The 55,877-nt window shown below is 66.6% G+C and carries 57 protein-coding genes and 1 tRNA gene (1 of these 58 running past the window's edge); 43 read left to right on the forward strand and 15 right to left on the reverse strand.

What is annotated here, in order from left to right:
- Together NO347_RS04530 and cgi121 are read left to right on the forward strand one after the other, a co-directional pair.
- Positions 1 to 1,312: the 3' portion of an ATP-dependent DNA helicase gene (locus NO347_RS04530; protein WP_256288472.1), read on the forward strand. 1,295 nt of this gene lie to the left of the window's left edge; only the last 1,312 of its 2,607 coding nucleotides appear in the window; its start codon lies beyond the left edge, outside the window; the stop codon is at positions 1,310 to 1,312.
- Entirely contained in the window at positions 1,309 to 1,803 is a 495-nt protein-coding gene (gene cgi121, locus NO347_RS04535; protein WP_256288473.1) for a KEOPS complex subunit Cgi121, read from the forward strand. Before NO347_RS04530 ends, cgi121 begins: the two co-directional genes overlap by 4 nt.
- Positions 1,804 to 2,054: 251 nt before the next feature.
- Here cgi121 and NO347_RS04540 read toward each other — a convergent pair.
- Together NO347_RS04540 and NO347_RS04545 are read right to left on the reverse strand one after the other, a co-directional pair.
- Positions 2,055 to 2,127 (reverse strand) — tRNA-Gln (locus NO347_RS04540).
- A gap of 72 nt (positions 2,128 to 2,199) precedes the next feature.
- A complete protein-coding gene (locus NO347_RS04545; protein WP_256288474.1) occupies positions 2,200 to 3,135 on the reverse strand; it encodes a CPBP family intramembrane glutamic endopeptidase in 936 nt (311 codons plus the stop codon).
- Positions 3,136 to 3,384: 249 nt separating this feature from the next.
- Here NO347_RS04545 and NO347_RS04550 point away from each other — a divergent pair, with 249 nt between their 5' ends.
- The 4 genes from NO347_RS04550 to NO347_RS04565 all read left to right on the forward strand — a co-directional run bounded on the left by NO347_RS04550 (position 3,385) and on the right by NO347_RS04565 (position 5,741).
- Positions 3,385 to 3,804 carry a hypothetical protein gene (locus NO347_RS04550; protein WP_256288475.1) on the forward strand — a complete coding sequence of 140 codons (420 nt, stop codon included), beginning with the start codon at positions 3,385 to 3,387 and terminating at the stop codon, positions 3,802 to 3,804.
- A gap of 25 nt (positions 3,805 to 3,829) precedes the next feature.
- Positions 3,830 to 4,294 carry a hypothetical protein gene (locus NO347_RS04555; RefSeq protein WP_256288476.1) on the forward strand — a complete coding sequence of 155 codons (465 nt, stop codon included), beginning with the start codon at positions 3,830 to 3,832 and terminating at the stop codon, positions 4,292 to 4,294.
- A gap of 100 nt (positions 4,295 to 4,394) precedes the next feature.
- On the forward strand, positions 4,395 to 4,967 hold the full coding sequence (locus NO347_RS04560) for an IMP cyclohydrolase (protein ID WP_256288477.1): 573 nt from the start codon (positions 4,395 to 4,397) through the stop codon (positions 4,965 to 4,967).
- 114 nt (positions 4,968 to 5,081) lie between these two features.
- Positions 5,082 to 5,741, forward strand: a complete 660-nt coding sequence (locus NO347_RS04565; RefSeq protein ID WP_256288478.1) for a metallophosphoesterase family protein — start codon at positions 5,082 to 5,084, stop codon at positions 5,739 to 5,741.
- A gap of 15 nt (positions 5,742 to 5,756) precedes the next feature.
- Here the strand turns inward: NO347_RS04565 and NO347_RS04570 are convergent, their stop codons facing one another.
- Positions 5,757 to 6,935 carry an aspartate kinase gene (locus tag NO347_RS04570; protein WP_256288479.1) on the reverse strand — a complete coding sequence of 393 codons (1,179 nt, stop codon included), beginning with the start codon at positions 6,933 to 6,935 and terminating at the stop codon, positions 5,757 to 5,759.
- A 243-nt stretch (positions 6,936 to 7,178) separates the two neighbouring features.
- Here NO347_RS04570 and NO347_RS04575 point away from each other — a divergent pair, with 243 nt between their 5' ends.
- A complete protein-coding gene (locus NO347_RS04575) occupies positions 7,179 to 7,619 on the forward strand; it encodes a hypothetical protein (protein ID WP_256288480.1) in 441 nt (146 codons plus the stop codon).
- Between the two features lie 17 nt (positions 7,620 to 7,636).
- Here NO347_RS04575 and NO347_RS04580 read toward each other — a convergent pair whose 3' ends face one another.
- Entirely contained in the window at positions 7,637 to 9,280 is a 1,644-nt protein-coding gene (locus NO347_RS04580; protein WP_256288481.1) for a DNA-directed DNA polymerase II small subunit, read from the reverse strand.
- A 446-nt stretch (positions 9,281 to 9,726) separates the two neighbouring features.
- On the opposite strand from NO347_RS04580, the gene NO347_RS04585 reads away from it, so the two are divergent.
- Positions 9,727 to 10,299, forward strand: coding sequence for a S26 family signal peptidase (locus tag NO347_RS04585; RefSeq protein ID WP_256288897.1), 573 nt, complete (start codon positions 9,727 to 9,729; stop codon positions 10,297 to 10,299).
- A gap of 34 nt (positions 10,300 to 10,333) precedes the next feature.
- Here NO347_RS04585 and NO347_RS04590 read toward each other — a convergent pair whose 3' ends face one another.
- Together NO347_RS04590 and NO347_RS04595 are read right to left on the reverse strand one after the other, a co-directional pair.
- A complete protein-coding gene (locus NO347_RS04590) occupies positions 10,334 to 11,068 on the reverse strand; it encodes an Sjogren's syndrome/scleroderma autoantigen 1 family protein (RefSeq protein ID WP_256288482.1) in 735 nt (244 codons plus the stop codon).
- A 64-nt stretch (positions 11,069 to 11,132) separates the two neighbouring features.
- On the reverse strand, positions 11,133 to 11,657 hold the full coding sequence (locus NO347_RS04595) for a DedA family protein (protein WP_256288483.1): 525 nt from the start codon (positions 11,655 to 11,657) through the stop codon (positions 11,133 to 11,135).
- A gap of 144 nt (positions 11,658 to 11,801) precedes the next feature.
- Between NO347_RS04595 and hemB the strand changes: the two genes are divergently transcribed.
- The 6 genes from hemB (at position 11,802) to NO347_RS04625 (ending at position 17,765) form a co-directional block, all read left to right on the forward strand.
- A complete protein-coding gene (hemB, locus tag NO347_RS04600; protein WP_256288484.1) occupies positions 11,802 to 12,782 on the forward strand; it encodes a porphobilinogen synthase in 981 nt (326 codons plus the stop codon).
- Between the two features lie 339 nt (positions 12,783 to 13,121).
- Complete coding sequence (locus NO347_RS04605; RefSeq protein WP_256288485.1) at positions 13,122 to 14,495, forward strand: ammonium transporter; 1,374 nt, start codon at positions 13,122 to 13,124, stop codon at positions 14,493 to 14,495.
- Positions 14,488 to 14,838, forward strand: a complete 351-nt coding sequence (glnK1, locus tag NO347_RS04610; protein ID WP_256288486.1) for a nitrogen regulatory protein GlnK1 — start codon at positions 14,488 to 14,490, stop codon at positions 14,836 to 14,838. Before NO347_RS04605 ends, glnK1 begins: the two co-directional genes overlap by 8 nt.
- Positions 14,839 to 14,900: 62 nt before the next feature.
- Entirely contained in the window at positions 14,901 to 15,722 is an 822-nt protein-coding gene (locus NO347_RS04615; RefSeq protein ID WP_256288487.1) for a CPBP family glutamic-type intramembrane protease, read from the forward strand.
- Positions 15,723 to 15,822: 100 nt separating this feature from the next.
- Positions 15,823 to 17,163, forward strand: coding sequence for a glutamate-1-semialdehyde 2,1-aminomutase (gene hemL, locus NO347_RS04620; protein WP_256288488.1), 1,341 nt, complete (start codon positions 15,823 to 15,825; stop codon positions 17,161 to 17,163).
- Between the two features lie 53 nt (positions 17,164 to 17,216).
- The gene (locus tag NO347_RS04625) at positions 17,217 to 17,765 is read left to right on the forward strand and encodes a hypothetical protein (protein ID WP_256288490.1); all 549 of its coding nucleotides are present in this window, start codon (positions 17,217 to 17,219) and stop codon (positions 17,763 to 17,765) included.
- A 31-nt stretch (positions 17,766 to 17,796) separates the two neighbouring features.
- On the opposite strand, the gene NO347_RS04630 is transcribed toward NO347_RS04625, so the two are convergent.
- Positions 17,797 to 18,219: a hypothetical protein gene (locus tag NO347_RS04630; RefSeq protein ID WP_256288491.1), complete on the reverse strand. Its 423-nt coding sequence runs from the start codon at positions 18,217 to 18,219 to the stop codon at positions 17,797 to 17,799.
- Positions 18,220 to 18,354: 135 nt separating this feature from the next.
- Between NO347_RS04630 and hemC the strand changes: the two genes are divergently transcribed.
- The 6 genes from hemC (at position 18,355) to NO347_RS04660 (ending at position 24,821) form a co-directional block, all read left to right on the forward strand.
- Entirely contained in the window at positions 18,355 to 19,470 is a 1,116-nt protein-coding gene (gene hemC, locus NO347_RS04635; RefSeq protein ID WP_256288492.1) for a hydroxymethylbilane synthase, read from the forward strand.
- A 2-nt stretch (positions 19,471 to 19,472) separates the two neighbouring features.
- Positions 19,473 to 20,333, forward strand: coding sequence for a uroporphyrinogen-III C-methyltransferase (gene cobA / locus NO347_RS04640; protein ID WP_425492342.1), 861 nt, complete (start codon positions 19,473 to 19,475; stop codon positions 20,331 to 20,333).
- Positions 20,330 to 21,091, forward strand: a complete 762-nt coding sequence (locus NO347_RS04645) for a uroporphyrinogen-III synthase (protein ID WP_256288493.1) — start codon at positions 20,330 to 20,332, stop codon at positions 21,089 to 21,091. The genes cobA and NO347_RS04645 overlap by 4 nt, the downstream gene beginning before the upstream one ends.
- Before the next feature lie 92 nt (positions 21,092 to 21,183).
- Positions 21,184 to 22,344 carry an MFS transporter gene (locus tag NO347_RS04650; protein WP_256288494.1) on the forward strand — a complete coding sequence of 387 codons (1,161 nt, stop codon included), beginning with the start codon at positions 21,184 to 21,186 and terminating at the stop codon, positions 22,342 to 22,344.
- Positions 22,345 to 22,410: 66 nt separating this feature from the next.
- Positions 22,411 to 23,862, forward strand: coding sequence for a RecJ family nuclease (recJ, locus tag NO347_RS04655; protein WP_256288495.1), 1,452 nt, complete (start codon positions 22,411 to 22,413; stop codon positions 23,860 to 23,862).
- 209 nt (positions 23,863 to 24,071) lie between these two features.
- Complete coding sequence (locus NO347_RS04660) at positions 24,072 to 24,821, forward strand: acetoacetate decarboxylase family protein (protein ID WP_256288496.1); 750 nt, start codon at positions 24,072 to 24,074, stop codon at positions 24,819 to 24,821.
- Between the two features lie 129 nt (positions 24,822 to 24,950).
- Here the strand turns inward: NO347_RS04660 and NO347_RS04665 are convergent, their stop codons facing one another.
- The gene (locus NO347_RS04665) at positions 24,951 to 26,084 is read right to left on the reverse strand and encodes an RNA ligase (RefSeq protein ID WP_256288497.1); all 1,134 of its coding nucleotides are present in this window, start codon (positions 26,082 to 26,084) and stop codon (positions 24,951 to 24,953) included.
- Positions 26,085 to 26,266: 182 nt separating this feature from the next.
- Between NO347_RS04665 and NO347_RS04670 the strand changes: the two genes are divergently transcribed.
- Complete coding sequence (locus tag NO347_RS04670; protein ID WP_121570818.1) at positions 26,267 to 26,959, forward strand: RNA ligase partner protein; 693 nt, start codon at positions 26,267 to 26,269, stop codon at positions 26,957 to 26,959.
- 95 nt (positions 26,960 to 27,054) lie between these two features.
- Here the strand turns inward: NO347_RS04670 and NO347_RS04675 are convergent, their stop codons facing one another.
- From NO347_RS04675 to NO347_RS04685, 3 genes are all read right to left on the reverse strand, one after another.
- A complete protein-coding gene (locus tag NO347_RS04675) occupies positions 27,055 to 27,882 on the reverse strand; it encodes a DUF7847 domain-containing protein (RefSeq protein ID WP_256288499.1) in 828 nt (275 codons plus the stop codon).
- A 90-nt stretch (positions 27,883 to 27,972) separates the two neighbouring features.
- The gene (locus NO347_RS04680) at positions 27,973 to 28,854 is read right to left on the reverse strand and encodes a universal stress protein (RefSeq protein WP_256288500.1); all 882 of its coding nucleotides are present in this window, start codon (positions 28,852 to 28,854) and stop codon (positions 27,973 to 27,975) included.
- 134 nt (positions 28,855 to 28,988) lie between these two features.
- Complete coding sequence (locus NO347_RS04685) at positions 28,989 to 30,080, reverse strand: CNNM domain-containing protein (RefSeq protein WP_256288501.1); 1,092 nt, start codon at positions 30,078 to 30,080, stop codon at positions 28,989 to 28,991.
- A 145-nt stretch (positions 30,081 to 30,225) separates the two neighbouring features.
- Between NO347_RS04685 and NO347_RS04690 the strand changes: the two genes are divergently transcribed.
- The 3 genes from NO347_RS04690 to NO347_RS04700 all read left to right on the forward strand — a co-directional run bounded on the left by NO347_RS04690 (position 30,226) and on the right by NO347_RS04700 (position 32,595).
- Complete coding sequence (locus NO347_RS04690) at positions 30,226 to 30,543, forward strand: DUF5783 family protein (RefSeq protein ID WP_256288502.1); 318 nt, start codon at positions 30,226 to 30,228, stop codon at positions 30,541 to 30,543.
- Positions 30,544 to 30,613: 70 nt separating this feature from the next.
- Entirely contained in the window at positions 30,614 to 30,979 is a 366-nt protein-coding gene (locus NO347_RS04695; RefSeq protein WP_256288503.1) for a NifU family protein, read from the forward strand.
- A gap of 68 nt (positions 30,980 to 31,047) precedes the next feature.
- The gene (locus NO347_RS04700; RefSeq protein WP_256288504.1) at positions 31,048 to 32,595 is read left to right on the forward strand and encodes a sulfatase; all 1,548 of its coding nucleotides are present in this window, start codon (positions 31,048 to 31,050) and stop codon (positions 32,593 to 32,595) included.
- Positions 32,596 to 32,684: 89 nt separating this feature from the next.
- Here the strand turns inward: NO347_RS04700 and NO347_RS04705 are convergent, their stop codons facing one another.
- The 3 genes from NO347_RS04705 to NO347_RS04715 all read right to left on the reverse strand — a co-directional run bounded on the left by NO347_RS04705 (position 32,685) and on the right by NO347_RS04715 (position 37,807).
- Positions 32,685 to 33,581 (reverse strand): ketopantoate reductase family protein, encoded by an 897-nt coding sequence (locus NO347_RS04705; protein WP_256288505.1) that lies wholly within the window; start codon positions 33,579 to 33,581, stop codon positions 32,685 to 32,687.
- Between the two features lie 102 nt (positions 33,582 to 33,683).
- Positions 33,684 to 37,385: a DNA polymerase II large subunit gene (locus tag NO347_RS04710; protein WP_256288506.1), complete on the reverse strand. Its 3,702-nt coding sequence runs from the start codon at positions 37,383 to 37,385 to the stop codon at positions 33,684 to 33,686.
- Positions 37,386 to 37,387: 2 nt separating this feature from the next.
- Entirely contained in the window at positions 37,388 to 37,807 is a 420-nt protein-coding gene (locus NO347_RS04715) for a PPC domain-containing DNA-binding protein (RefSeq protein WP_121568792.1), read from the reverse strand.
- A gap of 167 nt (positions 37,808 to 37,974) precedes the next feature.
- Between NO347_RS04715 and NO347_RS04720 the strand changes: the two genes are divergently transcribed.
- Together NO347_RS04720 and NO347_RS04725 are read left to right on the forward strand one after the other, a co-directional pair.
- Positions 37,975 to 38,370: a DUF2178 domain-containing protein gene (locus NO347_RS04720; protein ID WP_256288507.1), complete on the forward strand. Its 396-nt coding sequence runs from the start codon at positions 37,975 to 37,977 to the stop codon at positions 38,368 to 38,370.
- On the forward strand, positions 38,367 to 38,564 hold the full coding sequence (locus tag NO347_RS04725; protein WP_256288508.1) for a helix-turn-helix transcriptional regulator: 198 nt from the start codon (positions 38,367 to 38,369) through the stop codon (positions 38,562 to 38,564). Before NO347_RS04720 ends, NO347_RS04725 begins: the two co-directional genes overlap by 4 nt.
- A 73-nt stretch (positions 38,565 to 38,637) precedes the next feature.
- Here NO347_RS04725 and NO347_RS04730 read toward each other — a convergent pair whose 3' ends face one another.
- A complete protein-coding gene (locus NO347_RS04730; RefSeq protein ID WP_199723005.1) occupies positions 38,638 to 38,808 on the reverse strand; it encodes a DUF7556 family protein in 171 nt (56 codons plus the stop codon).
- Positions 38,809 to 39,064: 256 nt separating this feature from the next.
- Here NO347_RS04730 and NO347_RS04735 point away from each other — a divergent pair, with 256 nt between their 5' ends.
- The 17 genes from NO347_RS04735 to argF all read left to right on the forward strand — a co-directional run bounded on the left by NO347_RS04735 (position 39,065) and on the right by argF (position 55,801).
- Positions 39,065 to 40,234 (forward strand): alpha-hydroxy-acid oxidizing protein, encoded by a 1,170-nt coding sequence (locus NO347_RS04735; RefSeq protein WP_256288509.1) that lies wholly within the window; start codon positions 39,065 to 39,067, stop codon positions 40,232 to 40,234.
- Between the two features lie 83 nt (positions 40,235 to 40,317).
- Positions 40,318 to 41,163 carry a CBS domain-containing protein gene (locus NO347_RS04740; protein ID WP_256288510.1) on the forward strand — a complete coding sequence of 282 codons (846 nt, stop codon included), beginning with the start codon at positions 40,318 to 40,320 and terminating at the stop codon, positions 41,161 to 41,163.
- A complete protein-coding gene (glyS, locus tag NO347_RS04745; RefSeq protein ID WP_256288511.1) occupies positions 41,163 to 42,962 on the forward strand; it encodes a glycine--tRNA ligase in 1,800 nt (599 codons plus the stop codon). The genes NO347_RS04740 and glyS overlap by 1 nt, the downstream gene beginning before the upstream one ends.
- A 3-nt stretch (positions 42,963 to 42,965) precedes the next feature.
- Positions 42,966 to 43,613 (forward strand): dolichol kinase, encoded by a 648-nt coding sequence (locus tag NO347_RS04750; RefSeq protein ID WP_256288512.1) that lies wholly within the window; start codon positions 42,966 to 42,968, stop codon positions 43,611 to 43,613.
- 86 nt (positions 43,614 to 43,699) lie between these two features.
- Positions 43,700 to 44,185 (forward strand): cation:proton antiporter regulatory subunit, encoded by a 486-nt coding sequence (locus NO347_RS04755; protein ID WP_256288513.1) that lies wholly within the window; start codon positions 43,700 to 43,702, stop codon positions 44,183 to 44,185.
- Positions 44,185 to 45,420 carry a cation:proton antiporter gene (locus NO347_RS04760; protein WP_256288514.1) on the forward strand — a complete coding sequence of 412 codons (1,236 nt, stop codon included), beginning with the start codon at positions 44,185 to 44,187 and terminating at the stop codon, positions 45,418 to 45,420. The genes NO347_RS04755 and NO347_RS04760 overlap by 1 nt, the downstream gene beginning before the upstream one ends.
- A 51-nt stretch (positions 45,421 to 45,471) precedes the next feature.
- Positions 45,472 to 46,188: a DUF429 domain-containing protein gene (locus tag NO347_RS04765; RefSeq protein WP_256288515.1), complete on the forward strand. Its 717-nt coding sequence runs from the start codon at positions 45,472 to 45,474 to the stop codon at positions 46,186 to 46,188.
- Positions 46,189 to 46,251: 63 nt separating this feature from the next.
- Positions 46,252 to 46,383: a hypothetical protein gene (locus NO347_RS04770; RefSeq protein WP_256288516.1), complete on the forward strand. Its 132-nt coding sequence runs from the start codon at positions 46,252 to 46,254 to the stop codon at positions 46,381 to 46,383.
- Positions 46,384 to 46,520: 137 nt separating this feature from the next.
- Positions 46,521 to 47,732 carry an argininosuccinate synthase gene (locus tag NO347_RS04775; protein WP_256288517.1) on the forward strand — a complete coding sequence of 404 codons (1,212 nt, stop codon included), beginning with the start codon at positions 46,521 to 46,523 and terminating at the stop codon, positions 47,730 to 47,732.
- A gap of 3 nt (positions 47,733 to 47,735) precedes the next feature.
- Positions 47,736 to 49,223 (forward strand): argininosuccinate lyase, encoded by a 1,488-nt coding sequence (gene argH / locus NO347_RS04780; RefSeq protein ID WP_256288518.1) that lies wholly within the window; start codon positions 47,736 to 47,738, stop codon positions 49,221 to 49,223.
- 204 nt (positions 49,224 to 49,427) lie between these two features.
- On the forward strand, positions 49,428 to 49,607 hold the full coding sequence (gene lysW, locus NO347_RS04785; RefSeq protein WP_256288519.1) for a lysine biosynthesis protein LysW: 180 nt from the start codon (positions 49,428 to 49,430) through the stop codon (positions 49,605 to 49,607).
- 1 nt (position 49,608) lies between these two features.
- A complete protein-coding gene (gene lysX / locus NO347_RS04790) occupies positions 49,609 to 50,475 on the forward strand; it encodes a lysine biosynthesis protein LysX (RefSeq protein WP_256288520.1) in 867 nt (288 codons plus the stop codon).
- On the forward strand, positions 50,472 to 51,536 hold the full coding sequence (gene argC / locus NO347_RS04795) for an N-acetyl-gamma-glutamyl-phosphate reductase (protein WP_256288521.1): 1,065 nt from the start codon (positions 50,472 to 50,474) through the stop codon (positions 51,534 to 51,536). Before lysX ends, argC begins: the two co-directional genes overlap by 4 nt.
- 2 nt (positions 51,537 to 51,538) lie before the next feature.
- Positions 51,539 to 52,543, forward strand: a complete 1,005-nt coding sequence (locus tag NO347_RS04800) for an acetylglutamate/acetylaminoadipate kinase (RefSeq protein WP_256288522.1) — start codon at positions 51,539 to 51,541, stop codon at positions 52,541 to 52,543.
- Positions 52,540 to 53,679: an aspartate aminotransferase family protein gene (locus NO347_RS04805; protein WP_256288523.1), complete on the forward strand. Its 1,140-nt coding sequence runs from the start codon at positions 52,540 to 52,542 to the stop codon at positions 53,677 to 53,679. Before NO347_RS04800 ends, NO347_RS04805 begins: the two co-directional genes overlap by 4 nt.
- Positions 53,676 to 54,893, forward strand: coding sequence for a [LysW]-lysine hydrolase (locus NO347_RS04810; RefSeq protein ID WP_256288524.1), 1,218 nt, complete (start codon positions 53,676 to 53,678; stop codon positions 54,891 to 54,893). Before NO347_RS04805 ends, NO347_RS04810 begins: the two co-directional genes overlap by 4 nt.
- 8 nt (positions 54,894 to 54,901) lie before the next feature.
- Positions 54,902 to 55,801 (forward strand): ornithine carbamoyltransferase, encoded by a 900-nt coding sequence (gene argF, locus NO347_RS04815; RefSeq protein WP_256288525.1) that lies wholly within the window; start codon positions 54,902 to 54,904, stop codon positions 55,799 to 55,801.
- Positions 55,802 to 55,877: the final 76 nt, after the last annotated feature.

The following is a 55,877-nucleotide window of genomic DNA, read 5'->3' on the forward strand; positions in this document are numbered from 1 at the left end:
GCGGTACATCTGGGCCGACCCCGAGCCCGTTCGCTCGAAACTGGCCGCCGAACCGGCGCTCCGGACGCACGTCCTCGCCACTGTCGCCTCCGGGTTCGCGCACACGCGAGAGGAACTCCTCGACTTTCTGGATCGGACGCTGTACGCGACCCAGGCGGACGACTCCGGCCGCTTGGAGACCGTCACCGACGACGTGCTCGCGTACCTCGAACGCAACGACTTCATCGAGCGCGAGGACGGATCGCTCACGGCTACGAGCGTCGGACACACCGTCTCCAGACTCTACCTCGATCCGATGACCGCCGCCGAGATCATCGACGGCCTGGAGTGGGGCGAAAAGCACCGTGAGGAGATGGTTCGCGCGCTCGCCGGCGACGCCGCGGACGCGACTCCTGCCCGCGACGCCGCCGACGGGACGCAGACGGGCTCCGACCCCGAGTCCGCCGGCTTCCAGCGGGCCAGCGAGTTGCAGTCGGGATCGTCGTCAGACGACTCCGACGGCGCGGCGGATGCGTCCACCGCCGACGCCGACGAGGCCGAGACGGGCGCCGACGGGGACGCTACGGCGTCGTCGGAGCAACCCACCTATCCGACCGCGCTCGGGCTCTTTCACCTCGTCTCGCGAACGCCGGATATGTATCAACTCTACCTCAAGTCCGGCGACCGCGAGACGTTCACCGAGGTCTGTTACGGACGCGAACCGGAACTGCTCGGCCGCACCCCCTCGGAGTACGAGGACGTCCGCTTCGAGGAGTGGCTCTCGGCGCTGAAGACGGCGACGCTGCTGGAAGACTGGGCGAACGAAGTCGACGAGGACCGGATCACGGAGCGCTACGGCGTCGGCCCGGGTGACATCCGCGGGAAGGTCGAAACTGCCGAGTGGCTGCTCGGCGCGGCCGAACAGCTCGCGGGCGAACTCGAACTCCCCGCCGTGCCCGTCCGCGAGGCGAAAAAGCGCGTCGAGTACGGCGTCCGCGACGAACTGCTGGATCTCGCCGGCATCCGAAACGTCGGCCGCAAACGCGCGCGACGCCTCTACGAGGCCGGCATCGAAACGCGCGCGGACCTTCGTGAGGCCGACAAATCGACCGTCCTCCGCGCGCTGCGCGGGCGACGCAAGACCGCCGAGCGGATCTTAGAGAACGTCGGTCGCAAGGACCCCTCGATGGAGGACGTCGCGAGCGGAGACTCGGGAAGCGAGTCGACTGGGGAACCACCGGATCGCACGGGGTCCGCACCTACGAACCGACCACAGAGCGAAAGCAGCGACGCCGACCCCGAAGAGCAGGCCAGCCTGGGTGATTTCGGATGATGCTCCTCGAAGGAACGGTCGAGGTGGACGACGTCGACACGTTCGTCGCCGAGATCGGTGAGATTTCTGCGGAGACGGGCGCGACGATCCAGGCGTTCGACGCGCGGTACGTCGTGAGCGAGCGGCACCTCGAACGCGCCGTCGAGTTGGCCGACCGTGCCATCGAGCGCGGCGAGAACGTCGCTCGCGACCGCGCCGTCGAGATTCTCCTGTACGCGGCCGGTCGCCGCCAGATCACCGAGGCGCTCGAACTCGGCGTCTCACCGGGCGAAAACCGCGTCGTCGTCCTCGTCGACGGCGGCGACGAAACCGACGCGGCAGCGACTGTTCGCTCTCGCGTCCTCGACGCGGGAACGCCGACGCTCGGCGACTACGACTCCGGACGCGTGTGCGAGTATTTCGACGTCAGCGACGCCGAACTCGACGTCGTCGACGGCGACCTCGAACTCCTGGTGCTCGAACGCGTCGCGCTGCTGGTCGTCGAGAAGTAAGTCGGGCTTTCGCAGGCGCGGCGACCCACGATCGACGTGAACCGTTCGCAACCCCTCCATTTCGGGTGGAAAAGTTTTCCGTAGCCTTCGGAACTGTTCGGCATTCGTTCCCGCGAGACGATCGAGGTCCCCGACGACTACGATTCGTCGTCGCAGAGTCCTATCGCGGTGAGCGATAGCGGATTCGGAGGCTGACTCGGGACGTGTCCCAGACCCGCCGCTCGGGATCGTAACGCCGTGAGAAGTTCGAGTAGTCCCACCAGGATTCGAACCTGGGTCGAAGCCCCCAGAAGGCTTCAGGATTGGCCACTACCCCATGGGACTGCATCGACGCCGACGCCGACCGTCGACTGTGTGCCCGTTTGTTGCCCGTGGCTCCATATGAGTGTTGCGAAGTCAGTCCTCAGATCCGGCGGCGTCCCAGCTGCCGCTCATCGCCTGACGGGTCAGCGCCGGCGCGCCGCGCAGAGCGACGACAACCGTCGCGAGCACGAACGCACTGATCCCGGCGAGACCGACGGGACTCGCCACCAGTTCGCTCCGGATCGGATCCGACGCCGTCGTGTAGGCGAGCAGGGCGCCGGCCGAGGCGTTGAACACGCCGTGGAAGAACGCGGCGGCGAGAACCGAACGGGCCCGGACGACGAGGTAGGTGTAGAGCGGCGAGAACGCCACCGTCGCGGCGGTCATCGCGACGACGCCGACGAGCGGAAACGACGGATAGTTGTAGCCGTCGAGGATGACCGGTGCGTGCCAGACGCCCCAGCACACGCCGATCACGCCGCTCGCGCGCCAGAATCCCAGCGGGGCGAGTTCCCACAGCAGGTAGCCTCGCCAGCCCAGTTCTTCGCCGAGCGCGAAGACGGCGTTGACTGTCACACCCAGTCCGAGTGTCAGGGCTGCGAGCGCGAGCAGTCCCAGCGGTCCGGCGGGGAGTGCAATTCCGGGTACCGGGTTCGCGTTCGGATTGAAGTCGATCCCGGGGACGGCGAGCGCGAGCGCGAGAGCCACGCCCACGAGGGCGAGGACCGAGAGGGCAGCGAGCACGTGCCAGCGGAGTCGACCCACGCGGACGCCGACTTCCCGGACTGAGACGCCGGTCGTGAACAACGTCGCCGCGGCGGCGACAGCGGGAGTGAACATATACAGCGGTGCGAGCGCGACGAGCCGGACGTTCGCGACCTGCGCTGCGACGACGACGGCGAGCGCGAGGCCGACGAGCACGCCGAAAAATCTGGCGAGCCGCGCGGTGTCGATTTCCGCCGTGTCGGGCTCGTGTTCGGCCTCTGGAACACTGGTCGACTCTGGAGTCGTATCTGGAGTGGAGGGCATTACCTTACATTGTAGGTAGCTTACACGAATAGATTGTGTGTTAGGGCGTGTGTATCCCGTCGCTCGCTGTCGACTTTTGTATAATTTCATTTACATTAGATGCTGATGATATGTGCTGTGAACAGAGAGAATTGACGAATAAGCAGGGTCCGCGGTTGTCGTAGATTTATAGCTACACCCTCCAACTGTGACTATATAATACAGTTTTCATTACATTTTTAATTCAAGGTTTTATTGAACCAACTGGTAATGTCAGATGAAACACCTGGAGAGGATGAACAGTACTGTCGGGAGTGCGGTGAGATTATCCTAACGAAGGCCGAGATCTGTCCGGAATGCGGTGTTCGACAGGCGCAGACGCAGACACAGGGCCAACAGCGTCAACAGCAAGTACCACATAATCAAACAGCCCAACCCACGGCGAACTCGGGGAACGCTGCTGCCACTCAGAGCTATGGCATACTCTTCGCTATCATCGACTCTTGGAAGTATCAGAGACCCCTTCGTCATCTACTGAACATTGTGATGGCACTCAGTACCGTGGGCGTCTATCTTATCATCCTCTTAGTCGAGGGGCTGATTCACTATCGCAACCTCAACAGCGGTTCCAGTCAGCCATATGATGAGAGTAAAAGCAAAGTCTGGACCACCTTCACCCACGTCCAGTAACCACTGATTGATAATTTAAATATAAATGTCTACGCAAAACGTCTCCGACGAAGAAGATCTAGTCCACTGTTATGAGTGTGGTGCAGAAATACGGCGCAGTGCGGAGATCTGCAAAGAGTGCGGTGTGAGGCAACAAAGTGCACCACCATCCTCTTCGGGACACACCGTCGATGACCCGACTTCCACAGAACCCGAAGAAACTCAGAGTACAGACTTTCTCGCGGAATACAGCATTCTTCAGTGGATCGTCGCCGCCATTGTCGGCCTAGTGACTTTCCCTGTCGGGTTGCTCGTCCCTGCCTATCTGTTTTATAAGGCATCTAACGGATCTGGAAAAGAGCAGAGCGGGCTAGAATCGTGGACCGCTATTCTCTTCGGGATACTCGGGATCATCGGCGTCGAGATCGGTGGTAAAACTGCAGCCAAAGTCCTCTGGGGCCTCTTCAGTCTCCTGATTGCCGTGTCTGTGGCGATTATCGTCGCTGGATAGTATCCGCTACTTCCTCACTTTTCGACAACCGACTGGCTGATGATGCCGCTATCGTGCACAATCCACCACCTATTTATCTCATTCTTGGCCACGTTCGTGTATGTACATCGGACGATTCGTCGTCGTCGCGCCCGACTTCGGCGCCTACCGCGTGTCCTCGCGCTCGTTCCCCAACCGCCAGATCGTCGCTCGTGACGGGACGCTGACGGTCGCCCCGACGCCGGACGCACCCGAGAACGACAACCCCTACGTCTCCTACAACTGCGTCCGCGAGGGCGGCGACGGCGTCGTCGTCGGCAACGGCTCGCACGTCGATCCCATCGCGGAGAAACTCGACCTCGGCTATCCGGCGCGCGACGCCCTCGCGTCGTCGCTTCTTGCGCTCGACTACGAGAAGGACGATTACGACACACCGCGCGTCGCGGGCGTCGTCGGCGAGGAGTCCTACGTCGGCATCGTCCGCCGCGACGCGCTCCTCGTCGAATCAGTCTCCGAACCCACGCTCGTCGCCACCTACGAGGAAGACGAACCGACGGCGATCGACTTCGACGGCGACGATCCCGACGCCATCGCGCAGGACGCCTACGATCTCGACTACGAACACGCCGTCTGCGCGGCGGGCGTCACCTACGGCGGCGGCGACGTCGACGTCGGCTTCTACAACGGCGCGTAGTCGCCCGGACACCTCCTCCCTGTCTGAAACTCACCGCCGGACGGCAGCCCCTCCCGTTTCGGTGCTGCATTCCGGCACGGAACTTTTTGTCCGCAGGGTCACGTATCCTCGCGTATGCAGGTCGCCGTCATCTCCGACATCCACGCGAACAAAGTCGCGCTCGATGCCGTCCTCGACGACCTCCCGCCGGTCGACGCGCTCGTCTGCGCGGGCGACGTGGTCGGCTACAACCCCTGGCCCGCCGAGTGCGTCGCGGCGATACGCGAGCGCGACGTACCGACGGTGATGGGAAACCACGACCGCGCGGTCTCCTCGGGGACGTCCTTCCGGTTCAACTCGATGGCGGCGGCCGGCGTCGAGTACGCACGCGAGGAACTCGACGACGACGCGCTGGAGTGGCTATCGGATCTTCCCGACGAGCGAACCGTCCTCGACGGCCGGATCAAACTGGTCCACGGCCACCCCGAGGATCCCGACCGCTACACCTACCCCGAGGAGTTCTCGCCCGCGATGCTCGACGGCGAGGACGTGCTCGTGACGGGTCACACCCACGTCCAAGGCCACGAAATATTTGCGGACGGGATCGTGATGAACCCCGGCAGCGTCGGCCAGCCGCGCGACGGCGACCCTCGGGCGGCCTACGCGCTGGTGGATCTCGACGATCCCGCAGTTGAGGAGCGACGCATCGCATACGATGTCGATGCCGTGGCCGAGGCTGTGCGCGAAACTGATCTCCCCGAACGGATCGGTGAGCGACTGTACGAGGGTCGGTGAGGACCTCCCGCGCGCTCAGAATTCGCCTTGGACGATCTCGAGCGTCTCCTCGCGGTCGTCCCACGCGACGAAGATGGCGACGGACGTCGCCGACGTGATGACGTCGTGGATATTGATCCCCGCTTCTGCGATCGGCTGGACGATGTCGAGGATGACGCCGGGTCGGTTCGGCAGTTCGCCGCCGGTGACGCGGATGACCGCGATGTCGTCGTCGACGGTGACAGACGACAGCGTCTGGTCGTCGACGACTTTCGAGTGCAGCAGATTCTCGGCTTCTTCGGCGCGGTCCTCGCCGATGTAGAACGTCACCGAGTCCATCCCGGACGCGACGGCGTCGATGTTGATCTCGGCCTCGCGAAGCGACTGCGAGAGGTCTGCGAGGATCCCGGGGCTGTTTCGGATCGAGCGCCCGGCGACGGTGAGACACGCCAGCGGGTTCTCCTGCATATCGATGAGGTTCTCGAACTCGCCTTCGATCAGCGTCCCGCCGGTCAACAGGTCACCGTGCTGATAGTGGACGACGCGAACCCCGAGCTCGTCGTTCTTGTACGACAGCGCCGAGGGTGCGACGACTTCCGCGCCGCGGAAGGAGAGGTTGCGGAGTTCGTCGACGGTGATCCGGCCGACGTTGCGCGCGCCTTCGACGACGTGTGGGTCGCCGGTCATCACGCCTTCGACGTCGGTGACGATGACGACCTCGTCGGCGTCCATATAGCGGCCGAGCATCACGGCGGTCGTGTCCGAACCGCCGCGTCCGAGCGTGGTGATCTCACCTTCGAGGTTCTGTGCGAGAAAGCCCGTGATGACTGGGACGACGTTGTCCAGTTCTTCGGCGAGTTTGGCGGCGCGGCGCTGCGTCTCCTCGACGTCGACTTCGCCGAGGTCGTTCGCGATGACCGGCCAGTCTTCCGCGCCGGGTTCGACGAAGATGGCGTTGACGCCGCGCGCGGCCAGAGCCGCTTTGAGCATCCGGACGCTCGTCCGCTCGCCCATCGAGACGATCTCCGCGCGGTCGCGGTCGTCGGCCTCGAACTCGATGTCTTCGAGGAGTTCGTCCGTCGTATTCCCCATCGCGGAGGCGACGACGGCGATCTCGTGGCCTTCCTCGACCGCCGCGGCGATCGAGTCGGCGGCGCGGTTGATCCGGTCGCCGCTTCCGAGAGAAGTCCCCCCGAACTTTGCAACTACGCGCACGGTCGATCCTCCTGTCGGCATACGAGACAGATCTGCGAGTGGTGCTCTGACATAGCCGATGATTGCGGGGGGGTAGTGTAAAACCTTGTCTCCCGTCTCAACCGTTGCCGAGTTCTGCTGATCGGCGTGCGACCGTCGCTACGGACGATACTCGAAACCGGATCGTGATGGATCGTGAAATCCTGACAGCTTCGGCGCGAATCTGCCGCGGTCGTTTAAGTTTCTCCGCTCTAATACGGACGTATGACCGTAAACGTCCGAGACGCCGTCGAGGCGGACGCCGAGACGCTCGGATCCATCGTCGACCTCCCCGCAGACGCGCTCCGGAACGTCGTCCACGACCGGACGGTGCGCCTCGCGGTCGACCAAGCCGACGCGGGGCCGAACGCCGACGCCGAAAACGGTGAGAACGCGGAATCGGTGCTCGGATTCGTCGCCTTCGACGTCAGAGACGGCACGGTACACGTGACTCAGCTCGCGGGCGATGCTGACGTGGCCGAACGACTGCTCGCGGAGCCGGTTCGCTTCGCGGTCAACGAGGGCTTCGACGTCGCCTTCGTCGTTCCGGACTCCGACGACGACGCCGAGGCGGCCGCCGAAGCCGCGGGCTTCGAGGCCGCCGGTCCGGGGCCACGCTTCGACGGCGACTCGACGACGCGGTACCGATTCCGGCCGGGTGACTGATCGCTGGTAGATCCCTCTCAGGAGAACTTCCGCACCGTCATATCGAGCGTGTCGAGGTCGAGGATGGGTGCGTAGCCGACGTCGGGGTCGATGTTTACGGACTTCTGGAAGTCGGTCTGCGCCTGCCAGCAGCCGGAGTTGACCGCGAGGACGTTGTGGTACTTCCCCCACCCGAGTTTGTGGACGTGGCCGGTGTGGAAGACGTCCGGGACCTCCTCCATCACCAGGTAGTCCTCCTCCTCGGGGGCGAGCCGTGTCTTCCCGCCGAACTGCGGCGCGACGTGCCGCTTCTTCAGGAGTTGATACATCGCCTTGTGGGGGTCGTCGTAGCTCGCTTTCTCTTCGGGGAGTTCGGCGATGACCTCGTCGAGCGAGACGCCGTGATACATCTGGATGTTCACGCCCTCGACGGTCACGAGCGACGGGTTGCCCGTGATGCGCGCGTCGTGGGCCGATATAATGTCCCGGAGTCGCTCGTCGAATCCGGGTTGGGGCTCCGCGAGGCGAACGGCGTCGTGGTTCCCCGGGATCATCAGAATCTCCATATCGCCGGGGACGTCTTTGAGGTGTTCGGAGAACTGCTCGTACTGCTCGTAGATGTCGACGATATCGAGCTCCTCGTCCTGGTCCGGGTAGACGCCGACGCCTTCGACCATATCACCCGCGATGAGCAGGTACTCCACCCGTTCTGCCGCCTCGGTGTGGAGCCAGTCGGCGAAGCGACCCCAGGCGTCGGCCTCGAACTCCTGGCTGCCGACGTGGACGTCCGAAATGAGGGCCGCCTGGACGTGTCTGTCGGCGGTGTTCGGCGAGTACGTCCGCGGCACGTCCGGGAAGTACATCGCGTCGACGAACATAATCCCCGCGTCGTCCGAGAGCGTCCCCTCGACGGCGATGCACTCGTCGAGCAGCAGTTCGTCGACCAGGCTGGCGAACTCGCGGTCTTTCATCACGAGACAGGGGAACGTCCCGGTCGTGTCTTCCAGTTCCACGAGCCAGTGGCCGCTTTTCGTCGATCGGATGTCGTTGACGAGGCCGATCATCGCGGCGTCGTTGCCGCCGCTCATCGACTGGATCGCCTCGGCCGGCCGGTGATTGACGCGGCCGCGGAGTTGCTTCGAGAGCTTCTCGTAGCGGTCGCGGAACACCTTCACGAAGTCCTCGTACGCTCCCGTCCCGGTGCTCTGACCGGTTATGTCGCCGCTGACCTCCAGCGACCGGAGCGCTGGGTCGCGTCGCGACGCTGCGTCCCCAGTGGGAGATGCATCGTCTGTAGCCCGCGTCGAGGTAGGCGCGCTCTCCACCTCCGGCGCGGTCGAATCCTCCATTTCGTCTGGACCCTCAGAATCGGTGCGACTATCTGCCGCTTGCCGATTTTGTCCTGGTTTTCCACTAGAAACAGAGGGGTCTGGAGAGACGCCGGAGTCGTCGGCGGTAGGTGCGGCATCTGTCGGGTCGGCGTCGGGTCGCGCCCCGCCGAGCGCGGCCCGGACGTCGGCGACGGTGATCCGCAGCGCGTCGTCGTCGACGGACTCGACGACCCGTTCGAGCGCTCGCGCGGGGTTCTCCGCGGCCGCGATGAGCGTCACTGCCTCCTGTTCGGCGTTGTAGCCGCGTCCGGCGAGTTCCCGCACGATGCGCACCGGCGTCTCCAGAGGCACACCGGGCGAAGGAGGTAGCGGATGAAAAGCGTACTGAACCCGCCCGCCGATCGGGAGGCGCGGCCCAGAAGCTTGAAACGCGGCGACGGAGAACGTTCCGGTAGATGACGGACGACGAGGGCAGCGCGGACGACCCCGGCCGTTCTGACGTTCCCGGCGACGACGGAGATCCGTCGGCCGACACGGACGCTGCCGACGCGGGTGAGCGACGCGACGAGGCTCGCGGGACGACGACGCCCCGTACTGACGACACTCCCTCCGGGGCGGCGCACGAGGCGCGAGCGTCGTCCCCAGCCGACAGCGAAGACGACCAGCGCGACACCTCTGCTGGCGTCACCGAACCGGGTCCGAACGGCGACCGTCGGCCGCGCCCCGAACCGGGATCAGCTGCCGCCGGCTCACAGAGCTTTCTCACGCGCTTTCGGACGGCCCAGAGCGGCCCTTTGATGTTCGTCCGCGAGACGATTTATAGCGCTGCGGCCGTTCTCGGCGTTGGCCTCCTGCTGTTTGCGATCAGCGGCGTCTGGCCGCCGATGGTCGCCGTCGAGAGCGGGAGTATGGAACCCGAGATGCACCGCGGCGACCTCGTGTTCGTGACCGAACCGCACCGGTTCACGCCCGACTACGCCTACGACGACACCGGCATCGTCACGGTCGACATCGGCACCGAGCGAGGATATCGAAGCTTCGGTGGCAACGGCTCGGTCGTGATCTACGATCCGCCGGACCGCGTCGGCTCGCCCATCATCCACCGGGCGCACTTCTACGTCGAGGAAGGCGAGAACTGGTACGACGAGGCGAACCCGGCGTACGTGACGGCGGACGACTGCGATGCCCTCCAGAACTGCCCCGCGCCGCACGCCGGATTCATCACCAAGGGCGACGCGAACTCTCGATACGATCAAGCCAGCAACATCGCTGGCCCAGTGCGCCCCACCTGGATTCGCGGGACGGCCCGGCTCCGAATCCCGTATCTGGGGTACGTCCGGCTCCAGCTAGCCGGAATGTTCGCCGCGTAAGTCGCGGACGGCCGCTGCGCGTTCCCGCTCGGCGCTACTGATCGAGGACGTCGAGCGCCGCGGCCGCCTCCCGCGCGGCCGAGAGATGCTCGCTCGCGCGTCGCGGATCGTCGGTCTGCTCGGCTAATTGCGCGTGTCGCGTCAGCGCCCGCAGCAGCGACTGGCGTGCGGTCTGTCTGTCCGCTGCGCCGTCCGCTGCCGACACACCCTCGGTGCGCCCCTCGCTGTCGGGGGTCGCCGTCGCCTCGGGACGAGGCGTCGCGGTCACCGGGGCGGACTCGTGCCGTCCGTTCGCTGCCGACTCGGTGCTCGGTGCCGAAGCGGCGCTGCTCGGCGTCGCCCCGGCGTCGGGGATCTGATCCGCCGCGGCTTCTGCCGACCGCTCCGCGGGCGATACTGCGTCGACCTCGAGTGATTCGGGCTCCCGCTGCGCTCCGGCATTTGCGTCCGTAGCCTCCGCGGTGGGCTCAGGTGATCCCGACGCCGCAGGCGACTCGGCTGCTTGAGCCTCCGGCTCGGTTTCGGCGTCGGCCCCGGTGCCGCCCGCCTGCGCCTGCTCGCCGCCGGCGACGCGCTGGCAACTCGGACAGAACTCCTGACCCTGATACCGGAATATCGGCGCGCCGCACTCGTCGCAGTGCCGGTTGGTCATCGTCGCGCCCTTCAGCAGGAGTTCGCTCATCTGCTGGGTCTCTTTGCGTCGCTCTTCGTCTTTTTCGTACTTCTCGCGCAGTCGCTTCCGCTCCGCTTCCTCGTCGAAGTCGCTCACGTGTCCTGAAACGCGTCGTACGTCGAAAAATCCTCCGGGGTCCGGAGACGGGCGCGAAGCCGGCCTACAGCAGCGTCCCGCCGTAGAGATACAGACCGGCGAGTGCGACCTCGAAAACGAGCGTCCCGACCGCCGACAGGCCCAGGAACTTCCGGTCGTCCATCTCCGCGAACCCGGCCGGGACGGTCAACATCCCGCGCGTGAACAAGAGCGCGTTGCTCACGGGGACGACGATCGGCCCCCAGCGCTCGAACCACCCGTCGAAGCGGTCGAGCTTCGACTCCTCGATGCGGAACCACGACTTCGCGAGGAGGTACTCGCGGCCACCACGCTGGGCGACTTTGAACAGCGCGTACTGGCCGACGGTCGCGCCGAGGACGGCGACGGCGAGGACCGGGAGGAGCGCGTCGCCGCCGAGCAACAGCAGCGAACCGGGGACGATCAGCTCGCTCGGCATGAAGTACATCAGCATCGCGCCTTCGAGCACGAAGACGCCGAAGAGCACGACGTAAGCCCACTCGGACTCTAAGAGCGCCAGCAGGCGCGGGGGCATCGCGTCGAGTTGGAGGGCAAGCGCCGGCAACTGCATTATGTATCTGTTCCAGAGAGCGTCACAAACATATTTCGCTCCGTACGCCACGACCAGCGACGTCAGGATACCACGCGTGTCGTCTCTTGTCGTGTCGGCACCCGCGAGCGATGCGATTTTTTCCGGCCGTCGCGAAGTCCCGGTATGGACCTCACAGACCGCCCGCGGCGACTCCGCCGGGACGGCATCAGATCGCTCGTCAGCGAGACACAACTCGACGCACACGACCTCGTCGCGCCGGTCTTCGTCGACGCGACCACAGACGAGCGCGTGCCGATCGACTCGATGCCAGGCCACGAGCGCGTTCCGATCGACGAAGCGGTCGCGCGCGTCGAGGAAGTTCGCGAGACGGGCGTCGAGGCCGTGATGGTGTTCGGCATCCCCCACTCAAAAGACGAGCGGGGCACGCGCGCGTGGGCGGACGACGGCGTCGTCCAGGAGGCCGTCCGCCGGATCACCGCCGAGACCGACGCCTACGTGATCACCGACGTCTGTCTCTGTGAGTACACCAGTCACGGCCACTGTGGCGTCCTCGAACCGGAGGCGGCCGAGGAGCCGACGCTGACCGTCCAGAACGACCCGACGCTGGAACTGCTGGCGAAGACCGCCGTCTCCCACGCTGAGGCGGGCGCGGATATGGTCGCGCCGAGTTCTATGACTGACGGGATGGTCGGCGCGATCCGCGAGGGCCTCGACGCCGCGGGCTACGAGGACGTCCCGATTATGTCCTACGCGGCGAAGTACGAGAGCGCCTTCTACGGGCCGTTCCGCGACGCTGCCGACGGCGCGCCGGCGTTCGGTGACCGGCGACACTACCAGATGGACCCCGCGAACGGTCGCGAGGCGCTGCGGGAAGTCCGACTCGACGTCGAACAGGGCGCGGACGTGTTGATGGTCAAGCCCGCGTTGGCGTATCTCGACGTCGTCCGCGACGTCCGACGGGAGTTCGAGCACCCGGTAGCGGCATACAACGTCTCCGGCGAGTACGCGATGCTGCACGCCGCCGCCGAGAAAGGCTGGCTCGACCTCGAAGAAGTCGCCTACGAGTCGCTGCTCGCGATGAGACGCGCCGGTGCGGATCTGATCATCACCTACTTCGCCGAGGACGTCGCGGCGCGGCTCTGATCCCGCTGTCGGACCCTCAGCTCTCTCCTCGAAGATAATTTCCATACTGAAATCAGAGGCGGCGCGCGCTCCCTAGATAGTATAATCTGGCAGGAATTGCCTGAACGGATGTCCAATAGAATTCGAAATAATTCTGCGATTCTGGACAGAATAGGGCCTTATACACATAATATTGTTACCCAAATCATACGAACGTCTGAATACGAACACGTATTTTGGACGTTTTCAACTCCAAATTTTATATACTACCTTTGCTTGAAGATATCCCGTGAGACACAATACGAACCGCACCGAATTTGGCGCACTGTTGGACGAATGTCCGTCAAAAGTGGTGAAAGTATGGTAACTCCGTTACAGGTCGATCCCGCGACGGTCGCCACCGGGATCAACAACGTCTGGGTGCTGGTGGTCACGTTCCTGATCTTCTTCATGCAGCCGGGCTTCGCGCTCCTCGAAGCGGGGCAGGTCCGCGCGAAGAACGTCGGGAACGTGTTGATGAAGAATATGACCGACTGGATCCTCGGCACGCTCATCTACTTCGTCGTCGGTGCCGGGGTGGTGAGCATCGTCGGAGCGCTGACCTCCGGCGGCAGCGTCGCCGGCGCGTTCGCGTACGTCAGCGATCCGAACGCGTGGATCGGCTGGCTCTTCGGTGCCGTCTTCGCGATGACGGCGGCGACGATCGTCTCCGGCGCGGTCGCAGAGCGGATGAACTTCAACGCGTACGTCCTCTTCACGATCCTGATGACGGCGGCGATCTACCCGGTCGTCGTCGGCTTCACGTGGGGCGGCGGCCTCCTCGCGAGCGGCGGATTCATCGGCGCTGCACTCGGCGCAGGCTACCTCGACTTCGCCGGCGCGACCGTCGTCCACATGTGCGGCGGCGTCGCCGGTCTGGTCGCGGCGAAGTTCGTCGGAGCGCGCAAGGGCCGCTACGACGAGAACGGTAACAGCCAGCCCATCCCGGGTCACTCGATGCTGCTGGCCGTCCTCGGAACGTTCATCCTCGCGTTCGGCTGGTACGGCTTCAACGTCGGCACGCAGGCGACCATCCTCGCGGTCGAGGACGGCAGCCTCACGTTTATGGGCGCCGCGCTCGGTCGCGTCGCGCTCGTGACGACCCTCGGAATGGGTGCGGGCGGTGCAATGGCGATGCTGACCTCCGCGCGCTACCAGGGCAAGCCTGACCCGCTCTGGACCGCGAACGGCCTCCTGGCCGGCCTCGTGGCCGTCACCGGCGCGGTCCCGCACGTCACCTGGTGGGGCGGCGCGCTGCTCGGCGGCCTCGGCGGCTTCTTGGTCCTGCCCGCGTTCCACTTCACCGTCGACCGGCTGAAGGTCGACGACGTCTGCGGCGTCTTCGCTGTCCACGGCGTCGCCGGCGCAGTCGGCACCGCGCTCATCCCGGTCTTTGCGGTCGGTGGCTTCGCGCTCAATCAGTTCGTGCTCCAGGTCGTCGGCGTCGGCGTCATCGCGCTCTGGACGATCGCCGCCTCGGCGGTCGTGCTCGTGGCGCTGGACTCGCTGGTCGGCCTCCGCGTGAGCGAGCGCGAAGAGAGCGAAGGCCTCGACGAGGGCGAACACGGCGTCGCGGTCTACCCCGAGTTCGTCCCCAACGAGCGTCGTGAGAGTACCGTCGCCACGGACGGCGGCGACATTCGTACCGACGGCGGTGCGGACGTCTCCGAAACGGAGGTGAGCGACGATGAGTGACGAGATCAAGCTGGTGATGGCGTACATCCGGCCGGACAAACTCTCGGACGTTAAGCAGGCGCTGGCAGAGGTCGGCGCGCCGTCGTTGACGGTCACGAACGTCTCCGGTCGCGGCTCTCAGCCCGCGAAGAAGGGCCAGTGGCGCGGCGAGGAGTACACGGTCGATCTCCACCAGAAGGTAAAAGTCGAGTGCGTCGTCGCCGACATTCCGGCCGACGACGTCGCCGACGCGATCCTCGAAGCGGCGAGCACCGACGAGAAAGGCGACGGGAAAGTGTTCGTGCTGCCTGTCGATTCGGCGCACCAAATACGCACGGGTAAGTCCGGTCCTGACGCCGTATAGCGGCCGTCCCCGATCGGTGCCGGAGAGAAAGATCAAAGACGGGCGCTCACCGCACTCCCGGTGTGGAACTGACGCCGGTCACCGCCCTCGGACTCGTCGCCGCGCTCGTCGGCTTCGAGTTACTCGACCGACTTCGCGGCGCCATCGCTGCCGAGTCGGGCGGACGCGCTGACGACGGCCCGTCTGCGCCCCCCGCGGACGTGAGTCCGCTGGCCACCGACCTCCGCGAGCACGTCTGGAAGTGGGTGATCCCGGGACTCCTTCTGGTGATCGTCGCCCTCGAAGGCAACTCGCTGGCCTCGATCGGCTGGCGGGTCGACTCCGTCGAACGGCTCATCTTCCAGATCGGCGTCGGTCTCGCGGTGATGCTCGGGATGAACATCCTCTTTTCGCCGCTGTGGGCGCGCGTCGGCGACGGCGGCGAGAGCCTCGCGGCCGGTCTCGGGACGTTCGCGTCGCTGTCGGTCCCCGAACGGCTGTTCGTCGCGCTCACCGCGGGCGCGACCGAGGAGACCGCCTTCCACGGTTACGCGCTCGAACGCCTGCTCGCGCTCACCGGGAACGTCCCGCTCTCCGGCGGGATCGCCTTTCTCGCGTTCACGCTCGGCCACACTGGCGACACGTGGGATCGGGACGCCGTCGCCCGAATCGCCCAGCCAGCCCTCGTCACGACGCTGCTGTATCTCTGGTTTCGATCGTTGCCAGTTCTGATCGCCATTCACGCGCTGAACGACGCGGTCGGCCTCCTGCTCGCAGATCGGTTCGTGGTCCCGGACGACGGTGGCGGGCCAGCCGACGGACGCGACCCTGAGGCGGCAGAACGGGCCACCTCCGCCGCCGACGGGGACGACTCGGACGCACTCGGGTGGCTCCGTGGCGAGTGAGTGGCCCCAGTTCAGACACAGTCTGCTGCGGACACTCACGTCTGCCGGACGACTGCGCGAAGCGACAAGGATTTTGGACGCGCCGGTCGAATCGAGGCGTATGAACCACGACGAGTCGCGGGCGCTGTACGACCGCGCGCTGTCGGTGCTCCCCGGCGGCGTCAACTCCTCGGTTCGGGCGACCCGACCGTACCCGTTCTTCATCGAGCGCGGCGACGGCGCACACGTCGTCGACGCCGACGGCAACCGCTACATCGACTACGTGATGGGCTACGGCCCGCTGCTGTACGGCCACGATATGCCCGAGCCAGTTCGCGCCGCCGTCCAGTCGCACGCCGCTGACGGTCCGATGTACGGCGCACCGACGGAGATCGAAGTCGACCTCGCGGAGTTCGTCGCCCGACACGTCCCCTCCGTCGAGATGATCCGCTTCGTCAACTCCGGGACCGAAGCGACCGTCTCGGCCGTCCGCCTCGCGCGCGGCTACACCGGCCGCGACAAGATCGTCGTGATGCAGGGCGGCTACCACGGCGCCCAGGAGTCGACGCTCGTCGAGGGCGGCCCCGAACACGCTGAACCGAGCACGCCCGGCATCCCCTCGTCGTTCGCGGAGCACACGATTCCGGTGCCGTTCAACGACGAGGAGGCGATCGAGCGCGTCTTCGAAGCGCACGGCGAGGAAATCGCCGCAGTTCTGACCGAACCGATTCTCGCCAATACCGGTATCGTCCTGCCCGTGGACGGCTACCTCGAACGCCTCCGCGAACTGACCGCCGCCCACGACTCCCTTTTGATCTTCGACGAGGTCATCACGGGCTTCCGCGTCGGCGGCCTCCAGTGCGCGCAGGGAAAATTCGGCGTCACGCCGGACGTGACGACGTTCGGCAAGATCGTCGGCGGCGGGTTCCCCGTCGGCGCGATCGGCGGCCGCTCGGAGATCATCGAGCACTTCACGCCCGCCGGCGACGTCTTCCAGTCCGGCACCTTCTCGGGCCACCCCGTGACGATGGCTGCCGGCTACGAGTACCTCACCTACGCTGCCGAGAACGACGTCTACGAACACGTGAACCGCCTCGGCGAGCGCCTGCGGGAAGGCATCGCCGAGATCGCCGCCGATCAGGCGCCCGCATACACGGTCGTCGGCACCGACTCGATGTTCAAGACGGTCTTCACGCGCGACGGCCCCGCCTCGGCCGACGCCGACGTCTGTGACGCCGGCTGCCGACAGCGCGAGTCGTGCGCGCGGTACGACCACTGTCCGAAGACGGGCGCCGACGTCGCCGACGCCGAGACCGAGCGCTGGGAGCGGATCTTCTGGCAGGAGATGAAAGAGCAGGGTATCTTCCTCACCGCCAATCAGTTCGAGTCGCAGTTCGTCTCCTACGCCCACACCGACGAGGACGTCGAGGAGACGCTCGAAGCGTACAAAGAGGCGCTGTAGGTCGTTTCGTCACGGTCCCGGACTTTTTGTAGGATACCGGCGTACGGAGGGGTATGTCGAGCCCTCCACACGACGAGTCTCCCTCTGAGGACGACACTCCGACGCCGCCGACTGACGAGCCGACGCCGCCGACTGACGAGCAGTCGCGAGAACGCGACGTGACCTCGCCCATCGGCGAGCAAGCGCAGGACTTCGACGACCCGATCGGCGACCTCCTCCCGCGCGCGAGCGTCGACTCGCGGTGGTGGTACTGGATCGCCGCGATCCCGCTGTACGTCGTTCTCGGCGGCGTCCTCGCCGTCCTGTTCGTCGGCGCGTTCCTCTTCGACATCTTTCTCACCGGCGGAATCGCGACGGTCTTCGGGGCGTTCATCGTTCTCCCCGTTTTGGGCCTTCTCGGCCTCGTCCTCACCATCCTGTTCCCGGTCGCGACCTACGTCGACGCGCGAGCGATCGCCGAATCTGACGCGTCGTGGACGCCCGACCCGCTCGTCTGGGGCCTGGCGGCGCTCGCGACGGTCGTCCTGAGCGCGTTCACGCTGAGCGTCGTGCTGGCGCTGTACTACCTCTACAAGCGGCACGTCGCGGTCGGCACGCCCTGAGACCACCCTTCGGTCTCCAGCGTGCCGTCTCTCACCCCGACTCGACCCCGATATACGTCCGGAACCATCGCCACGCTCGCGGGTTCGCGAGCGCGACCCCGACAGCGAGCGCGACGAGCCAGTACGCGAGCGTGAGTCCGAACGCGCGCCACGACCCGCCCGTAGCGACGCCGCGCCCGAGCCCCGAGAAGACGTGTAGCGCGAGGAACGTCACCATCGTCGCGACGCCGACGACGAAGCCGCGGAACAGTTCCCAGGAGGGGTCGTAGTATCGGACGACGGCGACGCCAGCGACCGAGAGAATCGGCGCGTACAGATCCTGCGCAGGCGGCGACAGCGGCAGCGCCGACGTGACGACGCTCACCGGCGTGAACGCCGAGTTGAGCAGGAACCACAGCACTGCGACGTGGAGGAGTTCGCCGAATTCGTCGGCGAGCCGGGTAGCGAGGGACACGGGGATCTATCGGTAGCGCCGCAGTGAGTCGGTTTCGGTCCGTCGTTCGCGGCGGTCCCGACAGCTCACCCTGCCAGTGACACCTTCGAGACGGAAGTGGTGGCCTTTTCACCTGTGGCCGCCGAGGTTTCGGCAATGACTACTCGCGGGACACTCCGACTTGCGACGCGGGGCTCGGACCTGGCGCTCCGGCAGGCAGCCAGCGTCCGAGACTCGCTCTCGGACCGGAAACTGGACGTGGAACTCGTCGAAGTCGAGACGCGCGGCGACCAGATCAGAGACGAACTCATCCACCGACTCGGGAAGACCGGCGCGTTCGTCCGCGCCCTCGACGAGAAGGTCCTCGACGGCGAGGTCGACGCCGCGGTCCACTCGATGAAGGATATGCCGACCGAGCGTCCGCCGGACCTCGTCGTCGCCGGCGTCCCCGAGCGCGCGTCAGCCGCGGATCTGCTCCTCACGACCGACGGGACCGAACTGGAAGACCTGCCCGTCGGGGCCGTCGTCGGGACGTCGTCGCTCCGCCGGAAGGCGCAGATTCTCGCGACGCGTCCGGACCTCGAGGTCGAACCGCTCCGCGGCAACGTCGACACGCGGATCGAGAAGCTCCTCGCGCCCGAGCTACAGGCCGAACACGAACGGCGCGTCGACGCCGACCGCGACGAGAAGGGCAACGCTGCAGAGGCGTCTGCGGAGGGCGAAGAGTACGAATCGGAGTTCGACGAGTCCATCGAAGAGTGGTTCGACGGCCTCGCGGAGATCGAACGCCGCGCGCTCGAACGCGAACTCGACGTCGAGTACGACGCCATCGTCCTCGCGGAGGCCGGCCTGCGGCGCGCGGGCCTGCTACACCACGTCGAGTACGCGCGCCTCGATCCGGCCTCGTTCGTCCCCGCCCCCGGCCAAGGCGCGATCGCGATCACGGCCCGGCGCGACAGCGACGCGACCGAGAAGATCCGCTCGACGCTCGACCACCCGCGGACGCGCGTCGAGACGACCGTCGAGCGGACGGTGCTTGCCGAACTCGGTGGCGGCTGTATCGCCCCGATCGGCGTCCACGCGAAACTCCAGGGGAAGCACGTCCACACGACCGCTCGCGTCCTCTCCGGCGACGGCGAGGAGGAGGTGCAGGCGAGCCGTGACCTGCCGGTCGACGACCACGCCAACGCGGCGGCCGAGTTCGCCGACGCACTCGCCGAGCGGGGTGCCGACGACCTGATTGCCGAGGCGCGCGAAGCCGCGGAGGAGTGACGATGGAAGACGAGACGACAGCCGACGCGGTCGACGGCGATGCGACGGGCGGCGCTGCGGCAGCCGAATCGGATGCCGACACCGACGTCGGGATGGTCTACCTCGTCGGTAGCGGCCCCGGCGACCCGGAACTGCTGACGGTGAAAGCGAAGCGACTCCTCGAAGCGGCCGACGTCGTCCTCCACGACAAGCTTCCCGGCCCGGAGATCATCGAGTCGATCCCCGAGGAGAAACGCGAGGACGTCGGCAAGCGCGCCGGTGGCGAGTGGACGCCCCAGGAGTACACCAACCGCCGACTCGTCGAACTCGCCCGCGAAGGAAAGACCGTCGTCCGACTGAAGGGCGGCGACCCGTTCGTCTTCGGGCGCGGCGGTGAGGAGATGGAACACCTCGCCAGCGAGGAAATTCCGTTCGAGATCGTCCCGGGAATCACGTCTGCGATCGCCGGCCCCGGAACGGCCGGCATCCCCGTCACGCACCGCGATCACGCCTCGTCGGTCTCGTTCGTCACAGGCCACGAGGACCCGACGAAAGAGGAGTCGGCGGTGAACTGGGAGGCGCTCGCGGCCACGGGCGGCACCATCGTCGTCCTGATGGGCGTCGGGAAACTGCCGGATTACACCGCCGCGCTTCGCGACGCCGGGATGGACCCCGACACGCCCGTGGCGCTCGTCGAGCGCGCGACGCGTCCGGAGATGCGCGCCGCGACCGGGACGCTCGATACGATCGTCGACGTCCGCGACGAGGAGGGGATCGAACCGCCCGCGATCACCGTGATCGGCGCGGTCGCGTCGACGCGTGAGCGCGTCGTCGAGTTCCTGCGGAACCGCACGGGCGACGCCGTCGAGGTGGCCGACGAATGACCCGCGACGTCAGAGTCGCCGTGTTCCGCCCCGACGACGAACGGATGGCCGAGGCCGTCGAACTGCTCGACTCCCTCGGCGCGGCTCCGGTTCCCGATCCGATGCTCGCGGTCGAACCGACGGGCGCGGTGCCTGATGGGGCCGACGACGTCCCCGATCCGGATATCGTCGTCCTGACGAGCAAGACGGGCGTCGAACTTCTCGCGGATGCGGGGTGGTGTCCGGGCGAGGCGACTCTCGTTTGCATCGGCCCGCGAACTGCTGCCGCCGCTCGCGACGCCGGCTGGACCGTCGACGTCGTCCCCGAGGAGTACACCTCGTCGGGCCTCGTCGAGACGCTCGCAGACGAGGTCGACGGCCGCCGCGTCGAGGTCGCGCGCAGCGATCACGGCAGCGACGTCTTACTCGACGGGCTTCGCGACGCGGGCGCGGACGTGCACGAGACGGTTCTGTACCGACTCGTCCGCCCCGAGGGCTCCGGCCAGTCGACCGTGATGGCTGCGGGCGGCGAACTCGACGCCGTCTGTTTTACCTCGTCGCTGACCGTCGCGAACTTCCTCGACGCGGCCGACGAACGCGGCGTCCGAGAGGAGGCCGTCGCCGGCCTGAACCGCGCCGTCGTCGGCGTCATCGGTGACCCGACGCGGGAGACAGCCGAGGGGTACGGTGTCCGCGTCGACGTCGTCCCCGAGAACGCGACGTTCGAGGAACTGGCCACCGAGGTCGTCGAGACCGCCGCGCCAACGTACCACGAGTGAGTTAGCACGTCGTCGCGCTGACACCACTCGCCTCCCCGATCACCGCCGCCGACTCGACAGCGTGAAGTCCGCCGCACTCCGACGACGCGAGCGTGTCGCGTGACTGGCGATCGGTCGGTCTCGTCGCAGGGTGGCAGACGGCCGCGAGTCTCTGCTACTACAGCATTTTCGCCGCGACGGGGTTCGTCCGCGAGGCGTTCACGCTTTCTGAGTCGCTCGTCGGCCTCTTTCTGACGGCCGCGCTCGTCGGCTACACCGTGACGCTCTTTCCGAGCGGGGCCGCCGTCGACGGCTACGGCGAACGTCCGGTGATGATCGCCGGTCTGCTCGCGCTCGCTGCTGCCGCAGTCGGCGTCTCCTTCGCGCCGACGTACGCGACCGTCCTCGCGGCGGGCGGCGTCCTCGGCGCGGCGTACTCGACGGCGATGCCAGCCTCGAACCGCGGTATCGTCGCGCACGCACCGACGGGGCAGACGAACCTCGCGATGGGGCTCAAGCAGGTCGGCGTCACGACCGGCAGCGCGGCGGCCTCACTCCTCGTCACGGGCGTCGCCGCCGTCCTCGCGTGGCAGGTCGGCTTCTGGGTGATCGCGCTCCTGGCTGTGGGCTACGCTGCCCTGTTCGCTGCGCACTACCGGGGCAAGGAGGGTACCGGCGAGCTCTCGGTCCCGGACGTGACGGGCCTGTTCGAGCAGCGCGCGTACGCCGCCCTCGTCGCGGCCGGTCTGTTTCTCGGGGCATCTATCTTCACGATGCTCGGGTACATCGTCCTCTACGTGCAGGACGCCGTCGGTGCCAGCGCCGCCATCGGCGGGATCGCGCTCGCGCTCACGCAGATCACGGGGAGCGTCGCCCGCGTCGGCGCGGGTAGCCTCGCCGACCGGCTTGGCGGCGCACGCGGTGCCGCGCTCGTCGCGCTCGGCCAACTCGGGCTCGGAACCGCACTGTTCGGAACGCTCGCGTTCGATCCGGGGTCGCTCGTCCCCGTGCTCGTCCTCTTCGCGGGCCTCGGACTCTCGATCCACGGCTCGACGGGCGTCTTCTACTCGTGTCTCACCGACCTCGTCGACGGCGACGAAGTGGGCGCGGCGACCGCCGGCGGGCAGACCGCGATCAACGTCGGCGGCGTGGTGACGCCGCCGATTTTCGGCTTCCTCGTCGAGACCGGCGGCTACGACGCTGCCTGGGCGCTCCTGGCACTCACCGCCGGCGCGGCCACGCTCCTGCTGCTGCTCGTCACCCGCCGAACGTAAGCCGCGGCGAGCCACCGCGGCGGACTGGAGCGCAGATTTAAATCCGAGAGCGCCCCACGCCCGGATATGAGCGCGGACACGACGCCGAGCGCCGAGGGACCGGTCCCCGAACTGCGGGAGCGGGCGGTCGCCTGCGCGGAGCGACTACAGAGTGCCGACCGTGTGCTGCTCGCGTCGCACATCGACGCCGACGGGCTGACGAGCGCGGCCATCGCCGCGACGGCGCTCGAACGTGCCGAGATCCCCTTCGAGACCGTGTTCGCGAAGCAACTCGACGAGCGGGAGGTCGCTCGCATTGCCGCCACCGACTACGACACAGTTCTGTTCACTGACTTCGGGAGTGGCCAGTTGGACGTCGTCGCGCCCTACGCGGCTGACGGCGCGTTCACCCCCGTCGTCGCCGACCATCACCAGCCGGCGGAGGTCCCCGACGGGGTTGACGAACCGGCGTTCCACCTCAACCCACTTCTTTTCGGGCTCGACGGCGCGTCGGAACTCTCCGGGGCCGGTGCCAGCTACACGCTCGCGCGCGCACTCGAACCGCCGGAGAGCGACAACCGCGACCTCGCCGGCCTCGCGGTCGTCGGCGCGGTCGGCGATATGCAGGGCACCGACGGTGGGCTCTCGGGCGCGAATCAGGGCATCGTCGAGGAGGGCGTCGCCGCCGACGTGCTCGAGGAGGCGACGGACCTCCTCGTCTATGGCCGCCAGACGCGCCCGCTTCCGAAGTTTCTCGAATACGCGAGCGACGTCCGGATTCCGGGCATCACGAACGACGAGAACGGGGCGATCGAGTTCCTCTCGGGACTCGATCTCGATTTGAAACACGACGGCGAGTGGCGTCGCTGGGTCGATCTGACGATGGACGAGCGACAGACCGTCGTGAGCGGCCTCCTGAAACGCGCGATGGCCTCGGGCGTCCCCGCAGATCGGATCGACGACCTCGTCGGGACGACCTACACGCTCACCGACGAGTCGCCCGGAACAGAACTCCGCGACGTCAGCGAGTTCTCGACGCTCCTGAACGCGACCGCACGGTACGAGCGCGCCGACGTCGGCCTCGCGGTGTGTCTGGGCGACCGAGAAGATGCGCTCGCCCGTGCACGCAAACTCCTCCGAAATCACCGCCGCAACCTCTCGGAAGGGCTGCAGTGGGTCAAAAACGAGGGGACGACTGTCGAAGACAACGTCCAATGGTTCGACGCCGGCACGCGCATCCGCGAGACGATCGTCGGTATCGTCGCCGGGATGGCCGTCGGAGCCTCCGGCGTCCGCGGCGACATCCCGATTCTCGCGTTCGCGGAGAAGTCCGACGAGGAGGTGAAAGTCAGTGCGCGCGGGTCGCACGGACTCGTCCGCAAAGGGCTGGATCTCTCGCGCGTGATGCGCGAGGCCTCACGAGCGGTCGGCGGCGACGGCGGCGGTCACGACGTCGCCGCGGGCGCGACGATCCCGACTGGAACACAGACGGAGTTCGTCGCCGAGGCCGACCGTATCGTCGGCGAGCAACTCTCCTGAGCCGTCGTCGGTCTCTCGATTCCGGTTTTCTCTCGTAGTCCACGTGCCGCTGCCGTCTTCTTTCGACTCATCGCCGATCTGCCGATTCACCGCGGCCGGACCAACCAATTTTGTATAGCGTTATCTAGTTTACTCTGTGCCGTTTCCGGTCAGTGGCGGACGAGTAGTTCACAATAATGCACTTGGCGCTGGTCGATGTCGTCTCAGATATGGTTGAGACTCTCTCTCGCGACACGAAAAAAGAGACTATCACACTCTCTACGGGCCACCGAGTCGAGTTGCCGCTCGTCACGGAGGCAAGGATGACCGGCGTCGTCCTGTCGGCCGATCCCCTCGCTGCTCGTGCACTGCTTCCGGACGGGCTGACTCCGATTCGACTGACGCCGGGCCGAGCCGGCGTGACGTTCCTGTGCGTCGAGTACCACCGAATTGGGCGTCGCGGTGAGATCGAACCGTACAACGAGTTCGGCGCTCTCGTACCCGCTACTGCTGGCTCGGGTCCACCCCCCTACGCGTCGATTCTCACTCACGGCGTGAGCGGGTACGTCTGGTACCTTCCCGTGACTACCGAACCCGCGAAAGCACTCGGTGTCGACGTCTGGGGCTACCCGAAGGAAGTCGGAGACATCACCCACGTCGACCGGGGTTCGGAACGCCGAACGACCGTCACGGTGAACGATCAACGCGTTATCGATATAACGATCCCTCGGCCGCCGACGTTCGAACAAACCCGGTCGTCGGTGAGCTATACGATCAAGGACGGCCACGTACTGCGGGAAGCGTTGACGCTCGACGGCGATGTCGGATTCTGGCCCTACAGCCGGGTCACGTACTCGCTGGGAGATCATCCCCGAGGGCGACAGCTGAAATCGCTCGATCTCGGTGATCGCGCGCTGCTTCGTTTCGCGGCGGACGCGGAGTTCGTCATCGAAACCGGAGAGCCGATAGAGAGCCGTTGAGAAACGACTCCAACGAGATCGGCGCGAACCGCGGTTCTCGGGCGTTCTAGGTGTCCTCCTCGCTCGTTCGTTAGACGTGCGTGACCTCCAATAAACTCTATGACGATATACAAAATAAGCTTCTCGCGTTCACTCGTCGTAGGTACCGCCATCCAGATAGTACTGGACGCGGTCGATCGTGGATTCGGCAACTTTGCAGAACTCGACGACGCGGTGGCCGTTCTCCCGGTAATCCGCTTCTACCTCGACCGTCAGCGACTGATCGCGCAGGTGCTCCAGCAGTGCGTCGAGCTCGTCGGCGTCCCCGCGCACACGATGTCGTTCACCGACGGTCTCACCCGCGTCGACATCCCGGATGGTCTCGACGGCCGGGAGGAGGATCGACTCGCCGAGGTCGTGGGCTCGGTCCCGGAGCCGTTCTTCGCTCTCGTCGAACTCGGCGGCCTGAAACGCCTCGCGGGTGATACGAGAGAAGACGAAATCCCGACCGAGATCGAACGGCAGCGAGAACGCGTACGCGAGTTCCTCGTGGTGCTGGCTCTCGGTGGTGTATTTCACCATCGACTCGCTGTCGGCCGTCTTCATCACGACGCCTTCTCGTTCGGCGTCGTCGAGGTCGTCGATGACGTCGTGAATCTGCTCGGGGAGTTCCGTTGGCTCGTATCGGCCGAACAGCCGGGGCTGCGGGAAGTCGTACCGTTCGCAGAGATCACGTCGCTCCGAGACCGAGAACGGGTCGCCCGATTCGCGGTCGCGAACGTCGAACACGCGAATCGCGTACGAGTCGACGCCGTCGTAGTCGTGCGTGGAGTACGGCGTCTCGGGACCGATCAGTTCGGCGCACAGCATCTCTTTTGGGTGATTCTCGAAGAATGGTCCCATTTCGAGCAGTTCTCGCGCTTTCGCAGTCGTGTAGGGGCAGACGTACCCGCCGCGCGTGAACGCGAGCGGCTCGTCCGAGTCCCCGACGGCCGCGACGCGGACGTTGAACCCGTCGAGTTTCTCCTCGGCGACGACGGTCTCGCCGGTCTCGAAGAACGAGGTGACGCCGGCGTCGAGTGCGAGCACGCGCGGGATGCTCGGATAGCCACGTACGATGGCGTCGTCGCCGAGAATCACGGTCCCGCGCTCGACGCCGTGACGGGAGTCGGGAAGTACGTAGACTGTCTCGCCGCCGACCGTGCGCTGCTCGAAGTGTTCGAACAGTCCAGCGGGATCCGACGCGGTCGAGTCCAGCCGCTCGAAGCACGCGCGTTCGTCCATACCGATACTCCGGGAGATTCGGTGAAAAGAGTCGGCCCGTGGCGCGTCCGGTCGGCTCTATAGTAGCGTTTGCAACTGATTGCTCATCAGATCGCACGCAGTCGTGCGATCGAGTGAGTAAAGACTTGCAAACGCTACTATAGGGGATGACCTCTTTAGGGTTCACTCACGAACAGCGAGGTATGCCCGGTGACCTTCCGCGCCAGCAGTTCGTCCTCGACACGTCGCTCTTCATCACCGAGGAGATCCGCCGGGACGACGAGTCGCTGACCGACGCCGTGCTCAGACTGCTCGACCTCGTCGCGACGGCCCGATTGGAACTCAACATCTCCTGTCATATGCCGCCCTCCATTCACGACGAGCTCGCGACGATGCTCCGCGACCGCGATGTCGACGACGAGGTGTTCTCGCGGCTCGACACGTGGGTCGTCCGCAAGAGCCCCGACCGCTACGGCGTCACCATCCCGGCGAACATCGTCTACGACTTCATCGACGAGATGAGCGACCGGGTGGATCGAGGCCTCCGCGTCTCCGAGAAGGCGCTTCGCGAGGTCGAACAACTCGACCCGGCCAACCTCGCGCAGGGCGACATCGACGACGGCGCGGCCGACTATATGACCGAGGCCGACCGAATTCTCTCGAATATGCGGGACAAGTACCGGAAAGCGCTCCGGCAGGGCGTCCTCGACTCCCGGGAGGACTTCGACCTCCTCGTGCTCGCGCGGGAACTCGACGCCGGCGTCGTCACCGAAGACCGGGGAATCATCTCGTGGGCGGACGAGTTCGGCCTCCGTTACGTCCGCGGCGGGCAGTTCCCGACCTTACTGGAGGAGTACCTTCGGGCGACGGGCGCCGAGGGCTACGCACCCGAGTAGACACCCATCGAACTCCTCTGCGGTGCGCCTTTGGTCGTTGAGAACCGCTTTCGGATCTGAGAGGATATGTACACCTCGCCGCGGCTACGTCACAGTCACCCGGTGATCTCGCGGTAGAACGACACCGAGAACACGGTGAAGAATCCGCCGAACAGCGTTCCGAGGACGACGATCAACGCGGTGACGCCGGCGAGGCCAGCGATCGATGCTGACGTCTGCGGCGCGGCCGCTGCCATCCCCGGTCCCATCGTCGAACCCGGCGTCGTGCTCGGCGTGAGAAAGTACGAACTGACGGCGAAGACGCTCCCGAGGAGGCCACCGACCACGCCCGCGAGCACCGTGTATCCGAACGTGCTCAGGAGGTTCCCGCGGACGACCCCGACGCTTCGCTTGAGGCCGTCGACGGCGTCTCTGTCTTCGAGGACGATCGCCTGTCCGTAGAACTGGACGAAGAAGACGATCAGCAGGTACGCCAGCAACGCCACGGCGACCACTACGCCGATCACGGCGAGCGCGGCGAGGTTTGCGCTCTGGAAGCCGCCGCTTCCGAGGAACAGCACGCCGCCGGCGATGCTCGCGGCGAATCCGAACATCCCGAACACGAAGTTGACCGCGACGAGGACGAGATACGCGATCAGGATCGCGACGTAGTATTGCTTGCCGGCAGCGACGAACGTGTCGAGCGCCGTTCGGCCGCCGAGGGCCTCGTCAGCCATCGCGAACAGTCCGCCCTGTACGAACGGCATCGCGGCGACGAACACGAGCGACAGCGCCGCGGAGGCGACGCTCGCGAGCAGCGGATTGACCGACTGGAGGAGCAGTATCGGGAACTGTACGATCATCAGCGCGAGTATCGGTACGAAGAGCACCGGATTTCGGAGGAGGGCGCCGGGGCTCTGTCGGAGGGCTGTCAGGACGGCCATACGAGGGTACAGTTCTCCGCACCCGCACAAAAAGTCTGGTGTGGTCGCCGTCGTCGCCTGTCGCTGTGTGAACGCGCTGGGCGCCCTTCTCTACTCGATCTGTCGCTCTCGAACCGTCAACACCGGGACAGACGCCGTTCGGAGGATTTTCTCGGTCACGCTGCCGAGCAGGTAGCGATCGAGGCCCGTGCGGCCGTGCGTGCCCATCACGACGAGGTCGATATCGTGTTCGTCGACGTACGAGCAGATCGTCCGGTAGATCGACGTTCCCGTCTCGACGTGGCCCGTGATGTCGGCCTCGTCGACGCCGGCCTCGGTTGCGACGCGGACGCCGTCGTCGACGAACTGCTGTGCGTTCGATTCCAACTGTTCGATCTGGAGGTCGACCCGCACGTCGAGACCGAGGTGGGCGATGTCGACGACGGAGAGGAGGTTCAGCGTGGCGTCGTCAGCGGCCGCGAGGTTCGCGCCGAACGAGAGCGCCGTCGTGGCACAGTCGCTACCGTCGATCGGGACGAGGATGCGCTCGTAGGGGTAGTCGAGATCGGACTCCTCGTCGGGTTGCACGGTGAGTACAGGGGCGTTCGAACGCCTGACGACGCGCTCGGTCGTACTCCCGAGGACGAGCCGTTCGATTCCCGTGCGTCCGTGCGTGGGCATCACGACGAGGCCGACGCCCGTCTCCTCGGCGTACTCGACGATCGCTTCGTAGGGCTCGCCACGCCGGACCGTCGTGACGGTCTCGACGCCCCGGTCGGCGGCGCGGTCGGCGGCGTCCGCGACGATCGTTTCCGCCTCTGACTCGACCGCCTCGGCGACCTCGCCGCCGTGAGTGAGCCGGTCGCCGCCGGGGCCAGCGGCCGTGAGGACGTGCAACGTCGCCTCGTGTGCGACGGCCAGATCGAGCACGTGATCGAGTACCCGCGCTGCGCCCTCGCCGCCGTCGGTCGGAAAGAGAACCTCCTCGAACATACTTTCGCAATCCACGCGAGCCCCCAAATAGCGTCGGATATGTAATTAGGTTGTACTTTCTATGATCCGGTGATCGTTTCCTGTGATCCGGTGGTCGTCTCCGTCTGTGGACGACTGCCCGGCGCCAGCGGCGCTCACTCGGTGTCGTCAGGCGAGATGGGGTGGTCTTCGTCGTCGGCTTCGACGTCGAGCGGGTCTTCGAGGTCGCCCATCACGGCCTCGAAGGCGTCCGTCGCCGTCAGGAGGCCAGCGACGTCACCGCCGTCGAGGACGAGCGCGAGCTCCTGTCGCTCCACCTGAAACTGATCGATCGCCTCGCTGATGAGCGTATCCGCCGACAGCGTCATCGGTGGCGCGGCGATCTCCTCGAACGTCGTGGTCCCGTCCCGAAGGTCGTCGACGTTCGCGACGACGGTCGGCACGTAAACGATCCCGCGGAAGTCTTCGGGATCCGCGCCGACGAGCGGGAACCGGGTGTGTGGACTGTCACCGATCCGTTCGAGGTTCTCTACGACCGACGCGGTCGTCGAGAGGAAGACGACGTCCTCGGCGGGGGTCATCTCGTCGCGGATCGAGCGGTCGCCGACCGTGAGGGCGTTGAGAACCTCCTCGCGCCGCTCCTCGGGCAGATCGCCGCGGTCGAGCACCGAGCCGAGTTCGTGACGGAGATCCGCCCGCGACTCGATGGCGTCGGTCTCGGCTTCGAGCCAGGCCCCGGTCATCTCGACTCCGAACAGTTTGAGCGTCCACTTCGCGACGGTGTCGCCGATCGTGATGATCGGCGAGATGATTTTCGCGAACCAGTACAGCGGCGTCGCGCCGTAGCGGGCGACGAACTTCGAACGCTCGACGCCGAGGTACGTCGGGGTCTGCTCGCCGTGCGTGAGGTGCAGGAGGTTGATAATCAGGAACGCCAAGACGCCGCCGGCGCCGATCGACGCCAGGACCGTCGCCTGGAAGTACGGCTCGAAGAGTGCCGCTAGTGCCGGTTCGGCGACGATCCCGACGGCGATACTGGAGGCCGTGATACCGACCTGACAGCTCGTCAGGTAGATCTCCAGGTCGTCGGTCATCTCCCACGCGCGACGCAGGCCCGGTTTGTCGAACTCGGCTTCGGAGTACTGCCGCACGCGGGTGAGCGCGAACTCGATGGCGACGAAGAACCCGTTGACCAGAATCAGCGCGAGACCGGCGAGCAGTCGGAGGGAGATCTCGAGGCCGTTCATACGGCGGATTCGTCGCTCCCGCGACAAATACGTGGGGGACTCGGGCTGTCGCCGCGGAGCCGAGACGCCGACCCTGCTGAGCCGGGACGCCGACTCTGCCGCGCCCGGACAAAACCGGTTTGTACCGACCCGGCCAATCACGGGTATGACCGACTTCGATCCCGAGAAGTTCGAGGACAAGTACGCGAACTACTTCTCCGAACTCCAGCGCGCGTACAAGAACGCCTTCGAGACGATGAACGACCAGTACGACTCGGAACTGATCCACGCCATCGACCAGCAGATCCTCAACGAGTCCGAGCCGTTCTACGAGGACGGCGACTTCCGGATCGAACTCCCCGAGAACCCCACGGAGCGACTGACGGCCGTCATCGTCGACGACGAGAAGCTCTCGACAGTGCTCGATCGGTACGTCGAAGAACTCCGCGAGCAGCACCGTCGCGTCTTCGATCTCGACGATTGAGGCGGCTTCGCTGCCCGCCGCTATTGGAGGGAACCAAAGGCCTAAGCCCGTCCACACCGAAGCGATCGGTATGAGCACGGACGCCGCGAACGGCGACGACGACCTGAAAGAGCGCGTCACGAACTTCCTGCGCCGCAACTTCCCACAGATTCAGATGCACGGCGGCTCGGCCGCCATCCAGCACCTCGACCGCGAGACGGGCGAGGTCACCGTTATGCTCGGTGGTGCCTGCTCCGGCTGTGGCATCTCTCCGATGACGATCCAGGCGATCAAGAGCCGGATGGTCAAAGAGATCCCCGAGATCGAGACCGTCCACGCCGAGACCGGAATGGGCGGCGGCGGCCACGACGGCGGAATGTCCCCCTCCTTCCCCGGCGAGAGTACGAGCGAGGCCGACGACGCCGACAGCGACGAAGGTCCCCAGGCCCCGTTCTGATCCCGACCATCGGGTCGAGTTCGACCTGGGACCGGTGACTCTTTGATGCCCTCGCTGCGAGGGTGGGTATGAGCATCGAATCGCCCGAGAACGTCCTCTTCGTGGTGATGGATACGGTCCGTAAGGACCGCCTCACGCCGTACGGGTACGACCGCCCGACGACGCCGAACCTCGCCGAGTTCGCCGAGGAGGCGACCGTCTTCGAGCAGGCCGTCGCACCCGCGCCGTGGACGCTGCCCGTTCACGCCTCTCTCTTTACCGGGATGTATCCCTCACAGCACGGTGCGGACCAGGAGAACCCGTATCTGGAGGGTGCGACCACGCTGGCACAGACGCTCTCGTCGGCGGGCTACGACACCGCCTGTTACTCCTCGAACGCGTGGATCACGCCGTACACCCACTTGACTGACGGATTCGACGATCAGGACAACTTCTTCGAGGTGATGCCCGGCGAGTTCCTCTCGGGACCGCTCGCTCGCGCGTGGAAGGCGATGAACGACAACGAGGCACTTCGGACACTCGCGGACAAGCTAGTGAGCCTCGGTAACACCGCCCACGAGTATTTCGCCGACAGCGAGGGGGCCGACTCGAAGACGCCCGCAGTGATCGACCGAACCAAGTCGTTCATCGCAGACGCCGACCAGTCGTTCGCATTCATCAATCTGATGGATGCACACCTCCCGTACCACCCGCCCGAGGAGTTCGCAGAAGAGTTCGCACCGGGCGTCGACTCCGCGGAAGTGTGTCAAAACTCCAAGGAGTACAACTCCGGTGCACGCGACATCAGCGACGACGAGTGGGCGGATATCCGCGGCCTCTACGACGCCGAAATCGCGCACATCGACGATCAACTCGGCCGCCTGTTCGACTGGCTGAAAGCGGAAGGCAAGTGGGACGATACGATGGTCGTCGTCTGCGCGGATCACGGCGAACTCCACGGCGAACACGACCTCTACGGCCACGAGTTCTGTCTGTACGACCCGCTCGTGAACGTCCCGCTGATGATCAAACACCCCGCGCTCGACGCCGATCGCCGAGAGGACCAGGTCGAACTCGTCGACCTGTATCACACCGTCCTCGACGTCCTCGACGTCGACGGCGGCACGCCGGCGTCCCCAGCGGAAGACGCCGTCGCGCTCGATCGCACCCGCTCGCTCGTCTCCGACTCCTATCGCGCCTTCGAGGACCTCGACGCCGCCGACCGCGATCCGGGACAGCGCGGCGACGGCGACTACGCGTTCGTCGAGTACTCCCGGCCCGTCGTGGAGTTGAATCAACTGGAGGAGAAAGCGGCCGACGCCGGCATCACGCTCCCGAGCGATTCACGGTTCTACTCGCGGATGCGCGCCGCACGCCGGACAGACGCGAAGTACGTCCGCATCGACCGCATCGAAGACGAGGCCTACCGGATCGACGAGGACCCCGCCGAGACGGAAAATCTCGCCGACGCCGACGACCCCGCGATCGAGGCGACAGACGAGACGCTCGCCGCGTTCGAGTCCGCCGTCGGCGGTGCGTGGACCGACGCGCTCGACGACGACGTCTCCGACGACAGCGTCGACGAGATGGACGACGAGGCCCAAGAGCGGCTTCGCGACCTCGGCTATCTGGAGTAGTACTATAGTAGCACTTGCAAGTCTTCACGCATCGGATCGTCCGCTGTCGTGCGATCGGATGAGCAATCAGCAAATGCTACTATAGCTTTTCAGCGCACGCCGTGTCCGTCTTCCCAGGCTCTGAGGAGATCGGTCAGCGTTCGGTTTACCGGAACCCGCAGGTCGTGCTCTTCCGCCCGGCGAACCACTTCACCGTTGATCGCGTCGCTCTCGGTGCGCCGACCGGCGTCGACGTCCTGCAGCATCGACGAGCGGTTCGCCGCCGTCGCGTCGATGACGGTCTCCAGTGCCGCTTCGGCGCGGTCGGTCGGGAGGTCGACGCCGGACGCGCGGGCGACACGGGCCGTCTCACGAGCGGCCCGTCGCGCCGTCTCCGCGCCCGGGCCCGACGCGAGCGCGCCGTTCTCGACCCGCGCGAGCGCCGTGACGGCGTTGATGCCGGCGTTGACCGCGAGCTTTTCCCAGCGACGGCGGGGCATATCGGCCGCGACGAGCGTTCGGACGTCGGCGTCGCGGAACGCCTTCCCGAGGCGTTCGGCCCAGGGGTGGCGCCCGCCGTCTCGGTTGCCCACGACGACGCGCCCGACGCCCGTGCAGACGACGTGTCCGGGACCTGCGAGTCGGGCCCCGTAGGTCGCTGTCCCGGCGAGTACCGGACACGCTAGCCCGCGGGCGAGGGTTTCCTCGGTCAAGCCGTTCTGGAGTGAACAGACGGCCTCGCGCTCGCCGGTCGCGAGCGCCGCGGCGGCGTCCTCGGTGTCGAACGCTTTGACCGTCACGAGCGCGACGTCGGCCTCACGCCCCGCACCGTTCGTCGTCGCATCCGGGTGCGTGTGCGCCTCGACGCCCCCCGAGATTTCGACGCCTGACTCGCGGACGGCCGAGATGTGTGGGTCGCGGCCGACGAGAGTCACGTCGTGCGTGCGCGCGAGCAGGCCGCCGAGCAGCGTGCCGAGGCTCCCCGCGCCGAAGACGAGAACGTTCATACGACGCGGGAGGCGGCCGGACGCAAAAAAGCGGGTGGAGGCGGTTGGAATGGGAGTCGAGCGGAGATCGGGCGGCGTGAGGCCCCGGCGAAACAGGTGCGTTCACATAAAGTCCGCAATACCTGACTGTTTGTTCTTGTCGTTTTCGAAGACAGATTCGAGACTCTTCTCTAAGACTTCGAGCCGTTGTTTCGTGTACTCGCGGCAGCCGAACTCCTCGGCGACGTGAATGGCGGTGTCCATATACTTGTTCACCGAGCCCTGGTGCACCGTGAGATTCACTCGGCCGCCGCACTCGCGACAGTCGCCGGTCAGCGGCATCCTGCGATACTTCTCGCCGCAGTCGAGACACCGCGTCTCCTGCCGTGAGAACGCCCGGAGGTTCCCGATCAGGTCGGGGAGAAAGTGATACTCGATGACGCGCTCTGCGACGTCGGTCTCGTCGACCGCCCGGAGCTTTCGCGAGAGTTCCAACTGCGCGTCCATCTTATCCATCATCGACCCGAGCGTCTTGTACGCCGACAGATCGGGGCCGAGCGCGATGTTCGAGGTGTCGTGGGTGTGGTCGAAGCCGCGGTACTCGTCGTCGGTGCCGAGCGTGTCTTCGCCCAGTTGGATCAGGTCTTCGACGTCCTCTGGGTCCGCGAGCTCTCGCGTGGCCTCGTAGAACTCAGTCGGGTACTGCCGGACGATGTCCATATTGTGCGCCTCGTCGTCGATCTCGCTGGGATCGATCCGCGAGGACATCACGAGCGGCGCGTCCATCTGCCCGCCGCGCTTGTCGGGCAGGTAGTCTTTCGAGAAGTTGAGCAGGCCGTCCATCAGCAGCATCACGCAGTCTTCGTCGCCGTCGCAATTCCGCCGTTTTGCGGCGTGAAAGTACGGATGCGCGTAGCCGACGGCCGCAGACGTGAAGCCGACGACGCGGCCGACGACCGCGGCGGAGGTGTGCGGTGCCATCCCGAAGACGAGTTCGCCGACGAGGTCCTCGCGGTCGTCGACCTCGTAGAACGGCGGTAGGTCGTAGAACTGCTCTAGGAGGTCGTCGACGAAGTCCGCGGTCTTGAGCATGTGCTCGGCCGCGCCGTCCGAGAGGACGATGTCCTGGACTTTCAGCTCGACGAGCTGATCGTCGAACTGCAGGGGTTCGCCGTCGATGTCCGTCTCGTAGCCGAGTTCGCGGAAGTCGGCGGCGGTCACGTCGAGCTCGGCGGGCCGGACCGCGGTGACCGGGAGGTCGGTCATATCGTAGCGGACCGTGCCGTCCTTGAACGACGTGACGCCGTTCTTCGCGCGGAGGACTCCCTTCTCCATCGGCTCGGGCGTCTTGTCCGCTGAGGTGAGTCCCTTGACGCCTTTCAGGATGTCGTAGGCCGATTCGCGCTCGCCCACCGCTTCGAGGGCCTCCCGGTACTCCTCGCCGACGTCGATGGAGAACCACTCGGGGCTCGTGACGTCGCGCTCGCAGCGCTCGCAGTGCACACGGCCCGATTCGTCGGGTTCGACGACGCGGCCGCACTCCTCACACTCGTAGTACGACTCGGTGTGCGTGCCGCACTCCGGGCACGTCGTTCGGTAGGTGTGGGTGTCGCAGTCGGGGCAGACGCGGTCGCCCACGCGGACGTCGACGACGCCACGCCGGCCTTGATCGTCCCGGAGGCGGGCGGCTTCGCCGACGTCGCGCTGGCTCCCGCCGGCCTCGCCGATGGGAAAGAGCGTGTGCACTGCCGGCGAGAGGTCGCGCGATTCGGACTTCTCGGGGCGGCCCATCCGGTTGCCGATGCGCGTCGGCGCGCGCTCGCGGAGGTCGAAGGGCACGACCTCGTTCGCGGCTTCGAGCGCGCTCTCGCCGTCGTCCCACTCACGGGCACGGGACGAGAGGTCGTCCGGGTTCCACGTCCGTTCGAGCGAGCCCGTCTCGGCGTCGATCTCGAACCCGAGCGAGCGAACCAAGAGCCGCCACTCCGGCACGCGGATCGTCTCCTCGCGCTGGGTGTGTTCGACGAGGAGGTGTTCGAGCGTCTCCGCGATGGGTTCGGAGTTCGGGAGTTCGAGAACGTCGTTGCGGCCGTCCTCGTTCGCCCCGCGTCCGTCAGCGATACCGGCGTCGCGGTCGGCGCTCCCGTCCGCGCCGGCGAGGCCACCGTCGGCCTCCGCAGCGCGGACCTGTCCGCTGTCGACGGTGTCGGCGAGCGCCCCGAACTGCTCGACGGAAACATCGTGCCAGAGATACGTGTAGTCGGGGTGCAGCGGGCAGTCGTACGTCGTCGCCCACTCGTAGGCCTCCGCGGGCGTCGGGTGTTCGAGGTCGACGCCGGGGTCGTCTTCGAGCGCCTGTACCGGCGCGCCGGCGTCCTCGAACTCCTGGACCCACCACTCGTAGACGTAGGAGGCGGGCGCGAGCGGGTGGTTGTTCTCGACGAACTCGCCGAAGTTGACGAGGTACTCGCCGAGGTCGATGATCTTCTCGACGCCGTTGCGGATCTCCAGCGCCTCTTCGGGGTCGTCGATCTGACGCACGTCGCCGTTGGCGAGTCGCACGGTCGGTCCCTCGATGGAGTCGACCGGGATCACGCCGGCTGCCTTCCCGGGGCGTTCGGTCTTTATCTGCGTCCCCGTCGCGAGGAAGTCGTCGACGAGGTGCATCGTCGCCGGGTGGACGCCGGCGGTCGCGAAGCCGTGGTTTCGCGAGCGGCCGTAGCGGAGGCGGAACCCGCCCTCTGCGCTCGGGTGGCCGAAGACGGGGCGGCCGGCGATCAGGTCACGGAGGTACTTCGTCGAGGGATCGAGGCGCGGCGGCCCACTGGGGTCGCCGCTGTCCGTGCCGTCCTCGTTCGCGTCGCCGTCTTCGTCCGCCGCCTCGCTTTCTGCGCTGGCGTCGCCGTCCTCGTCTCCTACTGCGGCGGACTCGTCGTCTCCGTCGCTTTCGCCCTCGGTGCCGTCGTCGGCGTCCGCGCCGTCCTTGCCGATGGTGCCGTCGATGAGGTCCTGGAGCCACGGCCAGTCGACCTCCTCTAACCCGCGGGTGTAGCGCTGGATCTTCGGCGCTTTGAGCGCGATCCCCTCCGCGAGGACGAGGCACATCCCGCCGCGGGCGGAGTTGGTGTCGACGCGTTCGAGGTCGCGGAAGCCCGAGACCTCCTCGTCGCCGGTGGCTTCGCCGTCCAGCATAATCGGCATATGCTCGGCGATGAACTTCGTCTCCTTGTCCTTCGGCGAGTACTGCAGGCCCGTCTCTTTGTCGTAGAGGGCGACCTCCTCGGCGTAGCGCTCGATCTCGTCGGACCGGGCCTTGTACTCGTCGATGCCGAGAAGCGAGCGGGCGTAGTCGGCGACGAGCACCGAGAGCGCCTGGGCGGTCCCGCCGGCCGAGCGGATCGGGCCGGCGTAGTAGACGTTCACGAACTCCGTGCCGTCGTCGTTTTCGAGGATCTCGACGCGGTCGATGCCCTCGATGGGCGCGGCGACGACTCCCTCGGTCAGGAGGGCGACCGCTGTCCGGACCGCGCCCTCGACCTTCCCGGCGCGGCTGTCGTAGTCGCCGACGCTCCCCTCGACGAAGTCGGTGACGAGTTCGAGTGCGGCCTCCTCGCGGGACATCTGTCCCTCTAGCTCGCGGACGCGCTCTGCGACGCCCGCGATGCCGAGGATGTTCTCGACGCGGTCGGCCATATCCTTCGCGACCGGAATCTCGACCTCGGACTCGGGGTCGTAGCCGCGGCCTTTGGCGCGCTCTGCGCGGTCGAACGCCTCGTCGAGACGGGATTCGATCCGCTCGAAGTACCGTTCGTCGTCCTCGCGCACGGCTACAGCCAGAGGTCCAGATCAGTCAGTTCGTGGTGCTCCCGTTCGAGCCCCTCCTCGAACGCCCGGAGGTACACCTCGCCGGCGAATACCGTCGCGGCGTTGAGGTGCCCCGCGAGCGACTGCCCGGAGGGCCGCGAGAGGACGGCGTGGGTGTGTGCGAAGCGCTCGCCGTCGAGGTAAGAGACGTTGCCGACGCAGGCTGCCACTTCCAGCGGTTCGTCGAACGTTACCGAGTGGTACTCTTTGTCTTCTTGATCGTAGAACCACACCTCGGCGTCCTGAACGGCGCCCATCGCCTGAAACCACGCGGCGTCGATCTCTTCGAGGGCGGCGAACTCCTCGATCTCGGTGCGCCAGTCGGCTCCCGTCTCGAGCCGAAGCAGGAACTCCCGGCTCGCGTCGACCTCGCGGTAGTGCATACTCCGTTGCTCGGGAGACGCGGACAAAAACCTCACTGTGTTCGCATCCGCCCTCGGCGCTGCCGACACCCGGCGCTCGCCGACCGGTACATTTAGGTATCAGTGTAAAGCATACTTTACTGTAAAGCGAGCTTTACACAGCTCGCGTGATCACGATGACAGAGACGATGTCGACAACCGCTGCTTCGGAACGGTCGTATCGACGTGCACACGGTGTCCTCTCGGGACTATCGGGACTCGCGCTGGGCGTGCTCATCGCTCTGGGCCGGCCGCTCCTCGGGGTCGTCGGGTTCGTCGCGTTCCTCGGTGCGGCGGGGTACCTCCGGGTGAGCTACGCGGGCACGCTGTTCGACGAGCGCGACGAGCGGACCCACGAGCGCGCCGCCGGGTGGACGCTCGCGCTCTTCGGGTGGGCCTCGGCGGTTTTCTTCCCGACGCTGACGGCCCTCGTGGCTCTCGGATATACCACCTGGCCGACGTGGCTGACGCCAATTGCTCTGACCGTTCCGGTCGTCTACGGTGCGTACGGCGTCCTCCTGCTCGTCGCTCGGCGGCGCGTATGAAAAACGACCTCCCCGAGCGGCGCGAGCGCGCGGGAATCAGCCAGGCCGAACTGGCCGAGGCAGTCGGCGTCACTCGCCAGACGATAAACGCCGTCGAACGCGGGCGCTACGACCCGTCACTCGAACTCGCGTTCGCGCTCGCCGGCTATTTCGAGTGTCGCATCGAGGACGTCTTCGACCCTGCCGACGAGTGACGCGGGACTGTCGCTGTCGACCTGCTCGGTTGCGAAAAAGCGCTGAAAGCTACTGCGACTGCGAAGTGGTCTGTCAGGCCCACTCGTCGAGCGACGGCGCCTCCGATACTCGCATCGAAAGCCACGCATCATCGCGGGAAATGTCCGCGATAATGAACTCCGATTGAGCGGGAGTGGAGTCCACCGAGGCCATCACCTCGGCGCGCGACGCGTCGGACGCTGCGGCCGTCGCATTCGGCGTCATGTTTGTGAGTGTGTCTCATCCATACATAAACCCGTCGGATCGGTGTCGTGACGGAATCCACGGATGTGTATATTTATCGGTCTGAAAGAGCACGATAATGCACATCTACCGTTCGAGGGTCGACGAATGGTACTCCGGCACCGACTGGTATGATAGGACTTACCAAGAAACCCGACACTACGGAGCGTGTGGTAGTGTGCGGACACCTAACAACCATCAGGTAAATTATATACAGATATGCCAACACGCAGCAAGTATGACTGACGAACTCCCGTCCCAACCCGGGCCGCGTCGCCAGGCGCAACTGTTCTCGGAGACCGCAGACACGCCGGACATCCCGATGTCGTTCGATGATCTGGAGGCTGCCGCACTGGAGGCGCTCTCCGACGAAGCGTACGACTACGTTGCCGGCGGCGCGGGCGGCGAGGACACCGTCGACCGGAACCGCGAGGCGTTCCGCCAGTACCGCTTGCTCCCCCGGATGCTCCGGGACGTGAGCGAGCGGGACCTCTCGACGACGGTCTGCGGCACCGAACTGAACCACCCCGTGATGCTCGCGCCGGTCGGCGTCCAGTCGATCATCCACGAGGACGGCGAGCGGGCGAGTGCCCGCGCCGCCCGCGAGTTGGGTCTGGGGATGATCTCCAGTTCGGCGGCGTCGACGACGATGGAGGGCATCCGCGAGGAACTCGGCGACGCGCCCGGGTGGTTCCAACTGTACTGGAGCGCGGACCACGACCTCGCGAAGAGCTTCGTCGATCGGGCGACGGAAGCCGGCTACGAGGCCCTCGTCGTCACGCTCGACACGCCGATGCTCGCCTGGCGCGAGCGGGATATGCAGCGCGGCTACCTCCCCTTCCTCGACCGCGACGGCGTCGCGAACTACTTCTCGGACCCGACGTTCCAGTCGCGCGTCGACGGCGACGTCGAGGAGAATCCGGTCGCGGCCGTCAACGAATTCCTGGAGGTGTTCAGCGATCCCTCGCTCACCTGGGACGACTTCGCGTGGCTCTGTGAGTACAGCGATCTCCCTGTCGTGCCGAAAGGCATTCTCCATCCCGCGGACGCCGAGCGAGCGGTCGAGGCAGGTGCGGCCGGCGTCGTCGTCTCGAACCACGGCGGCCGCCAGGTCGACGGTGCGGTCGCAGCCATCGAACAACTGTCGGCGGTCTCCGACGCCGTCGGCGACGAGGTCGACGTTCTGTTCGACAGCGGGATCCGACGCGGTGCGGACGCGCTGAAGGCGCTCGCGCTCGGCGCTGACGCCGTCTTGCTCGGCCGCCCGTTCGTGTACGGATTGGCTCTCGACGGGGCCGACGGCGTCCGCACCGTCTGTGAGAACTTCCTCGCCGATCTGGACCTGGGGCTGGGGCTCGTCGGCCACGACGACGTCGCGGACGTCGACGAGTCGGTACTGGCCGACTGAGACTGTGTGCGAGCGGTCAGCGCGTGGGCGCTTCCGGACAGGCCTTCAAAGAGTACAAGAGGTGTGGCACAGTAAAGCGCCGTATGAACGTTGCCGACGCGATGACTCCCCGTGAGGACGTTGTTACTGTCGAACTTCCGGGGACTCGCGATGACGTGTTGGAGTACATCCAAGAGCGCGGCTTCTCCTCGGTGCCGGTGGTCAAGCAGACCGACGACGGCGAAGAGTACCGCGGACTCGTCTCTCGCGAGGAACTGATCGAACGCCCCGACGAGGACCAGCTCGCGGTCTTGATGCGGGACGTCCCGACGGTCACCGCCGACACGAGCGTCGTGGACGCGGCGCATCTGATGATCGACGCCGGAACCCGGCGCGTCCCCGTCGTAGACGGCGAACTCGAAGGCATCTTCACCGTCACCGACGTCGTCCACGCCATCGCCCGCGGCGAGGTCGAACTGGAGGCGACCGCCGGCGACGTCGCGACCGAGGACGTGAACACGACCTACGACGGGACGCCGCTCCCGGTCGCCGAGCGCGAGATCTTCTACGCGAACGTCCCCTACGCGGTCTGTCTCGACGACGAGGGACGGATGAACGGCATCCTCACCGAAGTCGACATCATCGAGGTCGCCCGCGTCGTCGAGGGCGAAGACGACACCGGCGACTCGGTCGCCGGCCAGGACGACGAGTGGATGTGGGAAGGTATCAAAGCCATCGGCAAGCGCTACATCCCGACGCGGAACGTCGAGCTGCCGGCCGAGCCGGTCTCGACCTTTATGTCTGAGGACCTCGTGACCGTCTCGAAGCGCAAGCCCGGCGTCGAGATCGCACAAGCGATGATCACCGAGGACATCGAACAGATCCCCCTCGTCGCGGGCGACGAACTCGTCGGCATCGTTCGCGACATCGACCTCCTGGAGGCACTGTGATGAGCGAGGAGCAGACCGAAGGCGAGCGACTCGCCGAACTGGCCAAGCGCCGCGGCTACTTCTTCGGCGCGAGCGGCGCGTACGGCGGCGCGGCCGGGTTCTACACGTTCGGCCCGCAGGGCGCGGCGCTGAAGTCGAACGTCGAAGACGCCTGGCGCGACCGCTTCACCGTCCAGGAGGGCAACTTCGAGATCGAGGCGCCGACGATTATGCCCGAGCCCGTCTTCGAGGCGTCGGGCCACCTCGACGGCTTCGACGATATGCTCGTCGAGTGCCCCGAGTGCGGCGAGTCCCACCGCGCGGACCACCTGATCGAAGACGAGACCGACATCGAAGACGCCGAGTCGCTGCCGATCGCGGAGGTCGAGGCGCTGATCGAGGAGCACGACCTCCAGTGTCCGAACTGCGGCGCGCACCTCGCGGGCGAGCCCGTCGAGGATTTCAACCTGATGTTCGAGACGAACATCGGCCCCGGCTCGTCGACCCCGGGCTATCTCCGACCGGAGACGGCACAGGGCATCTTCGTCGAGTTCCCGCGCATCAAGGAGTACGCGCGAAACAGCCTCCCGTTCGGCGCGACGCAGATCGGCCGGGCGTACCGCAACGAGATATCACCGCGAAAGAGCATCGTCCGCACGCGGGAGTTCACGCAGGCCGAACTGGAGCAGTTCGTCGACCCCGAGCGCGACGAACCCGACCTCAGTTCGGTCGAAGACGTCGAGGTGACGCTGTACCCGGCGACCGAACAGCAGGCCGACGACGGCGAGTACGTCGAGACGACCGTCGGCAAGGCGGTCGACGAGGAGATCATCGGCGACCCGTGGATCGGCTACTTCGTCGGGATCGCCCAGGAGTGGTACGAGCGCGTCGGCGTCGATATGGACCGCTTCCGGTTCCGTCAGCACCTCGCGGGCGAGCGCGCCCACTACGCGGCGGACTGCTGGGACGCCGAGAGCGAGGTCGACGGCGACTGGATCGAGATCGCCGGCTTCGCCTACCGGGGCGACTACGACCTCTCGAAGCACGGCGAACACAGCGACGACGACTTCACCATCTTCCGGCAGTTCGACGAGCCGAAGACGGTCGAGCGCGCGGTCGTCGAACCGGACATGAGCGTCCTCGGGCCGGAGTTCGGCGGGGCCGCCGCCGACGTGCAGTCGGCGCTCGAAGAGTTGGCCGAACGCGACCCCTCGGCGTTCGAAGACGAGGAGGTGTCGGTCACGGTCGGCGGCGAGACGAAGACCGTCGACGCCGACGTGGCGAACTTCCGCGTCGAGGAGCAGACGGTCTCGGGCGAGCACATCACGCCGCACGTGATCGAGCCCTCCTTCGGCGTCGACCGGACCGTCTACACGCTCTTGGCGCACGCCTACAACGAGGACGAGGTCGACGGCGAGACGCGCTCGTACCTCTCGCTGTCGCCGACGGTCGCGCCGACGGACGTCGGCGTCTTCCCGCTCGTCTCGAACGTCGAGGAACTCGTCGACCGGGCGGAGGCGATCGTCGACGACCTGCGGGAATCCGGCTTCAGCGTCGTCTACGACGACTCCGGCAGTATCGGCCGGCGCTACCGACGCCAGGACGAGGTCGGGACGCCCTTCTGCGTCACCGTCGACCGCGACGGCCTCGAAGGGGAGGGTCCCGACAGCGTCACCATCCGCGAGCGCGACACCGCCCGGCAGATCCGCGTTCCGATCGACGACCTCGTCGCGGAACTCCGGACCGTCGAGAGCGGCGAGCGGACCTTCGACGACCTCGTCGAGGCGTACGAACTCGTCGCGCCGGGCGCGGACGCGTAGACGGTGTCCGCATCGCCCGTCGAATCGCTCCCTCGTCCGTCGGCGAGCGAGCTAAAGCGCCGTCTCGTCCACGCGAGCGGGACCGGCCTCCCGCTGCTCTACATACTCGGATTCGTGTCGTGGTCGCAGTTCGGCCTCGTGATGATCCTCTGTTCTGTGACCGCGGCCGTACTGGAGTTCTTCCGACTCGTGGTCGGTCTCGACTGGGCGGTCTACGACGAACTCACTCGCTCCTACGAGCAGACGAACGTCGCGGGGTACGCGCTGTATATGTTCAGCGTCACCGCCGTGGTGCTCGTATTCGCGCCGCACATCGGCGTCCCGGCGACGCTGATGCTGACGGTCGGCGACCCCGTTTCGGGGCTGCTCGGGACGACCAGAGAGGCCGGTGAACCGAAGCGACTGCGGACGCTCGGGGCGATGTTCGCGGTCTGCCTGCTCGTTTCGGCTCCGTTTCTCGTCCCGGTCGCGGGCGTCGCGGTCGGCGGCGCGGCAGCCGTGGCGGCCGCGCTCGGGGCGACCGTCGCGGACGGATTCAAGCCGGTGATCGCCGGCTACGTCGTCGACGACAACCTCTCGATTCCGCCGGTCGCGGCCGTCGCTGCCGGCGCAGTCTTGGCTGTCGCCGGGGCCACACCGGTCTTCGCCTGACCGACGGCCCTGCGGGACGGGCACCTCACCGACCGTATGGCTACTTCCCACGACGATTTTTGTACACAGCCGCCGAATCGCGTACTGTGACCGTCTACGAGAGCGACCTCCCCGGCGTCGGCAAGAAACACGAGATCGACCTCCCGGACGGCTCACAGCTCGTCGTCGTGACCCACAACGAGGGGCGGCGCGAGGTGTTTCTGCGGCCGACGCCCGAGAGCGACTCCGAGAAGCTCTTCGAGCTCTCGGATCAGTTAGCCCGACAGATCGGCACGATTCTGGAGGGCGCGTACTTTCAGCCTGTCCGCTCTGAGAGTATCGAGACGCTGCTCGGCGGCGACACGCTCTTGGAGTGGGTCGAAGTGAGCGCGGACTCGCCGATCGCCGACCAGACGCTCGGCGAGTCGAACCTCCGGCAGGAGACGGGGGCGTCCGTCGTCGCCATCGAGCGCGCCGATGAGGTCATCCCCTCGCCGGGCGGCGAGACGACAGTCCGCGCGGGTGACACGCTCGTGATCGTGGGCACACGAGAGAACTGTGACGCGTTCGAGGCGCGCGTCACGGGCGAATAATGGCTGCCGGGCTGCTCGAACTCGGGGAGGTGTTCGTCGTCCTCGCGGTCGCGGGCGCGGTAGCGCTCCGCACCGACCTCTCGGTCATCCCGCTGTACGTCGTCGGCGGGATGCTCGCCGGCCCCTTCGTCGCCGGTCGCGTCGGCCTGCCGTACGTGCCGAACGGCGAACTGCTGACCGTCCTCGCGGAGATCGGGATCGTTCTCCTCCTGTTCTTTCTCGGCTTGGAGTTCAGCCTCGTGCGCCTGCTGGCCGCGCGCACGAAGATCACCCGCGCGGGGCTGATCGACGTCGCCGTAAACCTCCCGCTGGGCGTCGCGATCGGCCTCGCACTCGGCTGGTCGTTCGTCGAGGCGCTGCTGCTCGGCGGGATCGTCTACATCTCCTCGTCGGCCATCGTGACGAAGACGCTGATCGACCTCGGGTGGATCGCCAACGAGGAGGCCGAGCCGATCCTCGGAACGCTCGTCTTCGAGGACCTGTTCATCGCCGTGTATCTCGCCGTCGTCACCTCGCTGGTCCTCGGCGGCTCGGGCGGCGCGGTCGCGACCGGGGCTGGCACTGAAGCGGTCGGCGGGCTGGGCGGCGTCGGCCGTTCGCTCGTCGTCGCCTTCGGCTTTCTCGGGCTCCTGCTAGTCGTCGTGCAGTACGGAACCGGGTTCTTCGTCCGCGTCCTCGACGTCTCCGAGAACGAAGCGTTCGTGATTCGGGCGCTCGCCGTGGTCGTTCCCGTCGCCGGCCTCGCGCTGGCGCTGGGTGTGAGCGAGGCCGTCGCGGCCTTCTTCGTCGGGATGGGATTCTCGACCAGCGGGCACCGCGAGCGTATCGAGCGCCAACTCACGCCCGTTCGGGACGTCTTCGCGGCCGTCTTCTTCTTCTGGATCGGCGTCGGGACCGATCCCCGACTGCTCGGCGGCGTCGCCGTCCCGCTCGCGGCGGCGATCCTGCTGACGACGCCCTCGAAAGTCTTCTCGGGCTATCTGGGCGGCCGCGCGTACGAGCTTTCGAGGCGGCGCTCGCTCCGGACCGGCCTCGGGCTAGTGCCGCGCGGGGAGTTCTCGCTCGTCATCGCCGCGCTCGCTGCCGGCGGGTCGACGCCGGTGATGCAGGAGACGATCCCCGCGCTCGCCGTCGGCTACGTGCTCGTGATGAGCGCGCTCGGGACGGTGCTGATGCAGCGCTCCGACGCCGTCGCAGGACTGATCGAACGCGCCTGGCCGCACGCTGACTTCTGACGCCTATTTTTGCCAGCAGGCTTTCGTCAGCGGCGCGAGAGCAGTCGGTAAATGGCTGCACGCTCGCCCGTCGTCGGCGTCGACGCCTGCCCCGCTGGCTGGGTCGCGACGGTGCTCGACCGCGACGACGCACGAATCGAGACGCATCGAGATTTCGCGGCGGTCGCCGACACGTATGCGGACGCCGAGCGGGTTCTCGTCGATATCCCGATCGGACTGCCGACGACGAGTCGGCGCCGCTGCGACGAGGACGCCAGCGACCTGCTCGGCTGTCGCGGGATCTCCGTGTTCTACCCGCCGAGCGCGGCCGCGATCGACTGCGACGACTACGAGACCGCGAGTGAGGCCCACCGCGAGGACGTCGGCCACGGGCTCTCACGGCAGGCGTTCTACATCGGCGAGAAGATCCGGGAGGTTGCGAGCGTCGTCGGCGACGACTACGGCGGGCGGATCCGCGAGGCCCACCCAGAGCTCTGCTTTGCCGCGCTGAACGGCCAACCGATCGCGTACGCCAAGTCCTCAGCGCGCGGATGTCGCCTCCGGCGGTCGCTTCTCGCCGACGCGCTCGACGGCGCGGAAGACGCATACGAGCAGGCGCGAGAGGACTATCCGCTGAGTGACGCCGGCCGCGACGACCTCCTCGATTCGATGGTGCTCGCCGTTGTGGCGGCGGGAAAGGCTGTGGCGGGCGGCCCGCTGACGACGGTCCCCGCGGACCCCGACGCCGACGAACCGCGGATCTACTACCCGCCGTTCGAGGTGGTCTGAGCCGCTCCAGTCACAGACCTGTCCCGAAAACGTTTAGTGCGGCGGGATTGGTGTGGTGTTACAATGACGCGGCTCTCGCTGCCGGCCGCTCGCGTCCAATCGAGAGTCGCTACTGCGGCCGTCTCGACGCTTTTCTCCGCGTTCTCCGTCGAGACCGCCGACGCCGCGCGACGACCGCGACGACGGGCCTGCTAGGCCCACTATTACCTCACCACCACGTTGCAGCGAACTCAACTGAAAAGCGACCAGCGTCTCTATAGGCATCTATACGATTTAATTTCTAACACTCAAACCGTGTAATTTATACGGGAGAGAGCCGGACTCGGATGTATATGACAAGCGTGGCACTCGCGTTCTCCGGCGGACTCGACACCACAGTATGCGTTTCACTCCTCCAAGAGGAGTACGGCTACGACGAGGTCGTCGGCGTCACCGTCGACGTCGGACAGCCGGAATCGGAGTTCGAGGAGGCACAGGAGACCGCCGACGCGCACGGACTCGACCTGCACGTCGTCGACGCCAAAGAGGAGTTCGCGGACCTCTGTTTCGACTCGGTTCGCGCGAACGCGACGTATCAGGGCTACCCGCTCGGCACGGCGCTTGCGCGCCCGGTCATCGCCAACGAGATTCTCGACGTCGCCGAGGCCGAGGGTTGTGACGCACTCGCACACGGCTGCACCGGCAAAGGTAACGACCAGCTCCGTTTCGAGGCCGTCTGGCGCGCCTCCGACCTCGACGTCGTCGCGCCGATCCGCGAACTCGAACTCACCCGCGAGTGGGAGCAGGAGTACGCCGAGGAACACGACCTGCCCGTCCAGTCCGGCAACTCCGGCATCTGGTCGATCGACACGAACCTCTGGAGCCGCTCCGTCGAGGGCGGACAGCTGGAAGACCCCGCCCACGTCCCGCCGGAAGACATCTACGAGTGGACCGACGACCCCGCGAACGCCACCGAGACCGAACTCGTCGAGATCACCTTCGAGGACGGCTATCCCGTCGCGCTCGACGGCGAGGAACTCTCCCCGACGGAACTCATCCGCACGCTCAACGAGCAGGCCGGTAAACACGGCGTCGGCCGCACGGATATGATGGAAGACCGGATGCTCGGCCTGAAGGTCCGCGAGAACTACGAGCACCCGGCCGCGACGACGCTGCTCACCGCCCACGAGGCGCTCGAACAGCTCGTTCTCACGAAAGACGAGCGCGACTTCAAGCGCAGCATCGACAACGAATGGGCCCAGAAGGGCTACGAGGGCCTCGTCGACCACCCGCTCGTCGGCGCGCTCGAAGGCTTCATCGACGAGACGCAAGAGCGCGTCACCGGCACGGTGACGATCAAGTTCCAGGGCGGACAGGCCCGCCCGGTCGCCCGCGAGTCCGAGTACGCCGCCTACTCCGAGGACGCCGCCTCGTTCAACACCTCCGGCGTCGGCGACATCACCCAGAAGGACGCCACCGGCGTCGCGAAGTACCACGGCTTCCAGTCCCGCCTCGCGAACGCCGCGACGGCCGCTGCGAAGGCGAAGAAGAACGACTCCGAATAGACAATGACAGGCGCGGAGGAGACGGGAGACGGCGACACAGACGCCTCGGGCGTCGTCCGGCGCGACCGCTTCAGCGGCGGCCCCGCCCGCGGGTTTATGTCCAGCCTCGCGGCCGACGAGCGCATCTTCGCGGCGGACCTCGCTGTCGACCGCGCGCACGCGGTGATGCTGGCCGAGCAGGAGATCATCGGCGACGACGTCGCCGGCGAGATCCTCGCCGCGCTCGACGACGTCGAGTCGGCGGGCCACGGCGCGCTCCCCGACGGCGAGGACGTTCACGAGGCGATCGAGACGGCCGTCGTCGACCGCGTCGGCCCCGACGGCGGGAAGATGCACACCGCCCGCAGTCGGAACGACGAGGTCGCGACCTGCATCCGCTACCGCCTGCGTGCGGACCTCCTCGACGCTATCGAGGCGACGATCGCGCTCCGCGAGGCGCTCGTCGAGACCGCCGCGGCGCACGTCGACACCGTGATGCCCGGCTACACGCACCTCCAGCCCGCACAGCCGACGACGGTCGCGCACTTCCTGCTCTCCTACGAGTCGGCGATCGCCCGCGACACTGCGCGCCTGCTCGACGCCTACGACCGGACGAACCGCTCGCCGCTCGGCGCGGCGGCGTTCGCCGGCACGCCGTTCGACGTCGACCGCGAGCGCACGGCGGACCTGCTCGGCTTCGACGGCGTCGTCGAGAACTCGATGGACGCGTCGGCGGGGAGAGATTTCCTCGCGGAGACGACGGCGGCGCTCGCGACGCACGCGACCACCGTATCGGGCCTCGCGGAGGATCTGGTGATCTTCGCGAACAAGGGGTTCGTCGACCTGGCCGACGAGTACTCCTCGACGTCCTCGATTATGCCCCAGAAGGTCAACCCCGACACCTTAGAACTGGTGCGCGCGGTCGCGGGCGACGCCGTCGGCGGCCTCACGGGTCTCTTGACGACGCTGAAGGGGCTCCCGCGGGCGTACAACCGCGACCTCCAGCGCGCGACGCCGCACGCCTGGGAGACGGTCGACGCCGTCTCCGAAGCGACAGCCGTCGCCGCCGGCGCGGTCGCCACTGCCGAGTGGCCCGCCGAGACGCTCGAAGCCGAGGCCGGCGCGGGCTTCTCGACGGCCACGGGCGTAGCGGACGCGCTCGCGATGGCCGGCGTCCCGTTCCGCACCGCCCACGAGGTGCTCGCCGCGGCCGCAGAGCGCGCCGACGGCGAGACGCCCGACCTCGCAACACTTGACGCGGTCGCAGCGGACGTGCTCGGCGAGTCCCTGTTCGAGTACGTGAGCCGCGAGCGCGTCGAAGCGGCGCTGGATCCCGTCCAGAGCGTCGCGAGCCGCGACTCCGTCGGCGGGCCGGCACCCGAAGCGGTGGCGTCACAGCTCGACGGGTCCGAGGCCGGAATCGATGCCGACCAGACAGCACTCGAAGAGCGCGGCGACGCGCTTGAGGACGCCACGGAGACGCTCCAGACGGAGGTGGCCCACTATGTGTGAGCCAGGCGACTGGCGGGTCCCCGGCCCCCATCTGCGACGCTCGCCGCGACGGTCCCCTCACGGGGACGATAACATATGAAATCAGACATAGATTTCACACGGGCGGACTGATCGACTGTTCCACGCCGTTAGTGGTTTCGCTGCTTAGTTAATTTATTCGATACTTTCGATGGGTTTAAGGATCTTCCTCGCCCACCGACGAGTATGGCAGAGACCATCACCGCAGAAGATCCGCTCACCGGAGAGGAGATCGAGATTCCCGCCGACGTCGAAGTCGGCGAGATCGTCGACAGCCCCGCGACCGGCGCGGAGCTGGAAGTCGTCTCGGTCGATCCCGTAACACTCGAAGAAGCCCCCGAGCTCGAAGAGGACTGGGGCGAGTGAAATGAAGGTTGGGCTGCTCTACTCCCGGATCCGGCGAGACGAGAAGCTCCTCCTCTCGGAGCTTCGCGAGCGCGGACACGAGATAGAGAAGATCGACGTCCGGAAAGAGCAGTTCAACATCTCCGAACCGCCGGCGTCGCTCGACGGCGTCGACATCGTCGTCGACCGCTGTCTGGCGACCAGCCGGAGTATCTACACCACGCAGTTCCTCGACGCCTACGACGTCCCCGTCGTCAACTCCGCACACACCGCGGACGTCTGCGCGGACAAGGTGAAAAACAGCCTCGCGCTGGAACGAGCCGGGGTCCCGACGCCGAACACCGAAGTCGCGTTCACCACCGACAGCGCCTTGGAGACGATCGAGAAGTTCGGCTACCCCTGCGTGCTGAAGCCCGTCATCGGGTCGTGGGGACGCCTGATGGCGAAGGTCGACTCCCGGTCGGCCGCCGAAGCCATCCTCGAACACAAGGCGACGCTCGGTCACTACGAGCACAAGGTGTTCTACGTCCAGGAGTTCGTCGAGAAGCCCGGCCGCGACATCCGCGTGCTGGCCGTCGACGGCGAACCGATCGCCGCGATGACCCGCTCGTCGGACCACTGGCTGACCAACGCCGCGAAGGGCGGAGAGGTCGAGGCGTTCGACCTCGACGACCGCGCCCGCGAACTCGTTGCGGCCGCCTCCGACGCCGTCGGCGGCGGCCTGCTCGGCGTCGACCTGATGGAGACGGGCGAGGACTACACCGTCCACGAGGTCAACCACACCGTCGAGTTCAAGGCGCTCAACGACGCCGTCGACGTCGACGTGCCCGCACAGGTCGTCGACTGGATCGAAAACAAGGTAGCGACGGAAACCGAGGCGAGCGTATGAACGCTGACGCGACTGACGCAGACCCCGACTACACGGCCGCCGTCGTCGGCGGCTCGGGCTTCACCGGCGGCGAACTGCTCCGCTTGCTCTATCAGCACCCCGAGTTCGACGTCGTGCAGGCGACGAGCCGTTCGAAAGAGCGCAAGACCGTCGGCCACGTCCACCCGAACCTCCGCGAGATGGATCTTCGGTTCACCTCGCCGGAGGACCTCGAATCCGTGGACGTGCTCTTCGCGGCGACGCCACACGGCGTCTCGATGGAGCACATCGACGCGTTCCGCGACGCCGCCGACACCGTCGTCGACCTCTCGGCGGACTTCCGCCTCGACACGGAGGAACAGTACGACGAGTGGTACGACGGCCACGTCTGTCCCGAGTACCTCGACGACGCGGAGTACGCGCTGCCGGAGATCAACCGCGAGAACCTCCCCGGCGCCGAACTGATCGCCTCCGGCGGCTGCAACGCCACGGCGACGATCCTCGGCCTGAAGCCGCTCTTCGACGCCGGCATCCTCGCGGGCGACGAACAGGCGGTCGTCGACGTGAAGGTCGGCTCCTCGGAAGGTGGCGCCGGCGGTAGCGACGCCTCCAGTCACCCCGAGCGCTCGGGCATCGTCCGCCCGTACGCGCCGACCGGCCACCGTCACGAGGCCGAGATCGAGCAGTTTCTCGGCCTCTCGGTGTCGTTCACCGTTCACGCCGTGGATATGACCCGCGGCGCGAGCGCGACCTGTCACCTGTTCCCGAACGAGCCCGTCTCGAAGGGCGACCTCTGGAGCGCCTACCGCGACGCCTACGCCGAGGAGCCGTTTATGCGGACCGTCGCCGGCGGTGGCGGCGTCTACCGCTATCCGGAACCGAAGGCGGTCGCCGGGACCAATTACGGCGAAGTCGGCTTCGAGGTCGACCCCGGAAACCGCCGGCTGGTCGTCTTCTCGGCGATCGACAATATGATGAAAGGCTCGGCCGGCCAGGCCGTCCACGCGGCGAACATCGCCCTCGGGATCGAGGAGACCGCCGGTCTGGAGTTCACCGGCCTCCACCCCGTCGGAGCACCCTGACGATGACGAACGAAGACCACACACACGACGACACACGCGACGCGCGCCAGACGCCGGACGCCCGCGACACGCGCGGGTCCGCTCGTGGCTCCCACGAGTCGGCCGCCGAGCGACCGCTCCGAACTGACGGCGGCCGGAGCGAGTCCCGTCCGCCGGTCGTCGTGAAGGTCGGTGGCGCACGCGCTGTCGACCCCGCCGGCGCAGTTGCGGACGTCGCGGCCCTCGTCGAAGACGGCCGCCAGGTCGTCGTCGTCCACGGCGGCTCGACCGCCGTCGACGACACGCTCGAAGAACTGGGCGAAGAGCCCACCTACGTCGAGACGCCGAGCGGCGTCGTCGGTCGCTTCACCGACGAGCGCACGATGGAGGTGTTCTCGATGGTGATGCCCGGCAAACTCAACACCGACCTCACCGTCACGCTTCGTGATGCTGGCGTCGACGCGCTCGGTCTCTCGGGTGTCGACGGCGGCCTCCTGACCGGTCCGCGCAAGTCGGCCGTCCGCGTGATCGAAGACGGCAAGAAGAAGATCAAGCGCGGCGACCACTCGGGGAAGATCACCGGCGTGAACGCCGGCCTGCTCGAAACGCTCCTGCAGGACGGCTACACGCCCGTCGTCACCGTCCCGATGCTAGCCGACGACGGCGTCGCGGTCAACGCCGACGCCGACCGCGCTGCCGCGGCGGTCGCCGGCGCGCTCGGCGCCGAATTAGTCGTCCTCACGGACGTCGAAGGCATCTACGCCGACCCCGACGATGCGTCGACGCTCATCGAGTCGGTGACGACGTCCGCGGAGTTCGACGCGCTGAAAGACGCCGCGGAAGGGTTTATGACGAAGAAAGTGATGGCGGCGAAAGAAGCCCTCGACGGCGGCGCCGTGACGGTCATCGTCGCGGACGCCAACGCCGACGAGCCGATCCTCTCGGCGCTCGCCGGCGGAGGCACGCACATCGACGCGAGCGCCGTCGCGAGCGACGACGCGGGCGAGGACGCGGAGGTGGCACAATGACCGGCGGCTTCGTCTTCTCCGAGAAGCCGATCCAGATCGAGTCCGGCGAGGGCGCGTACCTCTACAGCCCCGACGGCACCGAGTACCTCGACTTCGGGGCCTCCTACGCCGTCGCCGCGCTCGGTCACTCCCATCCGGCCGTCACGGAGGCGGTCCAAGAGCAGGCCGCGCGGCTGGCCTACGTGCAGGCGTCGTATCCGGTCGAAGTCCGGACGGAACTCTATCAGAAGTTGGCGACGCTCGCACCCGGCGACATCGACAACGTCTGGCTCTGTAACTCCGGGACAGAGGCCAACGAGGCGGCGATGAAGTTCGCTCGCTCGGCCACCGGCCGCTCGAAGATCGTCGCGACCAAGCGCGGCTTCCACGGCCGGACGATGGGCGCGCTCGCGATGACCTGGAAGGACAAGTACAAGAAGCCCTTCGAGCCGCTGGCGGGCGACGTGGAGTTCGTCCCCTACGGCGACGCCGACGCGCTCGCTGAGGCGGTCGACGAGGAGACCGCCGCGCTCTTCCTCGAACCGGTGCAGGGCGAAGGTGGCATCCACCCCGCCGCTACTGAGTACCTCGAACGCGCCCGCGAGGTGACAGACGAGGCCGGCGCGGCGCTCGTCTTCGACGAGATCCAGACTGGCGTCGGCCGCACCGGCGACCTGTGGGCTTGCGAGGGCGTCGGCGTCGAACCCGACATCCTCACCTCGGCGAAAGGTATCGCCAACGGCCTGCCGCTGGGCGCGACGCTCGTGAAAGACTGGATCGCCGAGGATCCCGGCAACCACGGCTCGACGTTCTCCGGCGGCCCGGTCGTCTGTGCGGCCGCCAACGCCACGCTCGACACCATCGTCGAGGAGGACGTCCCCGGCCACGCCGCACAGGTCGGCGAGTACCTGCAGAGCGAACTGCGGGCTGCGACCGAGGAACACGACCTGCCCGTCCGCGAGGTTCGCGGCCTCGGATTGATGATCGGCGTCCAGGTGAAACGCGGGGCCAACCGCGTGCTGAAGAACCTCGCGATCCAGGAGCAGGTGCTCGCGCTCCCGGCCGGTCGGACGGTCGTCCGGCTCCTGCCGCCGCTCGTCGTCGACGAGTCCCACGCAGACCAGTTCGTCGACTCCTTCGTGGAGGTGCTCGGATGAGCGCCGAACTCGACGCCGACGAGAGCGAGGACGTCGCAGCCGACGGCGAGGGCGCCATCGAAACCGAGGAGGCGCACGAACTCGACCCCGAGGAGGCCACCGAGGCCGCGGCCGAACTCGACGCCGAACTGTCTGCGGAGGCGTCGTTCGTCCCCGACCACGACGTCTTCGAGGTCGAAGAGAACCTCACCGACGGGCTGACCGAGGCCCAGGCGCTCCTGGCCGACCTGGTCTCGATCCCCTCACCGTCCGGCGAAGAAGAAGCTGCGGCTCGGCGCCTGAAGGCGTTCTTCGAGGCGCACGACCGCGACGTCTGGATCGACGAGATCGGCAACGTCCGCGCGCCCGCCGACGACTCGGTGCTTTTGACCTCGCACATCGACACCGTCCCGGGCGACGTCCCGGTCAAGATCGAAAACGGCGTGCTCTGGGGTCGCGGTAGCGTCGACGCGACGGGGCCGCTCGCCTCGATGGCCGTCGCGGCCGTCGAAACCGGCGTCTCCTTCGTCGGCGTCGTCGGCGAGGAGACCAGTTCCCGCGGCGCGTGGCACCTCGTGGAGAACCGCGACCAGCCCGAGGCGGTCATCAACGGTGAACCGTCGGGCTGGGACGGAATCACGCTCGGCTACCGCGGCTTCCTCTCGGGCACGTACGTCTCGACCAGCGAACTCGGCCACTCCTCGCGCCCCGAAGACAACGCCATCCAGTCGGCGGTGAACTGGTGGTCGAGCGTCGCGGACTTCTTCGACGAGGACGAGTCCGACGGCGTCTTCGACACCGTGACGACGAAGCCGGTCCGTTTCGACGGCGGCCCCACCGAGGACGGCCTCGCCGTCGAGTCGACCGTCGACGTGCAGTTCCGCGTTCCACCGAAGTACTCTATCGACGACATTCGGGAGGTCGCGGAGGGAGAACTCGACCGCGGAAGCGTCCACTGGGAGAAACCGATCCCGCCGGTGATGACGAGTCCGCGGACAGAGGTCGCCCGCGCGTTCCGCGTCGCGATCCGGCAGGCCGGCGGTGAACCCCGGCTGCTCCGGAAGACCGGGACCAGCGATATGAACATCTTCGCCGGCACGTGGGACTGTCCGATGGCGACCTACGGCCCCGGCGACTCCGACCTGGATCACGCGCCGAACGAACACCTCGACCTCGCGGAGTACGATAGCTCGATCGACGTCCTCGTGGACGTCTGCGAGCGCCTTATGGAGTGACGATCCGGATGCTCGAAACCGACCACTTCCTCGACATCGACGACCTCTCGACGGACGAACTGCACACCGTTCTCGACCGTGCCGCGGCCATCAAAGCCGGCGAGGACGACACCCAACTGCCCGACCAGACGCTGGGGATGCTCTTCGAGAAGCCGAGCACCAGAACCCGGATCTCCTTCGAGACCGGGATGACCCAGCTCGGCGGCCACGCCATCTTCCTCGGGCCCGACGACATCCAGCTCGGTCACGGCGAACCGCTCTCGGACACCTCGCGCGTCCTCTCGCGGTACGTCGACGCTGTGATGGCGCGGCTGTTCGACCACGAAGACCTGCTCGAAATCGCCGAGTACTCCGACGTGCCGATCGTCAACGGCCTCACCGACGACGCCCACCCCTGCCAGACGCTCGCCGATCTGCTGACGATCGAGGAGGCCTTCGACGGCTTCGACGGCGTGCAGGCGGCGTGGGTCGGCGACGGCAACAACGTCGGCCAGTCGTTCGTGATCGGGGCCGCGATGGTCGGCCTGGATCTGACGGTCGCGACGCCGGAGAACTACGGGATGGACGACGCGGTGCTCGAACAGGCCGAAGAGATCGGTCACGCGCCGACGGTCGTCGACGACCCGAAAGACGCCGTCGACGACGCCGACGTCGTTTACACCGACGTCTGGATCTCGATGGGCCAAGAGGACCAGCGCCACGAGAAACTGGCTGCCTTCGACGGCTATCAGGTGAACGAGTCGCTGCTCGCAGACTCCGACGCGCAGGTGATGCACTGTCTCCCCGCCCACCGCGGCGAGGAGATCACTGACGAGGTCTTAGAGTCCGATCGGGCTCTCGTCTGGGACCAGGCGGAGAACCGCCTGCACGCCCAGAAGGGCCTGCTCGTCGAACTGCTGGACGCGTAGTTCGGCGCGTTCGAGGCTCGGTGCGTTCTTCTGTGCTGCTTCTCATAGGGATTATCGTACGTCTCCATAGATTTCT

This window comes from Halobellus inordinatus, assembly GCF_024464655.1.
Lineage (GTDB): Archaea > Halobacteriota > Halobacteria > Halobacteriales > Haloferacaceae > Haloquadratum > Haloquadratum inordinatus.

Bases quoted from the DNA above. Each gene is read 5' to 3' on its own strand.
- cgi121 (WP_256288473.1), top strand. From the start codon at position 1,309: ATGATGCTCCTCGAAGGAACGGTCGAGGTGGACGACGTCGACACGTTC.
- NO347_RS04545 (WP_256288474.1), bottom strand. From the start codon at position 3,135: ATGCCCTCCACTCCAGATACGACTCCAGAGTCGACCAGTGTTCCAGAG.
- NO347_RS04550 (WP_256288475.1), top strand. From the start codon at position 3,385: ATGTCAGATGAAACACCTGGAGAGGATGAACAGTACTGTCGGGAGTGC.
- NO347_RS04555 (WP_256288476.1), top strand. From the start codon at position 3,830: ATGTCTACGCAAAACGTCTCCGACGAAGAAGATCTAGTCCACTGTTAT.
- NO347_RS04560 (WP_256288477.1), top strand. From the start codon at position 4,395: ATGTACATCGGACGATTCGTCGTCGTCGCGCCCGACTTCGGCGCCTAC.
- NO347_RS04565 (WP_256288478.1), top strand. From the start codon at position 5,082: ATGCAGGTCGCCGTCATCTCCGACATCCACGCGAACAAAGTCGCGCTC.
- NO347_RS04575 (WP_256288480.1), top strand. From the start codon at position 7,179: ATGACCGTAAACGTCCGAGACGCCGTCGAGGCGGACGCCGAGACGCTC.
- NO347_RS04585 (WP_256288897.1), top strand. From the start codon at position 9,727: ATGTTCGTCCGCGAGACGATTTATAGCGCTGCGGCCGTTCTCGGCGTT.
- NO347_RS04595 (WP_256288483.1), bottom strand. From the start codon at position 11,657: ATGCAGTTGCCGGCGCTTGCCCTCCAACTCGACGCGATGCCCCCGCGC.
- hemB (WP_256288484.1), top strand. From the start codon at position 11,802: ATGGACCTCACAGACCGCCCGCGGCGACTCCGCCGGGACGGCATCAGA.
- NO347_RS04605 (WP_256288485.1), top strand. From the start codon at position 13,122: ATGGTAACTCCGTTACAGGTCGATCCCGCGACGGTCGCCACCGGGATC.
- glnK1 (WP_256288486.1), top strand. From the start codon at position 14,488: ATGAGTGACGAGATCAAGCTGGTGATGGCGTACATCCGGCCGGACAAA.
- hemL (WP_256288488.1), top strand. From the start codon at position 15,823: ATGAACCACGACGAGTCGCGGGCGCTGTACGACCGCGCGCTGTCGGTG.
- NO347_RS04625 (WP_256288490.1), top strand. From the start codon at position 17,217: ATGTCGAGCCCTCCACACGACGAGTCTCCCTCTGAGGACGACACTCCG.
- hemC (WP_256288492.1), top strand. From the start codon at position 18,355: ATGACTACTCGCGGGACACTCCGACTTGCGACGCGGGGCTCGGACCTG.
- cobA (WP_425492342.1), top strand. From the start codon at position 19,473: ATGGAAGACGAGACGACAGCCGACGCGGTCGACGGCGATGCGACGGGC.
- NO347_RS04645 (WP_256288493.1), top strand. From the start codon at position 20,330: ATGACCCGCGACGTCAGAGTCGCCGTGTTCCGCCCCGACGACGAACGG.
- recJ (WP_256288495.1), top strand. From the start codon at position 22,411: ATGAGCGCGGACACGACGCCGAGCGCCGAGGGACCGGTCCCCGAACTG.
- NO347_RS04660 (WP_256288496.1), top strand. From the start codon at position 24,072: ATGGTTGAGACTCTCTCTCGCGACACGAAAAAAGAGACTATCACACTC.
- NO347_RS04665 (WP_256288497.1), bottom strand. From the start codon at position 26,084: ATGGACGAACGCGCGTGCTTCGAGCGGCTGGACTCGACCGCGTCGGAT.
- NO347_RS04670 (WP_121570818.1), top strand. From the start codon at position 26,267: ATGCCCGGTGACCTTCCGCGCCAGCAGTTCGTCCTCGACACGTCGCTC.
- NO347_RS04675 (WP_256288499.1), bottom strand. From the start codon at position 27,882: ATGGCCGTCCTGACAGCCCTCCGACAGAGCCCCGGCGCCCTCCTCCGA.
- NO347_RS04680 (WP_256288500.1), bottom strand. From the start codon at position 28,854: ATGTTCGAGGAGGTTCTCTTTCCGACCGACGGCGGCGAGGGCGCAGCG.
- NO347_RS04685 (WP_256288501.1), bottom strand. From the start codon at position 30,080: ATGAACGGCCTCGAGATCTCCCTCCGACTGCTCGCCGGTCTCGCGCTG.
- NO347_RS04690 (WP_256288502.1), top strand. From the start codon at position 30,226: ATGACCGACTTCGATCCCGAGAAGTTCGAGGACAAGTACGCGAACTAC.
- NO347_RS04695 (WP_256288503.1), top strand. From the start codon at position 30,614: ATGAGCACGGACGCCGCGAACGGCGACGACGACCTGAAAGAGCGCGTC.
- NO347_RS04700 (WP_256288504.1), top strand. From the start codon at position 31,048: ATGAGCATCGAATCGCCCGAGAACGTCCTCTTCGTGGTGATGGATACG.
- NO347_RS04705 (WP_256288505.1), bottom strand. From the start codon at position 33,581: ATGAACGTTCTCGTCTTCGGCGCGGGGAGCCTCGGCACGCTGCTCGGC.
- NO347_RS04715 (WP_121568792.1), bottom strand. From the start codon at position 37,807: ATGCACTACCGCGAGGTCGACGCGAGCCGGGAGTTCCTGCTTCGGCTC.
- NO347_RS04720 (WP_256288507.1), top strand. From the start codon at position 37,975: ATGTCGACAACCGCTGCTTCGGAACGGTCGTATCGACGTGCACACGGT.
- NO347_RS04725 (WP_256288508.1), top strand. From the start codon at position 38,367: ATGAAAAACGACCTCCCCGAGCGGCGCGAGCGCGCGGGAATCAGCCAG.
- NO347_RS04730 (WP_199723005.1), bottom strand. From the start codon at position 38,808: ATGACGCCGAATGCGACGGCCGCAGCGTCCGACGCGTCGCGCGCCGAG.
- NO347_RS04735 (WP_256288509.1), top strand. From the start codon at position 39,065: ATGACTGACGAACTCCCGTCCCAACCCGGGCCGCGTCGCCAGGCGCAA.
- NO347_RS04740 (WP_256288510.1), top strand. From the start codon at position 40,318: ATGAACGTTGCCGACGCGATGACTCCCCGTGAGGACGTTGTTACTGTC.
- glyS (WP_256288511.1), top strand. From the start codon at position 41,163: ATGAGCGAGGAGCAGACCGAAGGCGAGCGACTCGCCGAACTGGCCAAG.
- NO347_RS04760 (WP_256288514.1), top strand. From the start codon at position 44,185: ATGGCTGCCGGGCTGCTCGAACTCGGGGAGGTGTTCGTCGTCCTCGCG.
- NO347_RS04765 (WP_256288515.1), top strand. From the start codon at position 45,472: ATGGCTGCACGCTCGCCCGTCGTCGGCGTCGACGCCTGCCCCGCTGGC.
- NO347_RS04770 (WP_256288516.1), top strand. From the start codon at position 46,252: ATGACGCGGCTCTCGCTGCCGGCCGCTCGCGTCCAATCGAGAGTCGCT.
- NO347_RS04775 (WP_256288517.1), top strand. From the start codon at position 46,521: ATGACAAGCGTGGCACTCGCGTTCTCCGGCGGACTCGACACCACAGTA.
- argH (WP_256288518.1), top strand. From the start codon at position 47,736: ATGACAGGCGCGGAGGAGACGGGAGACGGCGACACAGACGCCTCGGGC.
- lysW (WP_256288519.1), top strand. From the start codon at position 49,428: ATGGCAGAGACCATCACCGCAGAAGATCCGCTCACCGGAGAGGAGATC.
- lysX (WP_256288520.1), top strand. From the start codon at position 49,609: ATGAAGGTTGGGCTGCTCTACTCCCGGATCCGGCGAGACGAGAAGCTC.
- argC (WP_256288521.1), top strand. From the start codon at position 50,472: ATGAACGCTGACGCGACTGACGCAGACCCCGACTACACGGCCGCCGTC.
- NO347_RS04800 (WP_256288522.1), top strand. From the start codon at position 51,539: ATGACGAACGAAGACCACACACACGACGACACACGCGACGCGCGCCAG.
- NO347_RS04805 (WP_256288523.1), top strand. From the start codon at position 52,540: ATGACCGGCGGCTTCGTCTTCTCCGAGAAGCCGATCCAGATCGAGTCC.
- NO347_RS04810 (WP_256288524.1), top strand. From the start codon at position 53,676: ATGAGCGCCGAACTCGACGCCGACGAGAGCGAGGACGTCGCAGCCGAC.
- argF (WP_256288525.1), top strand. From the start codon at position 54,902: ATGCTCGAAACCGACCACTTCCTCGACATCGACGACCTCTCGACGGAC.